The sequence below is a fragment of the Eubacterium coprostanoligenes genome (genome assembly GCF_900167205.1).
Taxonomy (GTDB): Bacteria; Bacillota; Clostridia; order Oscillospirales; family Acutalibacteraceae; genus Eubacterium_R; species Eubacterium_R coprostanoligenes.
Map to the genome: position 1 here is coordinate 1 of NZ_FUWW01000016.1, position 42,824 is coordinate 42,824.

The following is a 42,824-nucleotide window of genomic DNA, read 5'->3' on the forward strand; positions in this document are numbered from 1 at the left end:
AAAAATGCTGTAAGTATCGAACTTACAGCATTTTTGGCGTTTTTCGTTTTTTGCGAACAAGCGGTACCATCGTACAGCAAAGTTCGCAAGAAAACGAAATTCAGAAACTTTCTCAACAGCCTATATCACTTCTGAAAGACTTTTCAAAAAACTGTTGACATAATATAGGTTTTTATATATAATATAAATGCTGATTTGCCGGCGTGTCGGAATTGGCAGACGAGACAGACTCAAAATCTGTTATCCGTTTGGGTGTGTGGGTTCAAGTCCCACCGCCGGCACCAACGACGAGGTTTTTACCTTGTCGTTTTTTTAATATAAAAAATTTGGTATATAATAATGTAAAGGAGTATGATTTTATGTGCACAGCCGCAACTTATAAAACAAAGGATTTTTATTTTGGCAGAACACTCGATTATGAATTTTCTTACGGTGACAGCATCACGGTTACACCTCGCAACTATCCGTTCAATTTTCGCTTTGAGGGCAGAAATGACAATCACTATGCCATTATTGGTATGGCGCATATTGCAAATGACTACCCGCTTTACTATGATGCCGTAAACGAAAAGGGAGTTTGCATTGCAGGACTTAATTTTGTGGGCAACGCTGTTTATGCAACCGAGCCTTGCAAGGGTAAGCAAAATGTTGCACAGTTCGAACTTATCCCGTGGATTTTGTGCCAATGCAAGGATATGTCGGAGGTTCGTGAACTACTCGGCAATATAAACATCACAAACACTCCGTTCAACGAGCAACTAACTTCTGCACAGCTTCATTATATTATTTGTGATAAAAACGAGTGCATAACTCTTGAATGTATGGCAGACGGAATGAAAATTTATGACAATCCAATCGGCGTGCTCACAAACAATCCGCCGTTTGATGTGCAGATGTACGAGTTCAGCAAATATATGTCGCTTTCTCCACAGCAACCGAACAATAATTATGATTTGGATTTGCAGTATTTCAGCAGGGGAATGGGCGCACTCGGCTTGCCGGGTGATTTGTCGTCACCGTCACGATTTGCAAAGGTTGCGTTCACAAAACTTAATTCCAAATCAGCCGATGATGAAAAATCAAGCGTCGGTCAGTTCTTCCATATTCTTGGTTCTGTTGACCAACAACGAGGCTGTTGCGAGGTGGCAGACGGCAAGTATGAAATCACGATTTACACATCTTGCTGCAATGCCGACAAGGGCATTTATTATTACACAACCTATAATTGTCACAAAATCAATGCGGTTGATATGCACCGTGTTGACCTTGACAGCGACAAGTTATTTGCATATACATTAATTGATGAAGAAGATTTCTTTTTCCAAAACTGATAAAGCTCCTGAAACACGCCAAAATATAATTAACCGAATTATGCCTCCCATTGACGCAAGGGGAGGTGGCAACACGAAGTGTTGACGGTGGGGTTTAAAAAATGCTGTAAGTATCGAACTTACAGCATTTTTGGCGTTTTTCGTTTTTTGCGAACAAGCGGTACCATTGTACAGCAAAGTTCGCAAGAAAACGAAATTCAGAAGCTTTCTCAGTTGCATACAGCGTGTCGAAAATACTTTTTCCGACACGCTAAAACTCCCGAAGCGTATTTGCTTCGGGAGTTGATTTGTTATTGGCGTGCTTCGGGAGCTTTAGCGGCAGTCTTATCAGTCCGGGTAGCCGTTAGGGTTCTGACTCTGCCATCTCCAAGAATCTTCGCACATTTCTTCAATGCCTCTTTCAGCCTTCCAGCCAAGTTCCTTGAGTGCCTTGGATGGGTCGCTGTAACAAGTTGCAATGTCGCCGGCTCTGCGAGGCTTGATTGAGTAAGGAATTTTTACTCCGCTTGCTTTTTCAAAAGCGTGAACAACATCAAGAACGCTGTATCCGATACCTGTACCGAGGTTGTAGATGAACAAGCCCTTGTCTGCTCTTACTTTTTCAACAGCCTTGAGGTGACCGAGTGCAAGGTCAACAACATGGATGTAATCTCTTACACCTGTGCCATCAGGAGTGTCGTAATCGTCACCGAATACGCCGAGTTCTTCTCTCTTGCCGATGGCAACTTGAGTGATGTATGGCATAAGGTTGTTTGGAATTCCGTTTGGATCTTCGCCCATTGTGCCACTCTTGTGTGCGCCGATTGGGTTGAAGTAACGAAGCAAGCAGATGCTCCAGTCGTTGTCGCTTGCATAAAGGTCTTGGAGCATACACTCAATGATGTATTTTGTTCTGCCGTATGGGTTTGTAACTCCGCCAACCTGCATATCCTCGGTGAGAGGAGAAATGTTGTTCATTCCGTAAACGGTAGCTGATGATGAAAATACAATCTTCTTGCAACCGTTGTTTCTCATAACATCAAGCAAAACAAGTGTGCCTGTGATGTTGTTGTCGAAGTATTCAAGAGGCTTTACACAGCTTTCGCCGACTGCCTTAAGACCTGCAAAGTGAATTACACTGTCGATGTTTTCAGCTTCAAAAACCTTTTGCATACCTTCTTTATCTCTGATGTCTACCTGATAGAAAGGGAAGTCCTTTCCAACAAGAGCCTTGATTCTGTCATAAGATGATTTTTTGCAGTTGTAAAGATTGTCTACAACAACAACATCAAATCCTGCATTCATAAGTTCAACGCATGTGTGCGAACCGATGTAGCCGAGTCCGCCTGTTACTAATACTGACATAGTGATGCCTCCTAAATAATATAATGTTATATTATCGTCAGAGCGATTTGTTTTGCCCTGACGGTTTTGTTTTTGTTAAATTAATAAGCTTTGCCCCAGTAAACCATACATTTGGCAGGCTTGCCGCAGCATACGCATTTGTCGTCAATGTGCTCTTGTTCAAGCGGAATGCAACGAGAACCTACACCGGTAACTTCCTTAACCTTGTCTTCGCAAGCCTCGTCACCGCACCACATAGCTTTTACAAAGCCATCACCGTTCTTTTCAAGGTCGGCAATGATTTCGTCCATATTGTGTGCAATGTATGTTCTGCGTTCTCTGTTTTCAAGAGCCTTTTCGTAGATGCCCTTGCGTACTTCTTCAAGTTTTTCAAGGATAACTTCTTCAATCTTGTCAAGCGGAACGATTGTTTTTTCTCTGTTGTGACGGGTAACAACAACGCATTGACCTGCTTCAATATCTCTCGGACCGAGTTCGATTCTTACAGGAACACCCTTCATTTCGTATTCTGCAAACTTCCAGCCCGGAGTGTTGTTTGAATCGTCAATCTTTGCTCTGCAAACCTTGTTGAGTCTGTCGCAAAGTTCGTTTGCCGCATCAAGAACGCCGTCTTTGTGCTGTGCAACAGGAATAACGATTGCCTGAATCGGTGCAACAGCCGGTGGAAGAACAAGTCCGTTGTCGTCACCGTGAGTCATAATGATTGCGCCGATAAGACGGGTTGTAACTCCCCAAGATGTTTGGTGTGGGTATTGGAGCTGATTGTTTTTGTCTGCAAATTGAATGTCAAATGCCTTTGCAAAACCATCGCCAAAGTAGTGGCTTGTGCCTGCCTGAAGTGCCTTGCCATCGTGCATAAGTGCTTCGATGCAGTATGTTCTTTCCGCACCTGCAAACTTGTCGCTCTCTGTCTTTTGACCTTGGATAACAGGCATAGCCAAATCCTCTTGGCAGAACTTGGTGTAGATGCCAAGCATTTTTTCTGTTTCCTCAATTGCCTCCTCAGGTGTTGCGTGGAGTGTGTGACCCTCCTGCCACAAGAATTCTCTTGAACGGAGGAACGGTCTTGTTGTCTTTTCCCATCTTACAACAGATACCCACTGATTGTAGAGTTTAGGCAAATCTCTGTGAGAGTGAACAATGTTTTTGAAGTGCTCGCAGAAAAGAGTTTCGCTTGTAGGTCTTACGCAAAGACGCTCTTCAAGTTTTTCATTTCCGCCGTAGGTTACCCACGCACATTCAGGCGCAAAGCCCTCAACATGGTCTGCTTCCTTTTGGAGCAATGATTCAGGGATGAACATTGGCATACAAACATTTTCGTGTCCTGTTGCTTTGAACATTCCGTCAAGTATTCTTTGGATATTTTCCCAAATTGCATAGCCGTAAGGTCGGATTACCATACAGCCCTTAATGCTTGTGTATTCTATAAGCTCTGCCTTTTTGCACACATCCGTGTACCATTTGGCAAAGTCCACATCCATCGATGTGATGTCATCAACCATTTTTTTCTGATTATTTGCCATAACTATCTCCTATATTAATATTATTTACATTATATATTCGTTTTATATATTCGTTTCAGCCTCTTATTATAAATGATAATTCCAAAAAAGTAAACCGATTTTTGAAAATAACCTGCCTCTTTGCAAAGATATTACAAATGGTAGGGTAGCACAGTATGTTTTATATACAGAGAGTAAATCAAATATTAACGATAGGTATAAAGTTGCACAAAATTACTTCATTTTTCTTGGTTATTTTTATCATATGAATGTCAAAAATATGAAAAAGCTGTATTGCAAAATTCAAATTTCGTAGTTATAATGAGAGTAAAAGCAGGTGAAAAAAATAACAATCTTTTCAAACCTGCAAATATATGGGAAATGGAGGAATGACGATGGCATTAGCACCTATTAGTATGAGCGTCAATTTGCAGGAAGAACTCCAAAAGCAGCTCAACATCGACGAAGTGTTCGGCTTTGATGTCAATGGCGTACACATCGGCTTTGATGAAAGCACTGTGGTTTCTTGGATTATAATTGTCGCTGTGACGATTTTGGCTATATTCCTCACCCGAAACTTAAAGGTTCAGGGCGAAATATCCAAGCGTCAGATGATACTCGAAATGTGCTATGAAAAGGCAGAAGCATTTTTCAAAACCATTATGGGTCCAAAGGTAGAAAGGTATATACCATGGCTTATGAGTATGGCTTTGTTTATCGGCGTGTCCAATATGATTGGACTGTTGGGATTCAAGCCACCTACAAAAAGTATGCAGGTCACTGCGGCTATGGCACTCACTTCTATCGTGCTCGTAGAATATTGTGCCTTTAAGGATAAGGGTGTCCTCGGCAGGTTCAAGCAATTTACAAAACCTGTGTGGATAGTTACTCCTATCAATATTCTTGAGGTGTTCACCAAACCGCTTTCGCTTTGTATGCGACTTTTTGGTAACATCATTGCAGCGTTCACCATTATGGAATTAATCAAGGCAGTGCCGTTTATGAAGTTCGGATTTCCGGTTGTGTTCAGCCTCTACTTCGATTTGTTTGACGGACTCCTGCAAGCGTACATTTTCTGTTTCTTGACAGCTATTTATCTTCAAGAAGCTGTTGAAGAAGAGGAAGAAGAGCCAAAGGAAGCAAAGAAAATGCGCAAGGCTCAAAAGAAAGCCGAGAAATTGGCAAAAAAACAAGCAAAAAAACAAGCTAAAGCTACGGCTTGAGCATATAAACAATGATTTATATTTTAAGGAGATAAAATTATGACAGGATCAATTATTGCAATCGGTGCAGGTATTGCACTTTTGTGTGGCATTGGCGCAGGTATCGGTATCGGTATCGCAACAGGTAAGGCAGTAGAGGCTCAGGCTCGTCAGCCTGAAATTGCAGGTAAAATTCAAACAACTCTTATTCTCGGTGCCGCTTTGTCAGAGGCAACAGCTATTTACGGCTTGATTGGTGCAATTTTGATTATCTTTATGGTAAAATAGTTCGCCGTTCATTATTGATTGAAAGGAAATTAACAAATGTTAAAGTTTGATTTTAATTTGCTTTGGACAATAGTCAATCTTATTATTTTCTATCTTTTGATGAGATTTTTCCTTATCAAGCCAATCAAAAAGACCCTTCAGGCAAGAAAGGAATTGATTGATAATCAGTTCAAAGAGGCTGAAGATACGGTTAACGCCGCAAACGAAAAAATGGCTGATTATGAGGATAAAATCAAAAATGTCAACACCGAAGCAAAGGAAATTATTTCTGATGCAAGGGATAAGGCAAAGGTTGAATATAACAAAATCCTTGACAAAGCAAATAATGATGCCACAAGGCTTAAGCAAGACGCTCAAAAGCAAATCGAGTTGGATACGGAAAATGCCCGTCGAGATGTTAAGGAAGAACTTGCAAAGCTTGCTATGGAGGCAGCACAAAAGGTTGTCGGCGAAAGCGTAAGCGCAAAAACCGATGCAGAAATTTATGACAAATTTTTAAACGAAAGCAGTGAAGATTAATGATTAAAAATCAAGATTTATATATCCAAAACCTGCTTTCAAACCAAGTTAGCGTGGGTAGCTTGGAAGATGCGTTGAGATTGTACAACAGCAGCGAGGAACTTCGTGAAACACTCAACAATCCAAACTATCCTGCCGAGGAAAAACAGCAGGTAATCAACGATTTGTTTGCTCCGTCCGTAAGAGAATTTTTGAGCGAGCTTGCCGAGAAATGCCAGTGTGGCGACCTCGAGGAGCTTATTGAGGCATATATCGTTGAAGGTGACAGAAAAAAGAATATCATTCACGCAACAGTAACTTGCATCAACCCTCCTGACGAAAAGCAACTCAAGGGTATTGAGGATTTTGTTCGTAAGGAAACAAAGAGCGAAAATGTTGTTGTTGACATAAAAAAAGATGCGTCTTTGATTGGCGGTTTTGTAATTGCGGTTGAGGGCAAGGAGTATGACTTCTCTCTCAAAACAAAGATGCAGACTATCAAAGAGCAAATTCTTCGTACTGCCAAGGAAAGCACCGGAAGCAACAAAGAGGTGCTTGAAGTTTTGCGCAAGGATATTAAGTCCTTCAAAGATAATCTTCAGGGCGAAGAAGTCGGTCAGGTAGTCAAGGTTGGCGATAATATCGCAACAATCGTTGGACTTGGCAATGCAATGTACGGCGAAATCGTTGTGTTTGAGGACGGCACAAAGGGTATGGTTCAAAACATCAACCACGACTCAATCGGCTGTATCCTTTTTGGTTCGGATGACGAAATCGAGCAAGGCACAAAGGTTAAGCGTACAAAGAGAAAAGCAGGCGTTCCGGTAGGCGAAAATTTTGTCGGCAGAGTTGTAAATGCTCTTGGCGAGCCTATCGACGGCTTGGGAGATATTGAAGCAAGCGATTACCGCTTGGTTGAGCAACCGGCTCCGTCAATCGTTGACAGAAAATCGGTTTCAAAGCCAATGGAAACAGGTATTCTTGCTATTGACTCTATGTTCCCGATAGGCAGAGGTCAGCGTGAACTTATCATCGGTGACCGTCAAACAGGTAAAACATCTATTGCAATCGACACTATCATTAACCAAAAGGGCAAGGACACAATCTGTATTTACAATGCCATCGGTCAGAAAGCGTCAACTGTTGCAAAACTTGTTAACACACTCAAAAAGAACGGTGCTATGGATTACACAATCGTTGTGTGCTCAACAGCATCGGATGCGGCTTCACTTCAATATATTTCTCCGTATTCGGCAACGGCTATGGCTGAATACTTTATGTACAAGGGCAAGGATTGCCTCATCGTGTATGACGATTTGAGCAAGCACGCTGTTGCTTACCGTGCAATTTCTCTTCTTTTGGGCAGACCGCCTGGACGAGAGGCTTATCCCGGTGATGTATTCTATTTGCACTCAAGACTTCTTGAGCGTTCAAGCCGTTTGAGTGACGAGCTTGGCGGCGGTTCAATCACTGCCTTGCCTATCATCGAAACCCAGGCAGGCGATGTATCTGCATACATCCCAACAAATGTTATTTCAATTACAGACGGTCAAATTTATCTTGAAAGTGACCTTTTCTTCTCGGGTCAAAGACCTGCGGTTAATGTCGGTCTTTCCGTATCCCGTGTTGGCGGTGCGGCTCAAACAAAGGCTATGAAGAAGGCAGCAGGCTCACTTCGTGTTGATTTGGCACAGTTCAGAGAAATGGAAGTGTTCACCCAGTTCTCTTCTGATTTGGATGATGACACAAAGATGCAACTTAAGTACGGTTCGGGTCTTATGGAACTTCTTAAGCAACCGCTTACTCACCCAATGTCACTTGCACAGCAGGTTATCACTCTTGTTGGTGCAATCGGCAAGAAGTTTGTTGATGTGCCAAAGGACAAACTCAAGAGCTATCAGGGCGAAATGCTCGAATATTTTGAAAATCATCACAGCGACCTTGTTGCTGAAATCGACACTCAAAAGGTGCTTGATGATGATTTGAAGGCTTCAATCCTCGATGTGATTGATGAATTCGGAAAGGCAAATAATGGCTAATGCAAGAGAAATCCAGGGCAGAATAAAGTCTATCAAGGATACTATGAAAATCACAAATGCAATGTATATGGTGTCCTCGTCAAAACTTCAAAAAGCCCGCAGAGATTTAAAAAACACAGAGCCTTATTTCTATATGATTCAAGACAGTCTTGCAAAGATTTTGGATGTTGCGCCGGAGGTCGGTTCGGTATATTTTGACGAAAGACCAAATAAAGTCGGCGATGACAGAATCGTTGCATATCTTGTAATTACTGCCGATAAAGGCTTGGCAGGTGCATATAACCACAATGTTATCAAACTTGCCGAGAAGTGCACAGTTGATGACGGATGCAACAATATGCTTTTTGTAGTCGGTCAGCTCGGCAGACATTTCTTTGAAAAAAAGGAAATTCCGATTGATATTAATTTCAGATATGCGGCACAAAATCCTACTGTTAACCGTGCAAGACATATCAGCGAAAAAATCGTTTCGATGTTTCTTGACAAAAAGATTGACGAGGTTCATGTTGTATATACAAAAATGGTCAATTCAATGACGGTTGAGGCGGTCAGCACTCAGCTTCTTCCGTTGAAGAAGGGCAGTATCAATATGCAAAGCAACGAACTTGTTGAGCACTACAACGATGCAGTATTTATGCCTGATGTAAAAACTGCGTTTGATTCTATAGTTCCAAGTTATATTGCAGGCTTTGTGTACGGTGCGCTTGTAGAGAGCTATTGCAGTGAGCACAATGCTCGTATGATGGCAATGCAAAACGCATCGGACAGTGCCAATTCTATGATTAAAGATTTGTCCATTCAGTTTAACAGAGCACGACAGGCAGCGATTACACAGGAAATCAGTGAGGTTTGCGGTGGTGCAAGTCACGCTGCTCAAGAGGCTCAATAACAACCTTTCAGAAAGGTAATAATAGTATGAATTACGGTAAAATAACACAAGTTATGGGACCTGTTGTTGATGTACAGTTTGACGGCGAGCTTCCAAAAATCAAGGAAGCACTCGAAGTTGAAAATGACGGCAAGCGTGCCGTTATGGAAGTTGCACAGCATATCGGCGGCAACACAGTTCGTTGCATTATGCTTGCTGCTTCGGAGGGCTTGTACAAGGATATGCAGGTTGCCGCAACAGGCGATTCAATCAAAGTGCCTATCGGCGAAAAAACTTTGGGCAGACTTTTCAATGTTGTCGGCGAAACCATAGATGATTTGGAAAATTTGGATAACGAGGAGCACTGGTCAATTCACCGTAAAGCTCCGAGCTTTGACGAGCAATCGGACGAAGTAGAGATTTTGGAAACAGGTATCAAGGTTATCGACCTTCTTACCCCTTACCAAAAGGGTGGTAAAATCGGTTTGTTCGGTGGTGCCGGTGTAGGTAAAACCGTACTTATTCAGGAACTTATCACCAATGTTGCAACTCAACACGGCGGTTATTCTATCTTTACAGGTGTCGGTGAGCGTTCAAGAGAAGGTAACGACCTTTGGAACGAAATGAAGGAGTCGGGTGTAATCAACAAGACTGCTTTGGTTTTCGGTCAGATGAACGAACCACCGGGAGCAAGAATGAGAGTTGCCGAAACAGGACTTACAATGGCAGAGTATTTCCGTGACAAACAACATCAGGATGTGCTTCTTTTCATTGATAACATCTTCAGATTTATTCAGGCAGGCTCCGAGGTTTCCGCTCTTTTGGGCAGAATGCCGTCAGCCGTTGGTTATCAGCCGACTTTGGCAACTGATGTCGGTGAACTTCAGGAGAGAATTACCTCCACCAAGAACGGCTCAATCACATCCGTTCAGGCTGTTTATGTTCCTGCCGATGACCTTACAGACCCTGCTCCTGCAACAACCTTTGCTCACCTTGACGCAACTACCGTTCTTTCTCGTAAGATAGTAGAAAAAGGTATTTATCCTGCAGTTGACCCACTTGAGTCTAACTCAAGAATTTTGGAGGCTGATGTTGTAGGCGAGGAACATTATGAGGTTGCCTGCAAGGTTCAGGAATATTTGCAGAAGTACAAGGAACTTCAGGATATTATCGCAATCCTTGGTATGGAGGAATTGTCCGATGATGATAAGCTCTCTGTATATCGTGCAAGAAAGATTGAAAAGTTCTTGTCACAGCCATTCCATGTAGCAGAAACCTTTACGGGCTTAAAGGGCGTTTATGTTCCTATTAAGGAAACCGTAAGAGGTTTTAAGGCTATTGTTGACGGTGAGGTTGATGACTTGCCTGAAATGGCGTTCTTCAATGTCGGCACTATTGATGACGCTATTGAAAAAGCAAAAACACTTTAATTGGTGATTTATATGAACACTTTTAAATTGAAGATTGTTGCGTCAAACCGTATCTTTTTTGACGGTGAGGCGCAAAGTCTTGTTGTGCCCGTTGCGGAAGAGGGATTTTGCGGATTTTTGGCAAACCACGAAAATACGGTTGCACCTATCGAATTTGGCGAAATGAAGTTCACGGATGCCGAGGGCAAGGTGACAGAAGCGTTTGTCGGTTCAGGATTTTTGGAGTTCTTCGACAATCGTGCAAACCTTGTTTGCATTTCTGCCGAACTTCCTGAAGAAATCGATAAGCGCCGTGCACAAGAGGCTGCCGAAAGAGCGGAAGAGGAACTTCGTCAACAGCATTCGCTTGACGAATACTATCAAATTCAGGCAAATCTCTCTCGTGCGATGGAAAGACTTAAAATCAAAAATAAGCATCAAATCTAATTATGTTTTTTTAAGGCGGACAAAGATGTCCGCCTTTTTTGTGCTTGACAAATTGGCGGTTTGGGTGCATTATTATATAAAATTCAAATTAAGGATTTTGATTTATGAAAAAATTGTTCAACAAAGAAGTAATAATGTATCTCATTTTTGGAGTGCTCACAACCGTTGTGTCGTGGGGCACTTATACCGTTTTTGTCAATCTTTGCAAAATGTCGGTGTTTTGGGCAAATCTTGTCAGCTGGGTGTGTGCTGTGACTTTTGCCTACATCACAAACAAACTTTGGGTGTTTGAATCAAAAAGTTGGGAAATCAAATTTGTCCTTAAAGAAGCTGTGTCGTTTTTTGCATCCCGTGGAGTTACGGGAGTTATTGAGATTGTCTGCGTTCCGTTGCTTGTAAAAACTTCTTTTGACAATCTGTTTTACAATTTGTTTGAAAAAATGGGCGTAGGTATGAAAATTCTGTTCACTGATGGTATTTATTCAAAGGTGGCAGTGTCGTTCGTTATCATAATTCTGAATTATGTTTTCTCAAAATTAATAGTGTTCAAGAATAAAAAGACCAAGGAATGATTGGTCTTTTATTATTTTCACAAAAAAATTATACATTTTTTGTATAAATTTTAAAAATTAATATAATAAATATATAAATTAATATTGAATATCAAGTCCGTTTATGAGATAATAAAATGTAATTCTATGTAACATTAATTTTTTTAGGGAGAGAATATGACAGATTTTAAGGAATTGGCACAGCTTTTGTTTCCAAATATCAAAAAAGCTCCGCAGGATATGGAAGATATGTATCCGCCAAGAGCACTTAAAGAGGGCGCAAGGGTAACTCGTTTTGCTCCAAGTCCAACAGGCTTTTTGCATTTTGGCAACCTGTTCACCTGTATGGTGTCTTATAAGACAGCAAAAACTACCGACGGTGTGTTCTATGTTCGAGTTGAGGACACTGATCAAAAGCGTAAAGTTGAGGGTGCTATTGATGTAATGCTCAAGGGACTTTCGGTTTACGGAATCAATGCAGATGAGGGTGTTGTCGGTGACGAAAAAGAAATCGGCGACTACGGACCGTATTATCAAAGTGCAAGAGTTGAGATTTATCAAACTTATGCAAAGGCACTTGTTGAGCAGGGACTTGCTTATCCTTGCTTCTGCTCCGCCGATGAACTTGACGAAATCCGCACCGCACAGGAAAACGAAAGCATCAAGGGCTATTGGGGCAAATGGGCAAAATGCCGTGACCTTTCGTTTGAGCAAATCAAGGCTAATATTGATTCGGGTATGAGCTGGACACTTCGCCTTAAGTCACCGGGCGACCTCGAAAAGAAGTGCTATTTTGACGATATGATTAAGGGCAAAATTGAAATGCCGGAGAATGTTCAGGATGTTGTTCTTCTCAAATCGGACGGAATTCCGACCTATCACTTTGCACATGCAGTTGACGACCATCTTATGAGAACCACTCATGTTGTCAGAGGTGACGAATGGATTTCATCTGTTCCGATTCATCTTCAGCTGTTCAAGGTGCTTGGCTTCAAGCCACCAAAGTATGCTCATGTTTCTCCTATTATGAAGGAAGAAAACGGAGGCAAGCGCAAACTTTCAAAGCGTAAAGACCCTGAAGCAGCCGTTACTTATTATGCAGAAGAGGGCTATCCTCAGGAAAGCGTAAACGAATATATGATGACTCTTGCCAACTCAAACTTTGAGGATTGGCGCAGAATGAACAAAACAGAGCCTATCGAAAAATTCCCGTTCAACCTCAAAAAAATGAGCGTGTCGGGTGCACTTTTTGACATTGTAAAACTCACCGATGTGTCAAAGAATGTTATTTCTGTTATGCCTGCCGAAAAAGTGTTTGAGCTTGCTTATGCTTGGTCAAAGGAATATCAGCCACAGCTTGCAGAGCTTTTTGCACAGGATGAGGCAAAGGCAACCGCAATTCTCAACATCGACCGTGAGGGCAAAAAGCCTCGTAAGGATATTGCAAAGTGGAGCGATGTGCTCGATTATGTAAGCTATATGTATGACGAAACTTTTGTTCCGAATTATGAGCTTAACGGCAACGCAACTCCGTCACTCGCAGTCAAGGTTATTGAAGAATACCTCAAGGTTGTAAATCTTGATGATGACAAAGACGCTTGGTTTGGCAGAATGAAAGAGGTTTGTCCTCTTGTCGGATGCACACCGAATGTCAAGGAATACAAGGCAGAGCCTGAAAAATTTGAAGGTCATGTCGGCGATGTGTCAACAATTATTCGTGTGGCACTCACAGGCAGAACAAACACACCGGACCTTTTTGCCATCACCGCACTTTTGGGCGAGGACACAGTAAAGGCAAGATTGAATTCGGCACTAAATCACTACAAGGAGGAAATGTAAATGGCAATTGATGAAATCAAAGACGAGGAAACCGTAACCCAAAACTTCATCCACGATTTTATTGATGAAGATTTAAAAGAGGGAGTGTATTCCCGTGTTCAAACAAGATTCCCTCCTGAACCGAACGGCTATCTCCACATCGGACACGCAAAGGCTATTTGCATTAACTTCGGTGTAAAGAACAAGTACAACGGTGTTTGCAATCTCCGTATGGACGACACAAACCCGATTAAAGAGGACACCGAATATGTAGAGTCAATCAAAGAGGACATCAAGTGGCTTGGATTTGATTGGGATAATATCTACTTTGCGTCTGATTATTTTGATTATATTTACGAATGTGCGGTTAAGCTCATCAAAAAAGGTCTTGCTTATGTTGACGAATCATCGGCAGACGAAATCAGAGAGATGAGAGGCACTCTTACCGAGCCGGGTAAGAACAGCCCGTACCGTGACAGACCTATTGAAGAAAGCCTTGATTTGTTCCAAAGAATGACAGACGGCGAATTTGAGGCAGGTTCAAAGGTTCTTCGTGCAAAAATTGATATGGCGTCACCGAATATGAATATGCGTGACCCGATTATCTATCGTATTATGTATGCACATCACCACAGAACAGGCGACAAGTGGTGCGTTTATCCTATGTATGACTTTGCTCATCCTCTTTCGGACGCTTGCGAAAAAGTAACACACTCACTTTGCTCATTGGAGTTCGAAAATCACAGACCGCTTTATGATTGGGTTTGCGACAACTGCGTTGAGGGTGAAAAGCCAAGACAGATTGAATTTGCAAGAATGAACCTCAACTACACTCTTACATCAAAGAGAAAGTGCCTGAAACTTGTTCAGGACAAAATTGTTGACGGTTGGGACGACCCAAGAATGGCAACAATCAGCGGTATGCGTCGTCGTGGCTATCCTGCCGATGCAATCCGTGATTTTTGCGAAAAAATCGGTGTTTCAAAGGCTTACAGCGTAATTGATTTTGCGATGCTCGAAAGCTGTGTTCGTGACAGCCTCAACAGAAATGCAAAGAGAGCAATGGCTGTTGTTGACCCGCTCAAACTCATCATCGACAATTATCCTGAAGATAAGGTTGAAGAACTTGAGGTTGAATATCATCCTGACCACGAGGAATTCGGCAAGCGCACTATTCCTTTCGGCAAAGAACTTTGGATTGAGAAAAACGACTTTATGGTTGAGCCGATCAGCAAGTACCGCCGTTTGTTCGTTGGCAACGAGGTTAGACTTTACAAGGCTTATTGCGTAACTTGCACAGGATATGATTTGGACGAAAACGGTGAGGTTATCGCTGTTCACGCAACATACGACCCTGAAACATTTGGCGGTGACACTCCTGACGGAAGAAAGGTCAGAGGCACAATTCATTGGGTGTGTGCAAACGATTGCAACACAGCAGAGGTTAGACTTTACGACCGTTTGTTCAATGTTGAAAATCCAAGTGACGAGGAGGGCGTTGGCTCATTTGAGGACAATCTCAATCCTGATTCACTTGAAGTTAAAACCGCTTATGTTGAAAAGGCACTTGCAGGAACTCATCCGGGCGACAGATTCCAATTTATGCGCATAGGCTACTTCTGCACCGATAAGGACAGCAAGCCGGATGCACTTGTGTTTAACAGAACAGTACAGCTCAGAGACAGCTTTAATAAAAAGAAGTAAAGAAGGCATTATTGTGGCAAGAGAAGAAAGAAAAAATATAAAAAATATTGCGATTATTGCTCACGTTGACCACGGCAAGACCACACTTGTTGATGAGATGCTTCATCAAAGCGGTATTTTCCGTGACAACGAGGTTGTGCAGGAAAGAGTAATGGACTCAAATGACCTTGAAAAGGAAAGAGGCATTACAATTCTTTCAAAGAACACCTCAATTCATTATAAGGACACAAAGATTAACATCGTTGACACCCCGGGACACGCTGATTTCGGCGGAGAGGTTGAGCGTATTCTCACTATGGTAGACGGCGTTCTCCTTGTTGTTGACGCATTTGAGGGCTGTATGCCTCAAACCCGATTTGTGCTTAAAAAGGCACTCGGCTTACATAAAACTCCGCTTGTTGTTGTCAACAAGATTGACCGTGACGGCGCAAGACCTGCCGAGGTTATTGATGAAGTTCTCGACCTTTTCATTGAGCTTGGTGCGGATGACGACCAAATTGATTTCCCTGTTATCTATGCTTCTGCAAGAGAGGGCTATTCTTCAACCGACCCGACCGTTCGTGAGGGCGATATGCGTCCGCTTTTGGATGCTATTTTGAAATACATTCCGTCACCTGTCGGTGACCCTGACGGTCCTGCACAGATTTTGTTCTCGTCACTTGAATATGACGATTATGTAGGCAGAATCGGTGTCGGCAGAGTTGAAAGAGGCACAATTAAGGTTAACACTCCTTATGTTCTTTGCCGTCAGGACGGAACACAGGAGAATGTAAAATTCACAAAGATGTATCAGTTTGAGGGACTCAAGAGAGTTGCTTGCGACAGCGCCGAGTTCGGCGACCTTGTTTCGATCGCAGGTATTGCCGACCTTAATATCGGCGAAACTGCTTGCGACCCTGAACACATTGAGCCACTTCCGTTTGTAAAAATTGATGAGCCTACAATCAGTATGAACTTCATCGTTAACGATTCACCGTTTGCAGGCAGAGAGGGCAAGTATGTAACTTCCCGTAACCTCCGTGACAGATTGTTCAAGGAGGTTGAAACCAATGTTTCTATGCGTGTTGAAGAAACCGATTCTATGGACACATTCAAGGTTTCGGGCAGAGGTGAACTCCACCTTTCAATCCTCATTGAAACTATGAGAAGAGAAAATTACGAATTCCAAGTTTCTCGTCCGCAGGTTATCACAAAGACAGATGCCAACGGCAAGGTGCTTGAACCTATGGAAACCGCAATTGTTGAAGTGCCTGAAGAATATGTCGGTGCTGTTATGACAAAACTTTGCTCACGCAAGGGCGAAATGATTAATATGGATACCCGTCCAACAGGTATGACACATATGGAAATCAAGATTCCGTCAAGAGGTCTTATCGGTTACAGAAGCGAATTTTTGACCGACACCAACGGCAATGGTATTATGAATCAGCTCTTTGCCGGATATGAAGAATGGCACGGCGATATCGAAACAAGAAGCCGTGGTTCAATCGTGGTTCATGAAACAGGCACAACAACAGGCTACGGACTTTGGAACACTCAAGACAGAGGTCGTTTGTTCGTTGGTCCGGGTGTTGATGTTTATGAGGGTATGATTGTCGGCGAATGTGCAAAGGACGAGGATATTGTGTGCAATGTCTGCAAGAAAAAGCATGTCACAAACACTCGTGCAAGCGGTTCTGACGAAGCACTCAAACTTGTTCCGCCAACCACTCTTTCACTTGAGCAGAGTATGGAATTTTTGGCAGATGACGAACTTCTTGAAGTTACTCCAAAATCAATCCGTTTGCGCAAAACAATCCTCAGCAAGGAATTGCGTTTGAAGGCAGAAAACAGAGCCAAGAAGGGTTAATTATGAACAATGAGCGTTCGGGATTGTATTTTCACATTCCGTTTTGCAAAAGTAAATGTCCGTATTGCGATTTCTACAGCGTGAAGTTTGATGAAGCGTCTGCACAGCAATATGTTCAAGAAATATGTGATGAAATTAAGCAGTATCAAGGTATCTTTGATACTGTTTATTTCGGTGGTGGCACTCCGAGTATTTTGCCTCCGGAGCTAATCGGCAAAATCCTTGATTGTGCAAGGGCACAGTTTGAAATTTCGGATGATGCGGAGATTACCGTTGAATGTAATCCAAGTAAGGATTTGTCCGAAGATTTCAAAAAATATGCTTCATACGGCGTTAATCGTATAAGCGTCGGTATGCAAAGTGCGGTTGATAGCGAACGCTTTGCACTCGGCAGAGCGGCAGGCAGAAATGAGGTTGAACGCACGATAAATTATGCAAGGCAGTCGGGGATAGAAAACATCAGCCTCGACCTTATGCTCGGCACACCAAAGCAAACGATTGAGTCGCTCGATTATTCATTCGATTTCATCAAAAGCGTGGGTGTGCCTCATGTGTCGGCTTATATGCTCAAAATCGAGGAAGGCACAAAGTTCTTCCAAATGCGTGACCGACTTGTTTTGCCCGATGATGACACGGTGGGCGAAATGTATCTTAAAACCGTTGACACTCTTGCTTCTTTCGGTATTAAGCAGTACGAAATCAGCAATTTTGCCGTTCCGGGATTTGAGAGCAGGCACAACACGAAATATTGGACTTTGACCCCGTATCTCGGCATCGGCAAATCGGCTCACAGTTTTTGGGGTGGCAAAAGATTTTTCTACGACAGAGAGTGGAACAAAATTGATGACGGCACGGGCGGTGACAAGGAAGAGCAGATTATGCTCGGGCTTCGCCTTGCAAAGGGGATTGACAAATCGCTTGTTGACCGAGATTTTGCTGAATTTGTCAAAATGGGATATGTTGCCGACCTCGGTGAACGAGTTGCATTGACCCCAAAAGGTATGCTTGTTTCCAACACGATAATAAATTATATAATAGGTTAGGCGAAAATCACGGTGATAGGGTTTGCAACCGGTCAAAATATCGCCAAATTTTTGCAGATTGTTACAAAATTAACATAATATATGTAGGGTATATAGATTGTTTTTGTATAATCTGTAAAAAATCTAATTTTCGCTTGATTATTAATAGTAAAAAGTATAAAATAATAGTACAATAAAATAAAGCAATTTATTTAATTAATTTAATTTTCGGAGGTATAATCCAATGGTAAAAGTTGCTATTAATGGTTTCGGCCGTATCGGTCGTCTTGCTTTCCGTCAGATGTTCGGCGCTGAAGGCTACGAAGTTGTTGCAATCAACGATCTTACAAGCCCAAAGATGCTTGCTCATCTTTTGAAGTACGATTCATCACAGGGCAAGTATGCTCTTGCTGATACAGTTTCAGCTACTGACGATTCAATCATCGTTGACGGCAAGGAAATTAAGATTTATGCAAAGGCTGATGCTTCAGAACTTCCTTGGGGCGAGCTTGGTGTAGACGTTGTTCTTGAGTGCACAGGTTTCTACACATCAAAGGAAAAGGCTTCTGCTCACATTAAGGCAGGTGCTCGTAAGGTAGTTATTTCTGCTCCTGCAGGCAACGACCTTCCTACTATCGTTTACAATGTAAACCACGACACACTTACAGCTGAAGATACAGTTATTTCTGCTGCATCTTGCACAACAAACTGCCTTGCTCCTATGGCAAAGGCTCTCAATGACTTTGCTCCAATCCAGAGCGGTATCATGTGCACAATCCACGCTTACACAGGCGATCAGATGACACTTGACGGTCCTCAGAGAAAGGGCGACCTCAGAAGATCAAGAGCTGCTGCTGTTAACATCGTACCTAACTCAACAGGTGCTGCAAAGGCAATCGGTCTTGTAATTCCTGAACTCAACGGCAAGCTTATCGGTTCTGCACAGAGAGTTCCTACTCCAACAGGTTCAACAACAATCCTTACAGCTGTTATCAAGACAGACAAGGAAGTTACTGTTGAAGCTATCAACGCAGCTATGAAGGCTGAAGCTACAGAATCATTCGGTTACAACACTGATGAAATCGTTTCTTCAGATATCGTTGGTATGAGATACGGCTCACTCTTTGATGCTACTCAGACAATGGTTCTTAAAGTTGCTGATGACACATATGAAGTTCAGGTTGTTTCATGGTATGACAACGAAAACTCATACACATCACAGATGGTTAGAACAATCAAGTACTTCTCAGAGCTTGGCTAATTAATAATCCAAAATAAAACTCGGAGCATCTGCTCCGAGTTTTTTATGATGTTTATATTTTAATCGTGCTTATTCAAGGTAAAGCACGATTTTTTGTTCCTTGATTGTTTTCTTTATGTCGATTACTCTTTGGTTGGACGAACCACGGAATTTGAGTGTGATTGAGTGCAAGTCCTCAACATACGGGCCGTCAACAAGTATGTCAATGAGCGACAGCATTTCCTTGCTGATGTCGGTTGCGGCACGGCTTTTTTCTTCCGTACAGCCGAGGATTTGCTCAAGCGTAAATCCGGTGTAGCACCACACGGTTTTGTCCGGAAATCTCTCGTGAAACATCACCAAAAACGGCACAAGTACCTTTTGATTTTCGGGTTCAAACGGTTCGCCGCCGAGAAGCGATATGCCGTTAATCCAGCTGTGGTCAACACTTTTGAAAATATCTTCCATGGTTTCTTCGGTGAAAAGATGACCGTAGCTGAAGTCCCATGTAATTTCGTTAAAACAATTTTTGCAATGATGCCTGCAACCGGATACAAAAAGGGAAGTTCTTACTCCCTCGCCGTTTGCGATGTCATTTGTTTTTATTTCTGCCCAATTCATAAATCAGTCCGCCCTTCAGCGCTCTTTTTTATATTATAGCACATTAACATTGTAAAATAAAGAGTATTATATTTGACAATTATATGTTGGGTGTGATAATATATTTACATACTATATAAAGTGTTAAATAAGGAGTATTGCATAATGAAATACGGTGTGTTATACAGAAAAACCACCAAAAATATCGGTGACGATATGCAGTCATATGCAGCAGAGCAGTGGTTGCCGCATACCGATTACTTGGTTGATATTGAAGCTATGGACAGCTTCAAGGCTGATGATGACGAGCCGGTTGCAACCATTATGAGCGCATGGTATATGTGGGAAAAGTGGAATTGGCCGCCGTCAAAATATGTTTATCCTTTGTGGATAGGTCTTCACTACAATGATATTCAAAGGGGCAGACCTCGTGGTATGCCTTCAAAGTTTGAGTATATCGAGAGCGGACCGGGCAAGGAATATCTCAAGAGATTTGAGCCTATCGGTTGCCGTGATTATTATACGCAAGAGCGTCTTTCCGAGCGTGGAATAGACAACTATTTTTCAGGTTGCGTAACTCTTACGCTCAAAAAGCGTCCGCCAAAGCCGAGAGAAAGAGAATATATTGTTCTTGTCGGTCTTGCAAAATCTGTTGAAGAAGCTGTTAAAAAGCAGATGGAGGGCACAGGCATTGATGTAATTGTTGAACCGCCAACCCGCCCTATTCCGTCAGACCAATTTATGACTTGGGAGCAGAGGCGTGCCGAGGTTGAGGAAAGACTTGACCTTTATCAAAACGCAAAGTGCGTGCTCACATTCAGAGTTCACTGTGCACTTCCTTGTATCGCACTCGAAACTCCTGTGCTTTGGGTTCGTCACAACTTCAATTCGGTTCGACTTGACCCGTATAAGCACTATGCAAACACAGCTCTCAACGAGGATGTTATCGCAGGTAAGTACAAGGATTATATGCTTAATCCTATTCCAAATCCTGACACCTACAAGCCTGTCAGAGAAAATCTTGAAAAAATTATTTCGGAATTCATTGACAAGGCGGAGCACGAAACTCGCACTGCTTCCGAGCTTTACGAATCACAGTATACCGATGAGGAAATTATGCAGTGGCGTCACGATACTATGAAGAAAACTCTTTACAGCTATCACAAGGAACATCACATTGACCTTCGTGAAATGGCTGCAATGAGAAATGAGCTTGCAAAGTATCAAAAAATCGGCGATATTGATGAGGTTCGCCGAATGAATAGGGAATATAATTCAAAGATAGTCAAACTTGCAGTTAAATTCAGACGACTTTTGCTTAAACTTTTAGGCAAAAAGCCATAATAAAAAGGATCGATTATATGAGCGAAAAGAAAGAAAAAGGCAACGGCGGTTTTTGGCAGTTCGTAAAATTTGCGCTGTTCTCCGCTTCTGCCGGTATTATTCAGGTTGCGGCTTTCACTCTTATGAGCGAGGTTATCATCAAACTTCCGGTTTTGCAAAATTGGATGGATTCAAATGCCACTTTTGCAAAAATTATGCAAAATGAGTACGGTCCGATGTATCTCATTGCACTTTTGCTGTCGGTTATTTGGAATTTTACTTTTAACCGAAAATTCACCTTTAAATCGGCAAACAATGTGCCTATTGCAATGCTCAAGGTTCTTGCGTTCTATTGTGTGTTTACACCGGTGAGCACAATTTTGGGCAATCATTTCACGGCAAAGTTTGCTGATGTAACTGCTATTAACTATATCGTTCTTGCGTGCACAATGGCGTGCAATATGATTACGGAATTTTTGTACGACAAATTTTTTGTATTCCGTGGTCAAGAGGGAACAGCGGTTAAAAAATAGACAAATACCGACTTTTGAATAATTCGCAATTTGTTCATACTTACAAAATTGTGCCAAAACATTTGACAAATTGATTTTTTGGTATTAACATAAAAGCATAAATTAAACAGACAAATGCAATGAACAGGATATGACTTTGCGTAGCACCGTCTACAGAAAGCTGTCGGTTGTGCAAGACAGTAACAGGCACGCTTTGCCCTCACCTGCAAGCAGTTTCAGTGAAAGATTGCGAGTAGTTGAAAACGGGACTCACCGTTATATGAGACACTGTTAATTTTATTGACGGTGATTGAGCGGTCGGCATCTGTCGGCAAGCAAAGTGGTAACACGAAAGCACTAAATTTTATGCCTTCGCCTTTGCAGAAAATCGGAAACGATTTTCGCTTTGGCGGAGGTTTTTGTTTTTGTTATCCAATGCAAGTTGCTTTTGAACTGTAAAAAAAGAGAAAGAAGATGTAAATTATGAACACGCTTGTAATTGTTTTGATTGCTGTTGTTGTTCTCGGCGCAGGTTATGTCTTTTACGGCAGACATCTTGCAAAAAAATGGGGCATTGACCCCAAAGCCGAAACTCCTGCCGTAAAATATAATGACGGTAAGGACTATGTTCCGACAAACGGTTGGACTGTATTTTCTCACCAATTTTCTTCAATTGCGGGTGCAGGCCCTGTAACCGGCGCTATTCAGGCGGCTGTGTTTGGCTGGCTTCCCGTACTTCTTTGGATTTTAATCGGCGGTGTATTCTTCGGTGCGGTAACGGACTTCGGTGCACTTTATGCTTCGGTTAAAAATCAAGGCAAATCCATGGGTATGCTTATTGAAAAGTACATCGGTAAAACAGGCAGAAAACTTTTCTTACTTTTCTGCTGGCTCTTTTCCCTCTTGATTATTGCGGTATTTGCGGATATGGTATCGGGTACTTTCAATGCGTATGACGATGTAACAGGCAAACTTGCAGCCAATGCTGCGGTTAACGGCTCAGCCGGTATGGTGTCGATTATGTTTATGGTATTTGCCGTAATCTTCGGCCTTATCCAAAAGAAGTTCAACTTCTCCGGCTGGAAAGAAGCTGTTTTGGGCATTGTGTTCATCGTTGCTTCGTTTGCTGTGGGTATGCAGTTCCCGCTTGAATTCAGCAAAACAACATGGAGCTATGTTGTATTTGTCTATATTTTCTTTGCCGCAATTCTTCCTATTTGGCTTATGAAACAGCCTCGTGACTATATGACAACAATTATGTTTGTTTGTATGATTGTCGGTGCGGCTTTGGGACTTGTAATCGGTCACCCTACAATGAACCTTCCTGTGTTCACCGGCTTCAAGAACGAACAACTCGGCACAATGTTCCCGATTTTGTTTGTAACCGTTGCTTGCGGTGCGGTTTCAGGCTTCCATTCACTTGTTTCATCCGGCACATCGTCAAAAACAATCGCCAATGAAAAAGATATGCTTAAGGTTGGCTACGGCGCAATGATTCTTGAAAGCGTGCTTGCCGTTCTTGCTCTTTGCGTTGCAGGTGCTGCTGCTAAAAACGGTGTTCCTGCCGATGGTACTCCTTTCCAAATCTTCTCATCGGGCGTTGCAGGTTTCTTTGAAAAGATGGGTCTTTCGGTTCACTTATCAACAGTATTTATGACAATGTGCGTATCTGCTCTTGCTCTTACAACACTTGATGCCGTTGCCCGTATCGGCAGAATGTGTTTTCAGGAATTCTTCAGTGTTGACGATATGAAACACGCAAAGCCTTGGAGAAAGGTTGTTTGCAATACATATTTCTCAACAATCGTTACGCTTCTTTGCGGCTTTGTTCTCACAAAAATCGGCTATCAAACAATTTGGCCTCTTTTCGGTTCTGCAAACCAACTTTTGAGTGCGCTTGTTCTTATCACACTTTGCGTATTCCTCAAGGTAACTGGCAGAAGCAACAAGATGCTGTTCCCTCCGATGATTATTATGCTTTGCGTAACATTTACCGCTCTTGTTCAGCGTGTAATCGGTCTTGTTAAATCTCTTGCCGCAGGCACGGATGTTTTTGCAAGCGTAATTCAGCTTGTTGTTGCGGTTCTTCTTATCGTACTTGCCGTTATCATTGCAATTAACTCGTTCAAGAGTTATGTACACAGCAAGAAAAACAGCGAGGTTGAAGAAAAGACGGAAACAGTTGAAGAAGTCAAAGGCTGTTGAGAAAGGTTCTGAATTTCGTTTTCTTGCGAAGGAAGATGTATATCGTCAAAACATATTCCGTATAGAACAAAACATAGTTTTGTAAGTATACTACATATGTTTTTCCTCTTTCCAAAAAATCTACGGATTTTTTGGAAGCCTTTTTCTTTCGACTGAGCAAAAAACGGAAAACGCCAAAAAAGCTGTAAGTTTTATACTTACAGCTTTTTTTAAATCTACTGTTAATACCTAGTGTTGCCAACCTACGCTTACATTACTGTGAGCATAATTCGGTTGATTATATTTTGGCGTGTTTCAGGAACTTTATCGACAGTCTTTTTTATTTGTTGAAGCGGTAGCCTTTACCCCAAACCGTGTTGATGAGTTCCACATTGTTGTCCACCGCAAACAGCTTTTCTCTTACTCTGTTTATGTGCACGGTGACGGTTGAAGTGTCGCCCATAGAATCGTAGTTCCATATTTTGCTGAGCAGATCTTCTTTTGTGAAAACCGTGTCGGGGTTTTCTGCCAGGGTTGCAAGAAGGTCGAATTCCTTGTTTGTAAAGGTGATTTCAGTGTCGTGAAAGAAAATTCGGCGTGATTTTTTGTCGATTTTCAGATTGTCAATACGAATAACGGACGAGTCCTTTAGGTCGGTGTTGGTCAATCTTTCGTATCTGTTGAGGTGGGCGATAACTCTTGCAACAAGCTCCGACGGGCTGAATGGTTTTACGATATAATCGTCTGCGCCGAATCCAAGTCCGTTGATTTTGTCAAACTCATCTTTTTTTGCGCTGACAAGAAGAATCGGTATGTTGCTGAATTCTCTGATTTTTTTGCAAACCTCAAGTCCGTTGAGCGACGGAAGCATAACATCCAAAAGCACGAGTGCAACATTGACTGTTTTTGCAATTTCAAGCCCCTTTAAGCCGTTATTTGCACAAAGCACCTCAAAGCCGTGCGCTTCAAGATAATCCTTTTCAAGACAGGTTATGTTTTCGTCATCTTCTATGATGAGTATCTTTTTATTCATTGGTTTGTCCTCCGTGTGCTGTTTTGTTTTCGTCAAGCCTCTCGATTGAGGGAAATCATAATCGTTGTGCCGCTGCCCTCTTTACTTGTTGCCCAGATGTGACCGTTGTGAAGTTCAACAATTTCCTTGCAAACCGCAAGTCCCAAGCCGGAGCCGTCACGAACCCTTGTTCTTGCTTGGTCGGCACGATAAAATGTTTCAAATATATGCTTCAGGTTTTCGTCTGTAATTCCGATGCCGTTGTCGGATACTGCAATGATAATCGACTTGTCGTAGATTTCAAGGCTGATGCTGACAATGAGCTTTCTTGCACTTGAAGAATATTTCAATGAGTTTGAAATGATGTTGTTGAGCACTCTTGAAAATCTGTTTGGGTCAAGCATAACATATGCTTTTTGCTTGATGTTCGGTCCTGCGTATGTGAGGGTAATACGGCTTGCGTCAACATTGCGTTGCTTTTCCGTAAGGTATTCAAGGATGTAATCGTTTATGTCAATTTTGATTGTTTCAAGTTGTGTTGAACCTGATTCGAGCCTTGAAAGAGTTAGCAACTCATCAAGCAATTTTTCCATATCAAGTGCCGAGGAATATATGGTTTGCAGATATTTTTCCTGCTTTTCGGGGGTGTTTGCGATTCCGTCACGAAGTCCCTCAACATATCCTTTGATTGAAGTCAGCGGTGTTCTCAAGTCATGCGCAATTCCGGCAGTCATTTCTTTTCGTGACCGTGCCATTTCTGTTTGAACTTCGATAGACGCTTTTAGCTTGTCCGTCATATCGTTGATGGATTTAACGGTTGTGCCGATTTCGTTGGTTGAGTCGTATTCAATGTGATGGTTGAGGTTACCGCCTGCAATTTCGTTTGCACCGTCAGATAGTTTTTTGATTGGTGCGGTGATGGTCTTTGATGTTATCACCGACATAATGAGGTTTGATACAATGATGATTAGAAGTGCCATGAGCACCATAAATCCGCTTCTGCCTGTAAAAATAGCCTTGAAATCTTCCAAAGAACTTCGCTGTGATGCGTCATCAACTGAAAAATTAGTGTTAACTATTTTGATGGTGAAGTGATTGTTTTCGGTTTTTAGGTGAGATTTGATTATCAATCCGTCTTTGCCGAAATAGTACATATTTCTTTTGCCGTCAGTGTCCATAATGGCATTTGCGTGGGCATCAACATCTGCCTTTTCGGTGTTGGCAAAATACTTTTTGCCGTCTTTTGCAATGTAAATCTCCGAGCCGAGCTCCGATATTGATTTTGTGATGCCGTCAAGGTCGCTTTTTATTTTGTCGTCGGTGTCGTTGTCGGCAAGTTCACGGTTTATGCTGTTGATGGTTTGCGCCCATTGCAGTTGATTGATTGTGGAATATTTGTTTGAGTCAACTCTCGATATTCCGTAAATATCCGGTAGCAGAGAGCGAAAGATGAGAATAACGGCAATTATCATAATCACCGATGTTGCAATGCTCGCAAGAGTTGCTATTGATATTCTTGTGGTAATTTTCAGATTTTTAAATTTATTCATATAAATACCTCTGCATTATATATTAAAACAATTTATAACATTTTTCAAGTGGCAAGAAGTTATTGCCACATTGACAAATATTTAACGCTGTTTACAAATTGTAATATTTTCTTGTCGGTCGGTTTTCCGTTTTGTGCCTAATACTGCGTGTTTGCGAAAAAATGCAAAACAACATTTCGTATAAAATTATTACAATTTCAGTTTTGGGCACAATATATTGTATTTTTTGCCTGAATTCTATTGACATAGCCACAGTATTTTGTTATTATGATAAAGGTCACATATTAAAAGTTACAGCTTTGTAACACTTGGATTTAAGTTATTTGAAAGGGGAAAGAATAATGAATATTATTAAGAGAAACGGCTCGGAAGCCAAGTTTGACATTAACAAAATCGTTATCGCTGTGTCGAAGGCGAATGCTGCCTGCGAAAGAAAAGAACTTACTCAAGGTCAAATTAACGATATTGCTGAATTTGTTGAGTTCAAAATCAGCAAGGCAAATCGTGCTCTCTCGGTAGAAGAAATACAGGATATAGTTGAAGATCAGATTATGGCACAGGGTGCATTTGAGGTTGCAAAGCGTTATGTTAAGTATCGCTACACCCGTTCTCTCGTGCGTAAGGCAAACACAACCGACAATCAAATTCTCTCCCTTATTGAATGTAATAATGAAGAGGTTAAGCAGGAAAATTCAAACAAAAACCCAACTGTCAACTCTGTTCAGCGTGACTATATGGCAGGCGAGGTTTCAAAGGATATTACAAAGAGAATTTTGCTTCCGGAAGATATTGTTGAGGCCCACGAAAACGGACTCATCCACTTCCACGATGCAGACTATTTTGCACAGCATATGCACAACTGCGACCTTGTCAACTTGGAGGATATGCTCCAAAACGGCACAGTTATTTCCGACACTATGATTGAAAAGCCACACAGTTTTTCAACAGCTTGCAACATTGCAACACAGATTATCGCACAGGTTGCTTCATCACAGTACGGCGGTCAGTCAATTTCCCTTGCACACCTTGCACCGTTTGTGCAGATTAGCAGAGAAAAAATCCGTGCACAGGTTATCGAAGAAGCAAAGGATTTCGGCGGTGAACTTACAGAAGAAAAGATTGTTAAGATTACCGAAAAGCGTTTGCGTGATGAGGTTTCAAGAGGCGTTCAGACTATTCAGTATCAGGTTGTAACACTTCTTACAACCAACGGTCAGGCTCCGTTTGTAACTGTGTTTATGTATCTTAACGAAGCAAAGAACGAGCAGGAAAAGAAAGACCTTGCACTCATTATTGAAGAAACACTTCGCCAGAGAATTAAGGGCGTTAAGAACGAAAAGGGTGTTTGGATTACACCTGCATTTCCAAAACTCATATATGTTTTGGAAAATGATAATATCAACGAAAACACACCGTTCTACTATCTTACAGAGCTTGCGGCAAAGTGCACTGCAAAGCGTATGGTACCCGACTATGTAAGTGAAAAAGTTATGCTCAACCTCAAGGGTGATGTTTATACTCCTATGGGTTGCCGTTCGTTCCTCACTCCTGACAGATTTACCGAAGCGGGAGTAGGCAATATCGCAAGAGCAAAGAACTATGTTGAGGGCAAAAAGAAGTACTACGGCAGATTTAATCAGGGTGTTGTTACAATCAACCTTGTTGATGTTGCTTGCACATCGGGCGGCGATATGAATAAGTTTTGGGAAGTCTTTGACGAGCGTCTTGAACTTTGCTACCGTGCACTTATGTGCCGTCACAACAGACTCAAGGGCACACTTTCCGACGCTGCTCCTATTTTGTGGCAACACGGCGCACTTGCACGACTTGACAAGGGCGAGCCTATCGACAGACTTCTTTATGACGGATATTCAACAATTTCTCTCGGTTATGCAGGTCTTTATGAATGCACAAAGTATATGACAGGCAAGTCGCACACCGATGAAAACGGTGGCAAGGAATTTGCGTTGCAGGTTATGCGTCATATGAACGATGCTTGTGCAGAGTGGAAGGCACAGACAAATATTGACTTCTCGATTTACGGCACTCCGCTTGAATCAACAACTTATAAATTTGCAAAATGTCTCCAAAAGAGATTTGGTATCATAAAGGGTGTAACAGACAAGAACTACATCACAAATTCTTATCATGTACATGTTACGGAAAAGATTGACGCATTCACCAAACTTAAGTTTGAAAGTGAATTCCAGGCTCTTTCACCGGGCGGTGCAATTTCTTATGTCGAAGTTCCTAATATGCAGGATAACATTCCGGCAGTTATTCAGGTAATGAAGTTTATCTACGACAATATTATGTATGCCGAGCTTAACACAAAGAGCGACTATTGCCAGTGCTGTGGATATGATGGCGAAATTAAGATTGTTGAGGATGAACACGGCAAACTTATTTGGAGATGCCCAAACTGTGGCAACGAGGATCAGGACAAGATGAATGTTGCAAGAAGAACTTGTGGCTACATCGGCACTCAGTTCTGGAATCAGGGCAGAACACAGGAAATTAAGGACAGAGTTCTCCATCTGTAATTGCAAAATAATCTAAACTGAAATTGTTAAAAATACACAAAAGACCACAATCTGTTTTGTATAGATTGTGGTCTTTATTTGTGTTTTTATGTATGATTTTATTAGATTTTAGTTGTTGCTGACGCTATTGAGAATGTCATGGAGAACTGCGTCTTTGTCAATGCTTTCGTCAACGGCAGGAGCAACGGGTGCTTGCGCTTCGGTGATAGGCTGTGACTGTTCGGTTTCTTGAACAATCGGTTGCACAGGCTCTGCTTTTGGAGCAACAGGCACTTCGATAACTTCTGTTCTGATTGCCTTGCTCTTGGTTTCTGTTTGGAACGAATCGAAAAAGTCCTTGTATTCCTCTGCAACTGCTTGTGCCTTGTTGGCATTTGCAGTCTTGATTTGCTGAATTGAGTCCATTGCTGTGGCAATTTCCGTTGCCTTTTTAATCATTGCGTCAGTGTTTGCGGAAACTGCGTTGATCTCCTTTGTGAGATTTGTGAGCAATGCCTTGATGTCGGTATTGATGAGGTTGTAGGCAGTGAGTGCCTTTTGTGCTTCTGCCTTTGCTTCAGAAGAAACTTCCTCGATTTTTTGCAAAAATTCCTGTGAACCTGCGGTTGCATCGTCAGTGATTTTTGCTCCGCTTTCGTATGCAGAATAGAAAATTTGACCGATGCTTGCAATGTAATCGTTGTTTGATTTTTCGGTTTCTGCAAGTTTTTCGTTAAGCTCGGCAACAACTTCGTTGAGCTGTGCAATCTCGTTGTTGAGCTTTGTGTTTTCGTTATAATATTTGTCAGCCTTGAGTGCGTTGTGCTCTGCAAGGTCAAGTGCTTTTTTGAGTATATCGTTCTCGTTTTCGAGTTTTGAAACATATTCGTTTACGGATTTTTTGCTGTATCCGCCGATAAATGAGGACTTAAATTCTGCCATTTTTATCTCTCCTTTTATTTTCGGTTATAATATTATATCACAAAACCGCACCGAATACAATGCAGCAGATAAGGTGGAGCAATGTCGAGGAGCACCTACATATAGATTTAATCATCGTAGCTTTCAAGGAAATTGTGCTTAACGCCGTCCTTTTTGTACGCAATAACCGTATTGACATTTACATTTTCAACGCTTCTGAAAATATTGCTTTCAACCTGCGGATTGATTTTTGCCATTTCTCTAATCAAATTTTTGATTTCCTGGCGCTTTGATGTGGTTTCAAAGTCGTCAGATGCACATTCTTCGGTGAATTTGCACGCACATTGGATGAAGTGCAAATTGTTGTAGTCACGCCAACGCTTGATGTCGTCCTCACGGATGAGATACATCGGGCGAATAAGCTCCATACCCTCAAAGTTTGTTGAGTGAAGTTTTGGCATCATTGTTTGAACCTGACCGCCGTATAGCATACCCATAAGCACGGTTTCGATAACATCATCGTAGTGGTGACCAAGTGCGATTTTGTTGCAACCGAGCTCCTTTGCCTTGTTGTAGAGGTAGCCTCTCCTCATCCTCGCACAAAGGTAGCACGGTGATTTTTCAATATGCAAAACCGATTCAAAAATATTCGATTCAAAAACCGTGATGGGAACATTCAGCAGTTCTGCATTTCTTTCGATAATTTCTCTGTTTTCAGGGCTGTAGCCGGGGTCCATAACAAGAAAAACAACTTCAAACGGAAACTTGTTGTGCCTTTTTAGTTCCTGAAAAAGTTTTGCCATAAGCATAGAATCTTTGCCACCGGAAATGCAAACGGCAATTTTGTCACCTTCCTCAATGAGTTTGTAGTCGTTGAGTGCGGCGGTGAATCTGCTCCAAATCTGCTTGTGGAATTTTTTGTTTATGCTCCGCTCAACATCTTTTGAACGGTCGGCGTCAACCTCTGATTCGTTGAGCATATAGCCGTAATAACCGTTCACGAGATTAACCGTACAAAATCCTTTTTCTCTCAATTTTTCGGCAGTCGGTTTGCTGAAAGTTCCGTTTTTGCAACAGATAATCAACAACTTGTCTTTTGGCAAGGTATCGAGCTTTTCATCTATTTTGTTTTGCGGAATGTTGACAGCGCCGTTAATTGAGCCGTAGGCAAACGCTCTTTCGTCACGAATGTCAACAACAATATAATCGCCACGATTAAGCGACTTCATTTCGTCAACAGAAATTTCTTTGATTTTGCTAAAATCGTTTTTTGTCATACCGCACCTGCCCATAGTAATTATTTTCATCAATATTATAGCAGAAAAGAGCATAATTGCAACAGAAAACTCAATTTGAAGTCGTTGCTATGATTTACTTTATGACAACAAAAGTATTGATTTCTTAATCAAATTTTAATTATTCCTTGGTTAGTTCTTTGTTGACTCGATTATTTTGGCTTGATATAATAAAACAGGTGATGAACATGAAAAAAGGAATAAGAATAATCATAGGATTATTTGCTTTCGTGATTGCTGTTTTTTATATAGGTCCGCTTGTTACAACCGGCGAAATGAACATCGGCGTTGTTGCAGGACTTGGTCTTGCATGTGTTTTGTTTTTGTATGCAGTGTTCTATGATGCGGTTAATCTTGTTGTGAAAAAACTTAATTCAAAAGTTATAGGAAAGATTATCACTTCTGTTGTGTGTATTGTGCTTGTCGCTGGAATCGGCGTTGGAGGATTTGCGTTGGGAAATGTTGTGACGCATAGTGGCAAAAGCAATCACAAAACGGAATATGCCATTGTTCTTGGATGTGTTGTCAGAGGCGACCAACCCGGTATATTTTTGAAAAAGAGAATTAACTCGGCATATGAGTATTTAAAGGATAATCCTAACTCTAAAGTTGTTTTGAGCGGCGGACAGGGTAATGGCGAAAATATTTCAGAAGCACAGTGTATGTATAATGAGCTTACTCAAATGGGGATTGAATCAAGCAGACTTATTCTTGAGGACAAGTCAACTTCCACACAAGAAAATTTTGAGAATTCAGTAAAGCTTTTGAAAAATAATGGTGTGGAAATTGATGAAATAACTGTTGTTACAAATGATTTTCACGAATACAGAGCGAGTAAGTTTGCCGAAAAAAGCGGACTGAAAGCATATCAATATCCGTGCAAAACCCCATGGAACGGATATATGCCGTTTGCTACTCGTGAGGCGTTTGCAGTTGTTTATCAAATATATATGAATTGAATATCAAGCTCCCCTTGGGGCACACTGCTTACTTCCTTATGCAGTGTGCCCCAAGGGGAGCTTGTTTTTTGTTTTGTGCTTTTGCGTCAAAAAAGATAATATTCTTGTAATAAGATTGAAAATATATTATAATAATTTTTATGGAATATAATTATGAAAGATTGTCGGACAATATAAAAATCGCAGTCAGCCCTGACCACACTTTTGGCACGGATGCAGTGCTTTTGTCGCATTTTGCAAAGCCAAAATACAAGGACAAGGCACTTGATATGGGCACAGGTTGCGGAATTATTCCGTTGTTGTGGCTTCGAGATGAGAGGCAGACGGATGTGCATTGTCTGGATATTCAACAAAATGCCTTTGAGCAGGTTAATGCTTCGATAAAATATAATAATTTGGACAGCAGGCTTACACCGCACCTTTGCGATTTGAGAAAAATCAACGAGGAATTCTCTGCGGAATGTTTCACCCTTGTCACTATGAATCCACCGTACAAGCCGATTAATACAGGCTTTGAGTCGCTTGGCGAAAGTGCAAGGATTGCTCGCCATGAGGTGTGTTGCAACATTGAGGACGCAGTCAAGGCGGCTTCGTATCTGCTCACTTATGCAGGCAGGTTTTGCATGTGTCACCGCCCTGAAAGATTGGTGGACGCACTTGCGATTATGAGGCAGTACAAGATTGAACCGAAACGACTTCGTTTCGTGATTGACAAGCAGGGCGAAGAACCTTTTTTGTTTTTGGTAGAGGGCAAAAAGGGGGCAAAACCGTTTTTGCGTGTTGAACCTACTTTGGTCATCAAAAATGAGGAGAGCAAGTTCACTCCCGAAATGATAGAAATTTACGGCTCTTATGCCGATGGATACGAGGATAAAATCAGATAATGAGCGGAAAATTATATGTTGTGGGCACTCCGATCGGCAACCTCGGCGATTTTTCACCGAGAGCGATTGAAACGCTTGAAAATGTGGATTTCATTGCTGCCGAGGACACAAGAGTTACCCTAAAACTGCTTAATCATTTTGGAATAAAAAAAGAAATGGTTAGCTATTTTGAACATAACAAAAATGAGCGAGGCGAGGCAATTATTTCTCGACTTGCAAACGGCGAAACCTGTGCTATATGCACGGATGCAGGTATGCCGGCAATATCCGACCCGGGTGAAGATTTGGTCAGACTTTGCCACGAAAACGGCATAGCGGTGGAGAGTGTTCCCGGACCGACCGCTTTTGCCACGGCGCTTGCAATTTCGGGTATGAACACAAGAAAGTTCACTTTTGAGGGCTTCCTTTCTGCAAACAAAAAAGAACGCAGGGCAGAGCTTGAAGAGGTGCAAAACGAAAAACGCACACTTGTTTTTTATGAAGCACCGCACAAGTTGACTCAAACGCTCAAGGATATGTATGAGATTTTGGGTGACCGTGAAATCGCCCTTGTAAAAGAAATCACAAAAATGCACGAAAGTGTTATTCGCACAGATTTGGCAACGGCTTCGGCTATGTTTGATGAGGAAAAGCCAAAGGGTGAATTTGTTGTTATCGTTGACGGAAAAAAGGCGGAGGAAAAGGAAATATCGTTTGAAAGTGCGGTTGAGGAGGCAAAGCGTCTTATGGCAGACGGAATGAGCACAAATTCTGCCGCAAAAGAGGTTGCGAAGGTGACTTCCTTTAAGAAAAACGATATTTACAGGGCTTTGCTATGATTTGTAATGCGTGCCCAAGAGGATGCAATGTTGACCGAGAAGTGTCGCTTGGATATTGCAAAAGTCCCGAGAAATTCAAACTTGCCCGTGCGTCGCTCCACTATTGGGAAGAACCGTGCATAAGCGGAAAAAACGGCTCGGGCGCAATCTTTTTCAGCGGTTGCAATCTTGGTTGTGTTTTCTGTCAGAATTATGAAATCAGCCACGGATGCAAGGGTGTTGAAGTTAGTGACGACAAGTTGATTGATATTATGAAACGGCTTGTTGACGAGGGTGCAAACAATATCAATTTTGTCAACCCAACTCATTATTCGCTTCAGCTTTTGCGTGTGCTTGAAAAATACAAACCGCCTGTTCCGATTGTGTACAACACTTCGGGATATGACAGCGTTGAAACCTTGAAAATGCTTGATGGGGCGGTGGATATTTATCTGCCTGATTTTAAGTATATAAGACCTGAGAAGGCTTTGAAATACAGCAAGGCAGAGGATTATCCGCAAGTTGCCGAGGAGGCTCTTGCAGAGATGAAACGGCAGGTCGGCGAGGATGTTTTTGACGAAAACGGCATAATGCAACGGGGTATGATTATCCGTCATCTTGTCTTGCCGTCAAACACAAATTTGTCAATTTCGGCGCTTGATTATTTGGCGGAGAATTTTGGTGATACATACATTTCGGTTATGGCGCAGTATGTGCCGTGTGGGGATTTGACCGAATATAAAGAAATCAACAGACCGCTCACGCAAAGAGAGTACGACAAGGTGGTCAATCATATTTTTTACCTTGGACTTCAAAAGATTTTTGTGCAGGAGCTTGAAGCCGCAAGCGATGAGTTTATCCCCGATTTTGATTTTACCGGTGTGGTTGATTTTTAGTATTTTATCTGCTAAAATAATATAAAATGATGTGAAAAGGAGAATAGAAATGAAAAAATTTTTAGAAGAATTCAAGGCGTTTATTTCAAAAGGCAATGTGCTTGATTTGGCTGTCGGCGTGATTATCGGCGGAGCGTTTGGCTCGGTTGTGTCAGGACTTACGGATAACATTATTCAGCCACTTCTCAACTGTATTGGTGGTGCAGAGGTTCAAGGCAAAATTCGTCTTTTTGGCACAGAAAACTTTCTTGATTACGGTGCGTTTATTTCATCAATAATCAATTTTTTTGATTATGGCACTTGTTGTTTTTCTTATTGTGAAATCGGTTAACAAGATTTCGGATGCGGCTCAAAAGCTGTCAAAAAAGGACGAGCAGGAGGAAGCACCTGCGCCGACCACAAAGGTTTGTCCTTATTGCAAGAGCGAGATTGACATTGAGGCAACAAGATGTCCGCATTGCACATCTCAACTTAATTAATAGACTTGTTTGTTACAAGAAAGTTGATTAAGCTTTTAAGGAGTAAAATATTTATTATATAAAAGGGGCTTTATTATGATAAAGAAAGAGTACACTTATAAAAGTGCTTCAGGCATTTGTGACATCAAGGCTTGGCAGTTCGCACCCGAGGGCGAAGTAAAGGCTGTTATTCAGATGCACCACGGTATGGCTGAACACACAAATAGGTATCGCAATTTTATTTCTGCGTTTACCGACAAGGGCTATGCAATTTTCATCAACGATATGCTCGGTCACGGTCAGTCTAATGACGACAAGGACCTGCTCGGCTATTTTGGTGACAAGGATGGCTACAAGAACATCCTTGCCGACGCAAAGGCTCTAACAGACATTGCGAAGAAAGAGTATCCTGACAAGAAGTTCCTTATTGCAGGTCACTCAATGGGCTCACTCATTATGAGATGCTACATCAACGAGTACGGCAACGATTTTGACGGCGCTGTGTTCATCGGCACGGCAGGACCTACGCCTATTGCAAAAGCAGGTATTCCTATTATGAAGGTTGTTGCCGCACTCAAGGGCAAAAAGCATCACAGCAAGTTTCTCAACAATATTTCACTCGGTGCATACGACAAGCCGTTTGAGCACAGAACTCACTATGATTGGGGTATGAGAGATACAAAAGAGGTTGACGAATATGTTGCAGACCCGCTTTGTGGATTTCTCTTTACAGTTGCAGGCTTTATGGATTTGAGCCAGCTAACAATTCAGTGCAACGAGGACAGATGGTTCAACAATGTTGCAAAGGATAAGCCGGTTCTTTTGATGTCGGGCGATATGGACCCTGTCGGAAATTACGGCAAGGGCGTAAAGGAAGTTTATCAAAAACTTCTTGACACAGGTCACAAAAATGTCACCCTCAAACTTTATCCGGAGGCTCGCCACGAGATTCTCAATGAGATTAACAAGCAAGAGGTTTATGACGATTTAGATAAATGGATTGAGGAGAATGTTCTTTGATTTACAAAAACATTTTTGACACACATTCTCACTATGACGATGAGGCTTTTGACAGCGACCGTGATGAACTGATTTTGTCGCTCAAGGATAAAGGCGTTGTCGGTGTTGTCAGCTGTGGATGTGATGTTCCGTCAACGGCAGCAAACCGTGATTTGGCACATAAATTTGATGATTTTTACTTTGCGGCAGGTTTTCATCCCGAAAATTTGGAGGAATATGGCATTGACGATTTGAGCCTCCTCGATGAATATTTGAGTGATGAAAAGTGCGTTGCAGTTGGCGAAATCGGACTTGATTATCATTGGATGGAATCAACCAAGGAAAAGCAAAAGGCTTTTTTTGAAGCACAGATTGAGATTGCCAAGAACAACGATTTGCCTGTGATTGTGCACGACAGAGAAGCACACGGCGATACTCTCGATATTCTTAAAGCAACCAAGCCAAAAGGCGTTTTGCATTGCTTTTCGGGTTCAAAAGAGATGGCAAGGGAGATTATCAAGCTGGATATGTACATCGGCTTGAATGGCGTTGCAACATTCAAAAATGCACGCAAAAGCCTTGAAGTTGTCAAAGAAATTCCGCTTGACCGCTTGGTGCTTGAAACGGATTGTCCGTATCTTGCACCCGAACCGCACAGAGGCAAACGCAACGACTCGTCCTACATTCCGTTTATTGCCGAACGAATAGGCGAAGTGCTCGGAATGTCGGTACAGGAAGTCCTTGACCAAACCTGCCAAAATGCCAAAAAATTGTATAATATTTAAAATGACAAAGCGACACTTCTGTAATGGAAGCGTCGCTTATTTTTACGCCGATTGATCGGAATTGGATATTGAAATGGTGTTCACTTCAAGTTCCAGGATTGTTTGCTGAAGCACGGTTGCAAGTGTGATGGGGTTGAACAGCGGAATGCTGTCGTCAACCGTCACTGTGCCGTCTGTGATTTCGCAGTCGTGCGCAATGTTTTTGGTTGTATAAATTATCGTGTCGGCGCAGGAATATTTGATTGCGTCAATGTACGGCATAACAATCGGAGTTGATGCGCTGTTGCTGACAATCGGCACAATCAATGTGTTTTTCAGCTCAAGACAGCTTTGTGCAATGTCGTATATCGGCAGAGCAAAGGCGGTTTTCCCGGCAATCAGCCTGAATTTTTCCGCAACCGCTTGTGCCAACGCTTCGTCCGTTGAATATCCGCAAAACACTATGTTGTCAAATTTGCCGATGAAATCAGCGACATTTTGCAATTCTTTTTCGCTGTTAGGTGTGAATGACAGCTTGCCCGGAAGCATTTGGGCAAGTCGGAGCGAAACGCTCGTATTGATTTTTGACATACACCCGAGTGCTTCGCCGAGATACATTGAAAGCATTGCTACAGCAAGGTATTCGTTTTGGAATGTGCACAGGCTCGTGTCGCAATCGGTGAGGTGTACCTTGCTTTTGCACATTTTTGCAATGGTCGAGTCTTTTGCGGTCACCGCCACAACTTTTGCGCTGTTGCCCATTGCGCGCTTCACCGCCGAGATTGTGTCGGCATTTTCTCCGCTTTGCGATATTGCTATGACAAGTGCATCACGGTACAGCACCCCTCTTGTGCCTTTTAGCAATGCCGAGGGTATCGCATAGGTCGGCAGGTCGGTGAGCATTTCGGTGTTGTGCGCCATTGCCTGTGCGGTGTAAAACGATTGCCCCGAGCCTGTTAGAATTATTTCCGACAGGCCTTTTATTGCGTGTCTGCTCATTTTCAATGTCGGCAAAACGAGTTTGTCTTTCTGTATCACTTCGTCCAAAAATCTTCTTATCGACTGCGCAATTTCGCTTATGTCGTTTTCGTACAAATTGCTGATTCCCAAGTTATCAGTCATTCAGTTTCGCTCCAATCTTGCAAAAATTATACTCATATCGTCTGCTTTTTTGTCTTTCATTTCTTCTTTTGCCCTGTTCAAAATGTAGTCTGCACCATCTTGCACGCCACTTGGCATAGTTGCAATTGTGTCACGCAGCCATCTTTCGCCAAGGTCGGTTATGCCGTCACTCATCAAAATTATGCTGTCGCCAAGGCTCAAAACCGCTGTTCGTTTTGCAAATTCTATGCCTCGCAAAATCCCTGCCGGCATAGAGGTCAGCTCGCACTTCGTCAGTCTGCCGTCTTTGATGATGTAGCTTGCAGGCGCACCTGCCTTGAACAGCTCGCACTTTCCCGTAAAAAGATCGATGTTTGCAATGTCAAGTGTTGCAAGGCTTTCATCATTGGATTTGACAAGCAGGGCAGAGTTGACGATTTTCAGCGCCGAATCAAAGCCGAAACCCGAATTGATGAGCTTTGACAAAAGTCCCGCACCCATTGCGCCGTCAAGTGCCGCCCGACTGCCTTTGCCCATTCCGTCACTTATAATAAGTATGGAATGTCCTTTGCTGTCGTTGATAATTTTCACCGTGTCACCGCACAGTTCGCCCTCTGCGCTGAATTGTGCAAAGCCGACTTCAAGCGAATAATTCGGCTTTTCGGAAAAAGAAAGCATACTTTCGTTTTTGAAGTTTGTGATTCTGCCCGTGTCAAAATATCGGTTGCAGATTTTGCCTATTTCGTTTTTCAGTTCGATTCCCGTCAATTCCGCACTTGATGACGAAAGCAGAATTTCAACCCTCATTCTGCCGTATTTGTCCACTATTGCGGAAATGTTTGTTGGATAAATTTCGTATTCGCCGAGCAGTCGCCTGATTTTGTTGCTTGCGTTGCCGTCAAAGATTTCTGCCTCGTCAAATTCCTTTGCAAGGTCGTTCAACATACCGGATATTGAAATAAATTGGTCGGAGGCGACCATACGGATTTGGTTCGTTTTTTCAAGAATAATCTCCCTCGTGATGTATTCGGTGTCGGTCATTGTGTCACGCATTGCCTCGTTTTGTCTGCGTGTCACATCGTTTATTCGTTCTCGCACTTCGTCCACGCTGTCCGATATTGCCGACATTGCGTTGGATGCAAATCGCAGTTTAAGCACAAGATTTTGTCGCAGAGTGCCGTCCGGCGGTAGGTCTGTTCCGATGTCAAAAAACTTTTCGATTTTGTCGGTTATCCCTGTAGGCATCAGCACGAAAATCAGCGAGCCGATTATTCCGTCAAGGAACAGCGACAACCCCACTTCTTCGCCTGTGGCAATTGAAAAGAAAGTGATTGACGCCAAAAAAGCTCCTGCCGTGCCGAATATCGAAGCGCTCGAAAACAATCCTGCAACGAGCGTTGAAAATCCGAAAGCACCGCATAAAAACAACGCTTCTTTGCTGTAAACTCCAAGCACAAATCCGAGTGACAGTGCCAAAATCATTCCGAGCCGTTCACCTGCATAGTAGGTGGCGGTCAGCACCAAAACAACGGCTATAATTCTTATCGGATAAAGTCGCCAAATTGCCACATTGCCGAGGCTCAAAAACAATGTCGACACGGATATAATTATGTATGCAAGTTCAGAAATCGGCAGTGCTTTGAATCTCATTTGGCGAAGATTTGCGTTTATTCCTTTGTAGTAGCAGTAGGTTACGCCTGCACTCAGCATCGTTTCTGCCAAGAGGAGAAAATATGCATCACTGCTTGATGAAAGCCTGATGTTTACAAATATTCCCGTTGAAAGAATTGACACCGTGCCGATGATAATTGAAAACAGCGGATTGTGGTATGCGTCAAGCAGTTCAATCAAAAATGCACCGAGCGCCGTCAAAATCACTGCGCACATATATCGGATGTTTTGTGCGTTGAACCCTGTCAGCAGATAGCCGATTACAGCCCCGAGTGCCGAAAATATGTAGCCTTTTTTTCGAGCCGAAGCGGTCAGCGCCACACCAAACGGCTTCAGTCCGCCGATTGCCGAGCCGAACGAGGTTATCAGCCCTGCGAAAAAATATCCTGCAAATATTCCTGCTCTTTTCAGCACCTCGCTTTTCATATTCTCCTCTAACCTTTTCTTGATTTTAACTTCCATATTTGCCTCTTTTTGTTGTTATTTCTCCTGCATTATATGGCAGTTTGTACAAAAAATATGTCGCAATAGGTCATTGGCTAAAAATAGGTTGAAATATATTTGCTGTTGTGATAGAATATTGTGGATTTTAGATATTAGAAAGGTGAGGGATAGATATGATTTCAGCAAATGATATTTCCGTTCAGTTTGGCGGTCGCTCTTTGTTTGAGAGAGTAAATGTCGCCTTTACACCGGGCAACTGCTATGGTATTATCGGTGCAAACGGCGCAGGCAAGTCAACATTTTTGAAGGTGCTCAGCGGTGACCTTGAACCGTCAAAGGGTGAGATTCACATCACTCCGGGCGAGCGTCTTTCCGTGTTGAAGCAGGACCACTTTGCTTATGATGAATACGAGGTTGTTCGCACAGTTCTTATGGGCAACCCAAGACTTATTGAGATTATGGAGGAAAAGGATGCTCTTTATGCAAAAGAGGATTTTTCCGAGGAAGACGGCGTAAAGGCAGGCGAACTTGAAGCAGAATTTGCCGACCTTGACGGTTGGAACGCAGAGAGTGATGCAGAATTTATGCTCAACAAATTGGGTGTTCCTGATGAGTTCCATTATCTCAAAATGGCGGAGCTTCCGTCAGATATGAAGGTTAAGGTGCTTCTTGCACAGGCATTGTACGGCAATCCTGACATCCTTCTTCTTGACGAGCCTACCAACCACCTTGATTTGACAGCAATCAGCTGGCTTGAAAATTTCCTTTTGGATTTTGAAAATACGGTTATCGTTGTATCTCACGACCGTCACTTCTTAAATAAGGTATGTACTCACATCTGTGATGTTGACTACGGCAAGATTACTCTTTATACAGGTAACTATGATTTCTGGTACGAATACACCCAGATGCGTCAGCGTCAGGCAAGAGACCAAAACAAGAAGAATGAGCAGAAGATTAAGGAATTGCAGGACTTCATCAACCGTTTCTCTGCAAATGCCGCAAAGTCAAAGCAGGCAACTTCTCGTAAGAAACAGCTTGATGCTCTTGAAATGATTGAGATGCCTGTTTCATCTCGCCGTTTCCCGTATGTTGATTTTAAGCCGGACAGAGAATGTGGCAACGATTTGCTCCGTGTTGACCATTTGACAAAGACAATCGGCGACCGCAAGGTGCTTGATGACATCAGCTTTGTTATCCATCCAAGAGAAAAGGTTGCTTTTGTCGGCTCCGATGTTGTTGCAAAGACAACACTTTTCAAAATTATTATGGGCGAGCTTGAGCCTGATGAGGGTAGCTTCAAGTGGGGTGTAACAACTTCTCAAAGCTATTTCCCAAGCGACAACAGCAGTTATTTTGACGGCGTTGACCTCACGCTTGTTGACTGGCTCAGACAGTACACAACCGAGCAACTCGAGGCAGACATCAGGGGTTGGCTCGGCAGAATGTTGTTCTCCGGTGACGAAGCGCTCAAAAAGGCAAATGTTTTGTCCGGTGGTGAAAGAGTTAGATGTATGCTCTGTAAGATGATGCTTTCGGGTGCAAATGTTCTCATTTTTGACGAACCGACCAACCACCTCGACCTTGAATCTATCGCAGCACTCAACAACGGTCTTATCCGTTATCCAGAAACTGTACTCTTCACTTCTCACGACCATCAGTTTGTTGAAACCGTGGCAGACAGAATTATCGAGATTTCGGGCAATACCTACATTGACCGCAAGGGAAGTTATGACGAGTTCCTTTCTACATTTGACGAGGAACAACTTAAACATTTATAAGCAAAATAAAAGACTGTAAGTTCGTTGCTTACAGTCTTTTTTACATATTAACGATTTAGTTTAATGATTTTGTTTTTAGTTTGTTTTATCTGTTTGTGCTCAATTTGTCCGCCAATGTTAAAACAGGTGGTTCGATTTGTTCCTCGCTGTTTTCTTCAATGCTTCTTGTTGCAAGGGCAAATTGATTTTGCACATCAACGGTGCGTGCTCTTTCGGTTATAATTTTGTCCGAATTTTGATTTGTCGCATTAAGGAGCTTTTCCTCCAACTCTTTTGTTACACCGCCGTTGTAGGTGTAAATGTAGCCGTAAAAAGTTTGCCCGTAGTGCGATGAGAGAGTTTTGTAGGTTACTGTGTTGAAATATCTCCCACGCCAATGTGATTCTGAAAGGGTGATGCCGTTTTCGTCAATGGCTTCAACTACTGCAACATGTCTGCTCCAGCAGGCAACTGCGCCGAGCTTTGGCTCACTGCCGTATTCGTAGTAGCCGTTTGATTTGTTGATGAAATACCAATCACCGGCACTGCCGTGGGTGATAAGCGGTGCTTCACCGTTCATTTCGTAAATTCTGCCGTAGGCATATGCCACACAGTTTGGCATACCCGAGCCAACCTGAAAATAACGGTTAAGCTCTCTGTTGTAATATGCACTTGATGAGCTTGGCGCTGTTAAACGAGGCTCGTAGGTGCTGTCGTCTGCATAGCAAAGTGCAGGTGTGATGAGCGATAATATGAAACTCATAACTATTACAAATGGAATTATAAGCAGGGTTTTCTTCTTAGTCATAGATACCTTCCTTTTTCTTTGGCGAAAATAAAAATTTATTCTCGCTTTTTGATGATTACGAAAATCAATGTTTTCGATTCAACTCGCTTAATATGTACTTGTTTGTGTTGCTTCGACACGACATTAACATTATACCAAATGTGACATTTTGTAATCTATGTTAAAAATATACAACAGATTTGTAACCTTTATGTAACTTTTGTAACTTTTTACAAAATTTTGCTATTTTACTTGACAAAAGCAGGAGATTTG

General features: G+C 42.2%; 37 protein-coding genes and 1 tRNA gene. 28 read left to right on the top strand and 10 right to left on the bottom strand.

Annotated elements, in window-relative coordinates; all coding sequences use genetic code 11:
- The first annotated feature begins 197 nt into the window (after positions 1-197).
- Together B5D29_RS06855 and bsh are read left to right on the top strand one after the other, a co-directional pair.
- Positions 198-284, top strand: a tRNA-Leu gene (locus B5D29_RS06855).
- A gap of 75 nt (positions 285-359) precedes the next feature.
- The gene (gene bsh, locus B5D29_RS06860) at positions 360-1,331 is read left to right on the top strand and encodes a choloylglycine hydrolase (RefSeq protein ID WP_078768839.1); all 972 of its coding nucleotides are present in this window, start codon (positions 360-362) and stop codon (positions 1,329-1,331) included.
- Between the two features lie 327 nt (positions 1,332-1,658).
- Here the strand turns inward: bsh and galE are convergent, their stop codons facing one another.
- Both galE and proS read right to left on the bottom strand, forming a co-directional pair.
- Positions 1,659-2,675, bottom strand: coding sequence for a UDP-glucose 4-epimerase GalE (gene galE, locus B5D29_RS06865; protein ID WP_078768840.1), 1,017 nt, complete (start codon positions 2,673-2,675; stop codon positions 1,659-1,661).
- An 80-nt stretch (positions 2,676-2,755) separates the two neighbouring features.
- Positions 2,756-4,198: a proline--tRNA ligase gene (gene proS, locus B5D29_RS06870; RefSeq protein WP_078768841.1), complete on the bottom strand. Its 1,443-nt coding sequence runs from the start codon at positions 4,196-4,198 to the stop codon at positions 2,756-2,758.
- A gap of 374 nt (positions 4,199-4,572) precedes the next feature.
- On the opposite strand from proS, the gene atpB reads away from it, so the two are divergent.
- From atpB to gap, 13 genes are all read left to right on the top strand, one after another.
- Complete coding sequence (gene atpB / locus B5D29_RS06875) at positions 4,573-5,400, top strand: F0F1 ATP synthase subunit A (RefSeq protein WP_200803081.1); 828 nt, start codon at positions 4,573-4,575, stop codon at positions 5,398-5,400.
- Positions 5,401-5,439: 39 nt separating this feature from the next.
- Positions 5,440-5,667 (top strand): ATP synthase F0 subunit C, encoded by a 228-nt coding sequence (atpE, locus tag B5D29_RS06880; protein ID WP_078768842.1) that lies wholly within the window; start codon positions 5,440-5,442, stop codon positions 5,665-5,667.
- A 36-nt stretch (positions 5,668-5,703) separates the two neighbouring features.
- Positions 5,704-6,186, top strand: coding sequence for a F0F1 ATP synthase subunit B (atpF, locus tag B5D29_RS06885; protein WP_078768843.1), 483 nt, complete (start codon positions 5,704-5,706; stop codon positions 6,184-6,186).
- Entirely contained in the window at positions 6,186-8,204 is a 2,019-nt protein-coding gene (atpA, locus tag B5D29_RS06890) for a F0F1 ATP synthase subunit alpha (protein WP_078768844.1), read from the top strand. The genes atpF and atpA overlap by 1 nt, the downstream gene beginning before the upstream one ends.
- Positions 8,197-9,093, top strand: a complete 897-nt coding sequence (gene atpG, locus B5D29_RS06895; protein WP_078768845.1) for an ATP synthase F1 subunit gamma — start codon at positions 8,197-8,199, stop codon at positions 9,091-9,093. The genes atpA and atpG overlap by 8 nt, the downstream gene beginning before the upstream one ends.
- 26 nt (positions 9,094-9,119) lie before the next feature.
- Positions 9,120-10,502 carry a F0F1 ATP synthase subunit beta gene (gene atpD, locus B5D29_RS06900; RefSeq protein ID WP_078768846.1) on the top strand — a complete coding sequence of 461 codons (1,383 nt, stop codon included), beginning with the start codon at positions 9,120-9,122 and terminating at the stop codon, positions 10,500-10,502.
- Positions 10,503-10,514: 12 nt separating this feature from the next.
- Positions 10,515-10,928: an ATP synthase F1 subunit epsilon gene (atpC, locus tag B5D29_RS06905; RefSeq protein WP_078768847.1), complete on the top strand. Its 414-nt coding sequence runs from the start codon at positions 10,515-10,517 to the stop codon at positions 10,926-10,928.
- Between the two features lie 104 nt (positions 10,929-11,032).
- Complete coding sequence (locus tag B5D29_RS06910) at positions 11,033-11,500, top strand: GtrA family protein (protein WP_078768848.1); 468 nt, start codon at positions 11,033-11,035, stop codon at positions 11,498-11,500.
- Between the two features lie 156 nt (positions 11,501-11,656).
- Positions 11,657-13,318, top strand: a complete 1,662-nt coding sequence (gene gltX / locus B5D29_RS06915; RefSeq protein WP_078768849.1) for a glutamate--tRNA ligase — start codon at positions 11,657-11,659, stop codon at positions 13,316-13,318.
- Entirely contained in the window at positions 13,319-15,001 is a 1,683-nt protein-coding gene (locus tag B5D29_RS06920) for a glutamine--tRNA ligase/YqeY domain fusion protein (protein WP_078768850.1), read from the top strand.
- Between the two features lie 13 nt (positions 15,002-15,014).
- Positions 15,015-16,850, top strand: coding sequence for a translational GTPase TypA (gene typA / locus B5D29_RS06925; protein ID WP_242941760.1), 1,836 nt, complete (start codon positions 15,015-15,017; stop codon positions 16,848-16,850).
- Positions 16,851-16,852: 2 nt separating this feature from the next.
- Positions 16,853-17,893, top strand: a complete 1,041-nt coding sequence (gene hemW, locus B5D29_RS06930; RefSeq protein WP_078768852.1) for a radical SAM family heme chaperone HemW — start codon at positions 16,853-16,855, stop codon at positions 17,891-17,893.
- A 223-nt stretch (positions 17,894-18,116) separates the two neighbouring features.
- Positions 18,117-19,133 (top strand): type I glyceraldehyde-3-phosphate dehydrogenase, encoded by a 1,017-nt coding sequence (gene gap, locus B5D29_RS06935; RefSeq protein WP_078768853.1) that lies wholly within the window; start codon positions 18,117-18,119, stop codon positions 19,131-19,133.
- Between the two features lie 69 nt (positions 19,134-19,202).
- Here gap and nrdG read toward each other — a convergent pair whose 3' ends face one another.
- Positions 19,203-19,733, bottom strand: a complete 531-nt coding sequence (gene nrdG, locus B5D29_RS06940) for an anaerobic ribonucleoside-triphosphate reductase activating protein (protein ID WP_078768854.1) — start codon at positions 19,731-19,733, stop codon at positions 19,203-19,205.
- 144 nt (positions 19,734-19,877) lie between these two features.
- Here nrdG and B5D29_RS06945 point away from each other — a divergent pair, with 144 nt between their 5' ends.
- From B5D29_RS06945 to B5D29_RS06955, 3 genes are all read left to right on the top strand, one after another.
- Positions 19,878-21,056 carry a polysaccharide pyruvyl transferase family protein gene (locus tag B5D29_RS06945; RefSeq protein WP_078768855.1) on the top strand — a complete coding sequence of 393 codons (1,179 nt, stop codon included), beginning with the start codon at positions 19,878-19,880 and terminating at the stop codon, positions 21,054-21,056.
- Between the two features lie 17 nt (positions 21,057-21,073).
- A complete protein-coding gene (locus B5D29_RS06950; protein WP_078768856.1) occupies positions 21,074-21,568 on the top strand; it encodes a GtrA family protein in 495 nt (164 codons plus the stop codon).
- A 462-nt stretch (positions 21,569-22,030) separates the two neighbouring features.
- Positions 22,031-23,752 carry a carbon starvation CstA family protein gene (locus B5D29_RS06955; RefSeq protein ID WP_078768857.1) on the top strand — a complete coding sequence of 574 codons (1,722 nt, stop codon included), beginning with the start codon at positions 22,031-22,033 and terminating at the stop codon, positions 23,750-23,752.
- Between the two features lie 319 nt (positions 23,753-24,071).
- Here the strand turns inward: B5D29_RS06955 and B5D29_RS06960 are convergent, their stop codons facing one another.
- Positions 24,072-24,764, bottom strand: coding sequence for a response regulator transcription factor (locus B5D29_RS06960; RefSeq protein WP_078768858.1), 693 nt, complete (start codon positions 24,762-24,764; stop codon positions 24,072-24,074).
- A 32-nt stretch (positions 24,765-24,796) separates the two neighbouring features.
- Positions 24,797-26,293, bottom strand: a complete 1,497-nt coding sequence (locus tag B5D29_RS06965; RefSeq protein WP_078768859.1) for a sensor histidine kinase — start codon at positions 26,291-26,293, stop codon at positions 24,797-24,799.
- Between the two features lie 341 nt (positions 26,294-26,634).
- On the opposite strand from B5D29_RS06965, the gene nrdD reads away from it, so the two are divergent.
- Positions 26,635-28,836 carry an anaerobic ribonucleoside-triphosphate reductase gene (gene nrdD, locus B5D29_RS06970; protein WP_078768860.1) on the top strand — a complete coding sequence of 734 codons (2,202 nt, stop codon included), beginning with the start codon at positions 26,635-26,637 and terminating at the stop codon, positions 28,834-28,836.
- A gap of 108 nt (positions 28,837-28,944) precedes the next feature.
- Here the strand turns inward: nrdD and B5D29_RS06975 are convergent, their stop codons facing one another.
- Both B5D29_RS06975 and B5D29_RS06980 read right to left on the bottom strand, forming a co-directional pair.
- The gene (locus B5D29_RS06975; RefSeq protein WP_078768861.1) at positions 28,945-29,757 is read right to left on the bottom strand and encodes a hypothetical protein; all 813 of its coding nucleotides are present in this window, start codon (positions 29,755-29,757) and stop codon (positions 28,945-28,947) included.
- Between the two features lie 107 nt (positions 29,758-29,864).
- Entirely contained in the window at positions 29,865-31,013 is a 1,149-nt protein-coding gene (locus B5D29_RS06980; RefSeq protein WP_078768872.1) for a PP-loop family protein, read from the bottom strand.
- Positions 31,014-31,219: 206 nt separating this feature from the next.
- Here B5D29_RS06980 and B5D29_RS06985 point away from each other — a divergent pair, with 206 nt between their 5' ends.
- The 8 genes from B5D29_RS06985 to B5D29_RS07015 all read left to right on the top strand — a co-directional run bounded on the left by B5D29_RS06985 (position 31,220) and on the right by B5D29_RS07015 (position 36,809).
- Entirely contained in the window at positions 31,220-31,990 is a 771-nt protein-coding gene (locus tag B5D29_RS06985) for a YdcF family protein (RefSeq protein WP_159443426.1), read from the top strand.
- A gap of 140 nt (positions 31,991-32,130) precedes the next feature.
- A complete protein-coding gene (locus B5D29_RS06990; protein WP_078768863.1) occupies positions 32,131-32,874 on the top strand; it encodes a tRNA1(Val) (adenine(37)-N6)-methyltransferase in 744 nt (247 codons plus the stop codon).
- Complete coding sequence (gene rsmI, locus B5D29_RS06995; protein ID WP_078768864.1) at positions 32,874-33,692, top strand: 16S rRNA (cytidine(1402)-2'-O)-methyltransferase; 819 nt, start codon at positions 32,874-32,876, stop codon at positions 33,690-33,692. Before B5D29_RS06990 ends, rsmI begins: the two co-directional genes overlap by 1 nt.
- Entirely contained in the window at positions 33,689-34,567 is an 879-nt protein-coding gene (locus B5D29_RS07000; protein ID WP_078768865.1) for a radical SAM protein, read from the top strand. The genes rsmI and B5D29_RS07000 overlap by 4 nt, the downstream gene beginning before the upstream one ends.
- Positions 34,568-34,616: 49 nt before the next feature.
- Entirely contained in the window at positions 34,617-34,898 is a 282-nt protein-coding gene (locus B5D29_RS07005) for a large conductance mechanosensitive channel protein MscL (RefSeq protein ID WP_341465258.1), read from the top strand.
- Positions 34,885-35,046: a hypothetical protein gene (locus B5D29_RS08865; RefSeq protein WP_341465259.1), complete on the top strand. Its 162-nt coding sequence runs from the start codon at positions 34,885-34,887 to the stop codon at positions 35,044-35,046. The genes B5D29_RS07005 and B5D29_RS08865 overlap by 14 nt, the downstream gene beginning before the upstream one ends.
- A 75-nt stretch (positions 35,047-35,121) precedes the next feature.
- Positions 35,122-36,045, top strand: a complete 924-nt coding sequence (locus tag B5D29_RS07010) for an alpha/beta fold hydrolase (RefSeq protein ID WP_078768866.1) — start codon at positions 35,122-35,124, stop codon at positions 36,043-36,045.
- Positions 36,042-36,809, top strand: a complete 768-nt coding sequence (locus tag B5D29_RS07015) for a TatD family hydrolase (protein WP_341465260.1) — start codon at positions 36,042-36,044, stop codon at positions 36,807-36,809. Before B5D29_RS07010 ends, B5D29_RS07015 begins: the two co-directional genes overlap by 4 nt.
- A 42-nt stretch (positions 36,810-36,851) precedes the next feature.
- On the opposite strand, the gene B5D29_RS07020 is transcribed toward B5D29_RS07015, so the two are convergent.
- Together B5D29_RS07020 and B5D29_RS07025 are read right to left on the bottom strand one after the other, a co-directional pair.
- A complete protein-coding gene (locus B5D29_RS07020) occupies positions 36,852-37,910 on the bottom strand; it encodes an SIS domain-containing protein (protein WP_078768867.1) in 1,059 nt (352 codons plus the stop codon).
- Complete coding sequence (locus B5D29_RS07025; RefSeq protein ID WP_078768868.1) at positions 37,911-40,022, bottom strand: SpoIIE family protein phosphatase; 2,112 nt, start codon at positions 40,020-40,022, stop codon at positions 37,911-37,913. It lies immediately after the preceding gene.
- Positions 40,023-40,177: 155 nt separating this feature from the next.
- Here B5D29_RS07025 and B5D29_RS07030 point away from each other — a divergent pair, with 155 nt between their 5' ends.
- Positions 40,178-41,785: an ABC-F family ATP-binding cassette domain-containing protein gene (locus tag B5D29_RS07030; RefSeq protein WP_078768869.1), complete on the top strand. Its 1,608-nt coding sequence runs from the start codon at positions 40,178-40,180 to the stop codon at positions 41,783-41,785.
- Between the two features lie 85 nt (positions 41,786-41,870).
- Here the strand turns inward: B5D29_RS07030 and B5D29_RS07035 are convergent, their stop codons facing one another.
- Positions 41,871-42,572 carry a CHAP domain-containing protein gene (locus B5D29_RS07035; RefSeq protein ID WP_078768870.1) on the bottom strand — a complete coding sequence of 234 codons (702 nt, stop codon included), beginning with the start codon at positions 42,570-42,572 and terminating at the stop codon, positions 41,871-41,873.
- Between the last annotated feature and the right edge of the window lie 252 nt (positions 42,573-42,824).

Coding starts and splice junctions, on each gene's coding strand:
- B5D29_RS06980 (WP_078768872.1), bottom strand. CDS start 31,013: ATGACAAAAAACGATTTTAGCAAAATCAAAGAAATTTCTGTTGACGAA.
- nrdG (WP_078768854.1), bottom strand. CDS start 19,733: ATGAATTGGGCAGAAATAAAAACAAATGACATCGCAAACGGCGAGGGA.
- atpB (WP_200803081.1), top strand. CDS start 4,573: ATGGCATTAGCACCTATTAGTATGAGCGTCAATTTGCAGGAAGAACTC.
- atpA (WP_078768844.1), top strand. CDS start 6,186: ATGATTAAAAATCAAGATTTATATATCCAAAACCTGCTTTCAAACCAA.
- rsmI (WP_078768864.1), top strand. CDS start 32,874: ATGAGCGGAAAATTATATGTTGTGGGCACTCCGATCGGCAACCTCGGC.
- B5D29_RS07010 (WP_078768866.1), top strand. CDS start 35,122: ATGATAAAGAAAGAGTACACTTATAAAAGTGCTTCAGGCATTTGTGAC.
- B5D29_RS06910 (WP_078768848.1), top strand. CDS start 11,033: ATGAAAAAATTGTTCAACAAAGAAGTAATAATGTATCTCATTTTTGGA.
- B5D29_RS06985 (WP_159443426.1), top strand. CDS start 31,220: ATGAAAAAAGGAATAAGAATAATCATAGGATTATTTGCTTTCGTGATT.
- B5D29_RS07000 (WP_078768865.1), top strand. CDS start 33,689: ATGATTTGTAATGCGTGCCCAAGAGGATGCAATGTTGACCGAGAAGTG.
- B5D29_RS07025 (WP_078768868.1), bottom strand. CDS start 40,022: ATGGAAGTTAAAATCAAGAAAAGGTTAGAGGAGAATATGAAAAGCGAG.
- B5D29_RS06965 (WP_078768859.1), bottom strand. CDS start 26,293: ATGAATAAATTTAAAAATCTGAAAATTACCACAAGAATATCAATAGCA.
- proS (WP_078768841.1), bottom strand. CDS start 4,198: ATGGCAAATAATCAGAAAAAAATGGTTGATGACATCACATCGATGGAT.
- hemW (WP_078768852.1), top strand. CDS start 16,853: ATGAACAATGAGCGTTCGGGATTGTATTTTCACATTCCGTTTTGCAAA.
- atpF (WP_078768843.1), top strand. CDS start 5,704: ATGTTAAAGTTTGATTTTAATTTGCTTTGGACAATAGTCAATCTTATT.
- atpG (WP_078768845.1), top strand. CDS start 8,197: ATGGCTAATGCAAGAGAAATCCAGGGCAGAATAAAGTCTATCAAGGAT.
- B5D29_RS07005 (WP_341465258.1), top strand. CDS start 34,617: ATGAAAAAATTTTTAGAAGAATTCAAGGCGTTTATTTCAAAAGGCAAT.
- B5D29_RS06945 (WP_078768855.1), top strand. CDS start 19,878: ATGAAATACGGTGTGTTATACAGAAAAACCACCAAAAATATCGGTGAC.
- B5D29_RS06920 (WP_078768850.1), top strand. CDS start 13,319: ATGGCAATTGATGAAATCAAAGACGAGGAAACCGTAACCCAAAACTTC.
- atpC (WP_078768847.1), top strand. CDS start 10,515: ATGAACACTTTTAAATTGAAGATTGTTGCGTCAAACCGTATCTTTTTT.
- atpD (WP_078768846.1), top strand. CDS start 9,120: ATGAATTACGGTAAAATAACACAAGTTATGGGACCTGTTGTTGATGTA.
- nrdD (WP_078768860.1), top strand. CDS start 26,635: ATGAATATTATTAAGAGAAACGGCTCGGAAGCCAAGTTTGACATTAAC.
- atpE (WP_078768842.1), top strand. CDS start 5,440: ATGACAGGATCAATTATTGCAATCGGTGCAGGTATTGCACTTTTGTGT.
- B5D29_RS07030 (WP_078768869.1), top strand. CDS start 40,178: ATGATTTCAGCAAATGATATTTCCGTTCAGTTTGGCGGTCGCTCTTTG.
- B5D29_RS07035 (WP_078768870.1), bottom strand. CDS start 42,572: ATGACTAAGAAGAAAACCCTGCTTATAATTCCATTTGTAATAGTTATG.
- gltX (WP_078768849.1), top strand. CDS start 11,657: ATGACAGATTTTAAGGAATTGGCACAGCTTTTGTTTCCAAATATCAAA.
- B5D29_RS06960 (WP_078768858.1), bottom strand. CDS start 24,764: ATGAATAAAAAGATACTCATCATAGAAGATGACGAAAACATAACCTGT.
- gap (WP_078768853.1), top strand. CDS start 18,117: ATGGTAAAAGTTGCTATTAATGGTTTCGGCCGTATCGGTCGTCTTGCT.
- bsh (WP_078768839.1), top strand. CDS start 360: ATGTGCACAGCCGCAACTTATAAAACAAAGGATTTTTATTTTGGCAGA.
- B5D29_RS06950 (WP_078768856.1), top strand. CDS start 21,074: ATGAGCGAAAAGAAAGAAAAAGGCAACGGCGGTTTTTGGCAGTTCGTA.
- B5D29_RS06975 (WP_078768861.1), bottom strand. CDS start 29,757: ATGGCAGAATTTAAGTCCTCATTTATCGGCGGATACAGCAAAAAATCC.
- B5D29_RS06955 (WP_078768857.1), top strand. CDS start 22,031: ATGAACACGCTTGTAATTGTTTTGATTGCTGTTGTTGTTCTCGGCGCA.
- galE (WP_078768840.1), bottom strand. CDS start 2,675: ATGTCAGTATTAGTAACAGGCGGACTCGGCTACATCGGTTCGCACACA.
- B5D29_RS07020 (WP_078768867.1), bottom strand. CDS start 37,910: ATGACTGATAACTTGGGAATCAGCAATTTGTACGAAAACGACATAAGC.
- B5D29_RS06990 (WP_078768863.1), top strand. CDS start 32,131: ATGGAATATAATTATGAAAGATTGTCGGACAATATAAAAATCGCAGTC.